The 44,241-nt window shown below is 72.2% G+C and carries 36 protein-coding genes and 7 tRNA genes; 18 read left to right on the forward strand and 25 right to left on the reverse strand.

Going from position 1 to position 44,241, the window contains the following annotated elements; genetic code table 11:
- Window positions 1-39: 39 nt before the first annotated feature.
- Window positions 40-1,182, reverse strand: a complete 1,143-nt coding sequence (locus H9652_RS05055) for a carboxylate-amine ligase (RefSeq protein WP_225227744.1) — start codon at window positions 1,180-1,182, stop codon at window positions 40-42.
- Window positions 1,183-1,849: 667 nt separating this feature from the next.
- Between H9652_RS05055 and pflB the strand changes: the two genes are divergently transcribed.
- Both pflB and pflA read left to right on the forward strand, forming a co-directional pair.
- Entirely contained in the window at window positions 1,850-4,132 is a 2,283-nt protein-coding gene (pflB, locus tag H9652_RS05060; protein ID WP_191795247.1) for a formate C-acetyltransferase, read from the forward strand.
- 21 nt (window positions 4,133-4,153) lie between these two features.
- Complete coding sequence (gene pflA / locus H9652_RS05065; RefSeq protein WP_191795249.1) at window positions 4,154-5,164, forward strand: pyruvate formate-lyase-activating protein; 1,011 nt, start codon at window positions 4,154-4,156, stop codon at window positions 5,162-5,164.
- A gap of 43 nt (window positions 5,165-5,207) precedes the next feature.
- Here pflA and H9652_RS05070 read toward each other — a convergent pair whose 3' ends face one another.
- Window positions 5,208-6,167: an alpha/beta fold hydrolase gene (locus H9652_RS05070; protein ID WP_191795252.1), complete on the reverse strand. Its 960-nt coding sequence runs from the start codon at window positions 6,165-6,167 to the stop codon at window positions 5,208-5,210.
- 112 nt (window positions 6,168-6,279) lie between these two features.
- On the opposite strand from H9652_RS05070, the gene H9652_RS05075 reads away from it, so the two are divergent.
- The 5 genes from H9652_RS05075 to H9652_RS05095 all read left to right on the forward strand — a co-directional run bounded on the left by H9652_RS05075 (window position 6,280) and on the right by H9652_RS05095 (window position 11,190).
- Window positions 6,280-6,723: a RidA family protein gene (locus H9652_RS05075; protein WP_318243986.1), complete on the forward strand. Its 444-nt coding sequence runs from the start codon at window positions 6,280-6,282 to the stop codon at window positions 6,721-6,723.
- Between the two features lie 39 nt (window positions 6,724-6,762).
- Window positions 6,763-7,512: a PIG-L deacetylase family protein gene (locus H9652_RS05080; RefSeq protein WP_191795258.1), complete on the forward strand. Its 750-nt coding sequence runs from the start codon at window positions 6,763-6,765 to the stop codon at window positions 7,510-7,512.
- A gap of 117 nt (window positions 7,513-7,629) precedes the next feature.
- Window positions 7,630-9,135 (forward strand): MFS transporter, encoded by a 1,506-nt coding sequence (locus H9652_RS05085; RefSeq protein ID WP_191795260.1) that lies wholly within the window; start codon window positions 7,630-7,632, stop codon window positions 9,133-9,135.
- A 142-nt stretch (window positions 9,136-9,277) separates the two neighbouring features.
- Window positions 9,278-10,750: an APC family permease gene (locus tag H9652_RS05090; RefSeq protein WP_191795262.1), complete on the forward strand. Its 1,473-nt coding sequence runs from the start codon at window positions 9,278-9,280 to the stop codon at window positions 10,748-10,750.
- Window positions 10,747-11,190 (forward strand): hypothetical protein, encoded by a 444-nt coding sequence (locus H9652_RS05095; RefSeq protein ID WP_191795263.1) that lies wholly within the window; start codon window positions 10,747-10,749, stop codon window positions 11,188-11,190. The genes H9652_RS05090 and H9652_RS05095 overlap by 4 nt, the downstream gene beginning before the upstream one ends.
- 200 nt (window positions 11,191-11,390) lie before the next feature.
- On the opposite strand, the gene H9652_RS05100 is transcribed toward H9652_RS05095, so the two are convergent.
- From H9652_RS05100 to H9652_RS05130, 7 genes are all read right to left on the reverse strand, one after another.
- On the reverse strand, window positions 11,391-12,299 hold the full coding sequence (locus tag H9652_RS05100; RefSeq protein ID WP_191795265.1) for a DUF2268 domain-containing protein: 909 nt from the start codon (window positions 12,297-12,299) through the stop codon (window positions 11,391-11,393).
- A 432-nt stretch (window positions 12,300-12,731) separates the two neighbouring features.
- Window positions 12,732-15,026 (reverse strand): DEAD/DEAH box helicase, encoded by a 2,295-nt coding sequence (locus H9652_RS05105; RefSeq protein ID WP_191795267.1) that lies wholly within the window; start codon window positions 15,024-15,026, stop codon window positions 12,732-12,734.
- Window positions 15,027-15,242: 216 nt separating this feature from the next.
- Complete coding sequence (locus H9652_RS05110; protein ID WP_191795269.1) at window positions 15,243-17,369, reverse strand: 3-hydroxyacyl-CoA dehydrogenase NAD-binding domain-containing protein; 2,127 nt, start codon at window positions 17,367-17,369, stop codon at window positions 15,243-15,245.
- A gap of 3 nt (window positions 17,370-17,372) precedes the next feature.
- Window positions 17,373-18,635, reverse strand: coding sequence for a thiolase family protein (locus H9652_RS05115; protein WP_191795271.1), 1,263 nt, complete (start codon window positions 18,633-18,635; stop codon window positions 17,373-17,375).
- A 232-nt stretch (window positions 18,636-18,867) separates the two neighbouring features.
- Entirely contained in the window at window positions 18,868-19,914 is a 1,047-nt protein-coding gene (locus H9652_RS05120) for a lipid II:glycine glycyltransferase FemX (protein ID WP_191795273.1), read from the reverse strand.
- A gap of 65 nt (window positions 19,915-19,979) precedes the next feature.
- A complete protein-coding gene (locus H9652_RS05125) occupies window positions 19,980-21,437 on the reverse strand; it encodes an HRDC domain-containing protein (RefSeq protein WP_191795276.1) in 1,458 nt (485 codons plus the stop codon).
- Window positions 21,434-22,027, reverse strand: a complete 594-nt coding sequence (locus H9652_RS05130) for a DUF3000 domain-containing protein (RefSeq protein WP_318243987.1) — start codon at window positions 22,025-22,027, stop codon at window positions 21,434-21,436. Before H9652_RS05130 ends, H9652_RS05125 begins: the two co-directional genes overlap by 4 nt.
- 178 nt (window positions 22,028-22,205) lie before the next feature.
- On the opposite strand from H9652_RS05130, the gene gndA reads away from it, so the two are divergent.
- The 3 genes from gndA (at window position 22,206) to H9652_RS05145 (ending at window position 25,692) form a co-directional block, all read left to right on the forward strand.
- Window positions 22,206-23,651: an NADP-dependent phosphogluconate dehydrogenase gene (gene gndA / locus H9652_RS05135; RefSeq protein ID WP_191795281.1), complete on the forward strand. Its 1,446-nt coding sequence runs from the start codon at window positions 22,206-22,208 to the stop codon at window positions 23,649-23,651.
- 98 nt (window positions 23,652-23,749) lie between these two features.
- Complete coding sequence (locus tag H9652_RS05140) at window positions 23,750-24,904, forward strand: carboxylate--amine ligase (RefSeq protein ID WP_318243988.1); 1,155 nt, start codon at window positions 23,750-23,752, stop codon at window positions 24,902-24,904.
- Entirely contained in the window at window positions 24,901-25,692 is a 792-nt protein-coding gene (locus H9652_RS05145; protein ID WP_318243989.1) for a cysteate racemase, read from the forward strand. Before H9652_RS05140 ends, H9652_RS05145 begins: the two co-directional genes overlap by 4 nt.
- 89 nt (window positions 25,693-25,781) lie before the next feature.
- Here the strand turns inward: H9652_RS05145 and H9652_RS05150 are convergent, their stop codons facing one another.
- Window positions 25,782-26,267, reverse strand: a complete 486-nt coding sequence (locus H9652_RS05150; RefSeq protein ID WP_191795283.1) for a hypothetical protein — start codon at window positions 26,265-26,267, stop codon at window positions 25,782-25,784.
- A gap of 22 nt (window positions 26,268-26,289) precedes the next feature.
- Entirely contained in the window at window positions 26,290-27,231 is a 942-nt protein-coding gene (locus H9652_RS05155) for a dihydrofolate reductase family protein (RefSeq protein ID WP_191795286.1), read from the reverse strand.
- A gap of 33 nt (window positions 27,232-27,264) precedes the next feature.
- On the opposite strand from H9652_RS05155, the gene zapE reads away from it, so the two are divergent.
- Window positions 27,265-28,389 (forward strand): cell division protein ZapE, encoded by a 1,125-nt coding sequence (gene zapE / locus H9652_RS05160; RefSeq protein WP_404821995.1) that lies wholly within the window; start codon window positions 27,265-27,267, stop codon window positions 28,387-28,389.
- Here the strand turns inward: zapE and H9652_RS05165 are convergent.
- From H9652_RS05165 to glgX, 3 genes are read right to left on the reverse strand one after another with little or no spacing between them, the layout of a single operon-like run.
- Complete coding sequence (locus tag H9652_RS05165) at window positions 28,367-29,317, reverse strand: polyphosphate kinase 2 family protein (RefSeq protein WP_191795288.1); 951 nt, start codon at window positions 29,315-29,317, stop codon at window positions 28,367-28,369. The two genes, zapE and H9652_RS05165, sit on opposite strands and share 23 nt — an antisense overlap.
- Window positions 29,318-29,330: 13 nt before the next feature.
- Window positions 29,331-31,022, reverse strand: coding sequence for an alpha-amylase family protein (locus H9652_RS05170; protein ID WP_191795291.1), 1,692 nt, complete (start codon window positions 31,020-31,022; stop codon window positions 29,331-29,333).
- Window positions 31,019-33,292, reverse strand: a complete 2,274-nt coding sequence (gene glgX, locus H9652_RS05175; RefSeq protein ID WP_191795293.1) for a glycogen debranching protein GlgX — start codon at window positions 33,290-33,292, stop codon at window positions 31,019-31,021. Before glgX ends, H9652_RS05170 begins: the two co-directional genes overlap by 4 nt.
- Before the next feature lie 319 nt (window positions 33,293-33,611).
- On the opposite strand from glgX, the gene H9652_RS05180 reads away from it, so the two are divergent.
- The gene (locus H9652_RS05180) at window positions 33,612-33,845 is read left to right on the forward strand and encodes a hypothetical protein (protein ID WP_191795295.1); all 234 of its coding nucleotides are present in this window, start codon (window positions 33,612-33,614) and stop codon (window positions 33,843-33,845) included.
- Window positions 33,846-33,904: 59 nt separating this feature from the next.
- Here H9652_RS05180 and H9652_RS05185 read toward each other — a convergent pair whose 3' ends face one another.
- The 9 genes from H9652_RS05185 to H9652_RS05225 form a co-directional block, all read right to left on the reverse strand.
- Entirely contained in the window at window positions 33,905-34,207 is a 303-nt protein-coding gene (locus tag H9652_RS05185) for a hypothetical protein (protein ID WP_318243990.1), read from the reverse strand.
- A gap of 37 nt (window positions 34,208-34,244) precedes the next feature.
- Window positions 34,245-34,568 carry a DUF2277 domain-containing protein gene (locus tag H9652_RS05190; RefSeq protein ID WP_191795298.1) on the reverse strand — a complete coding sequence of 108 codons (324 nt, stop codon included), beginning with the start codon at window positions 34,566-34,568 and terminating at the stop codon, window positions 34,245-34,247.
- A gap of 133 nt (window positions 34,569-34,701) precedes the next feature.
- Complete coding sequence (locus H9652_RS05195; RefSeq protein WP_191795301.1) at window positions 34,702-35,682, reverse strand: hypothetical protein; 981 nt, start codon at window positions 35,680-35,682, stop codon at window positions 34,702-34,704.
- A gap of 367 nt (window positions 35,683-36,049) precedes the next feature.
- A tRNA-Val gene (locus tag H9652_RS05200) sits at window positions 36,050-36,124 on the reverse strand.
- 48 nt (window positions 36,125-36,172) lie between these two features.
- Window positions 36,173-36,243 (reverse strand) — tRNA-Cys (locus H9652_RS05205).
- Between the two features lie 33 nt (window positions 36,244-36,276).
- Window positions 36,277-36,348 (reverse strand) — tRNA-Gly (locus H9652_RS05210).
- A gap of 346 nt (window positions 36,349-36,694) precedes the next feature.
- Window positions 36,695-36,769 (reverse strand) — tRNA-Val (locus H9652_RS05215).
- A gap of 48 nt (window positions 36,770-36,817) precedes the next feature.
- A tRNA-Cys gene (locus tag H9652_RS05220) sits at window positions 36,818-36,888 on the reverse strand.
- Between the two features lie 33 nt (window positions 36,889-36,921).
- Window positions 36,922-36,993: transfer RNA gene (locus H9652_RS05225), tRNA-Gly, on the reverse strand.
- Between the two features lie 204 nt (window positions 36,994-37,197).
- Here H9652_RS05225 and H9652_RS05230 point away from each other — a divergent pair.
- The 3 genes from H9652_RS05230 to H9652_RS05240 all read left to right on the forward strand — a co-directional run bounded on the left by H9652_RS05230 (window position 37,198) and on the right by H9652_RS05240 (window position 39,554).
- Complete coding sequence (locus H9652_RS05230; protein WP_449866964.1) at window positions 37,198-38,430, forward strand: chorismate-binding protein; 1,233 nt, start codon at window positions 37,198-37,200, stop codon at window positions 38,428-38,430.
- A 4-nt stretch (window positions 38,431-38,434) separates the two neighbouring features.
- Window positions 38,435-39,301: an aminotransferase class IV gene (locus tag H9652_RS05235; protein WP_191795302.1), complete on the forward strand. Its 867-nt coding sequence runs from the start codon at window positions 38,435-38,437 to the stop codon at window positions 39,299-39,301.
- A 181-nt stretch (window positions 39,302-39,482) separates the two neighbouring features.
- Window positions 39,483-39,554: transfer RNA gene (locus H9652_RS05240), tRNA-Val, on the forward strand.
- Between the two features lie 133 nt (window positions 39,555-39,687).
- Here the strand turns inward: H9652_RS05240 and H9652_RS05245 are convergent.
- On the reverse strand, window positions 39,688-41,133 hold the full coding sequence (locus H9652_RS05245; protein WP_191795303.1) for an MATE family efflux transporter: 1,446 nt from the start codon (window positions 41,131-41,133) through the stop codon (window positions 39,688-39,690).
- A 95-nt stretch (window positions 41,134-41,228) separates the two neighbouring features.
- Window positions 41,229-41,675, reverse strand: coding sequence for a MarR family winged helix-turn-helix transcriptional regulator (locus H9652_RS05250; RefSeq protein ID WP_191795304.1), 447 nt, complete (start codon window positions 41,673-41,675; stop codon window positions 41,229-41,231).
- 237 nt (window positions 41,676-41,912) lie between these two features.
- Between H9652_RS05250 and H9652_RS05255 the strand changes: the two genes are divergently transcribed.
- Genes H9652_RS05255 through H9652_RS05265 form a run of 3 tightly spaced genes read left to right on the forward strand, consistent with a single transcriptional unit; the run spans window position 41,913 to window position 44,161 of the window.
- The gene (locus H9652_RS05255; protein WP_191795305.1) at window positions 41,913-43,103 is read left to right on the forward strand and encodes a serine hydrolase domain-containing protein; all 1,191 of its coding nucleotides are present in this window, start codon (window positions 41,913-41,915) and stop codon (window positions 43,101-43,103) included.
- A 28-nt stretch (window positions 43,104-43,131) separates the two neighbouring features.
- Window positions 43,132-43,671, forward strand: a complete 540-nt coding sequence (locus H9652_RS05260) for a LytTR family DNA-binding domain-containing protein (RefSeq protein WP_191795306.1) — start codon at window positions 43,132-43,134, stop codon at window positions 43,669-43,671.
- Between the two features lie 10 nt (window positions 43,672-43,681).
- A complete protein-coding gene (locus H9652_RS05265; protein WP_191795307.1) occupies window positions 43,682-44,161 on the forward strand; it encodes a hypothetical protein in 480 nt (159 codons plus the stop codon).
- The last annotated feature ends 80 nt before the right edge of the window (window positions 44,162-44,241 follow it).

Genomic DNA, 44,241 nt, shown 5'->3' on the forward strand with positions numbered 1-44,241 from the left:
GGACCGCACGGTCCGCGCCCCTCGTGCGTTCGCCGTGGCTCAGGCCAGCGTCGCCTCCGCGGCGCGCTCGACCACGGCGCGCAGGTCGCCCGAGCCCGCGAACCACGTCCGCTGACGCCCCGCTCCGCCGCCGTTCGACCACAGCCTCCCGAGCAGCTCGGTCACGGCGTCGAGGTCGCCCGCGTCGACGAGCGCCTCGCGCACGTGCGCGACGAGCTGACCCACGACGTCGTGCGCGGTCGCGGGCTTCCAGGTGAGGGGCGAGACGAGGTCGCCCGAGATCCCGGAGCGCCCGGCCCGCCAGGACGCGGTGCGCAGGAGCTCGGGGTGGAGCATGGGCGCGGAGGTGCCGGCGTCGGCCTCGCGCGCCGCGGTCTCGACGAGTCCGCGGGCCAGGGCCGCGAGGAGGGTCGCGGTGTCGGCGTCGAGGCACACGTCTGCGACGCGGATCTCGACGGTCGGGTAGGACGCGGACAGCCGGGCGTCGAAGTAGATCATCGCGGTGTCGAGGATCGTGCCCGTGGCGACGAGCGCGTCGACCGTGGCGCGGTACGCCTCGGGCGTGCCGAACGACGGGGCGGGGCCCGCCGTCGGCCACCGCGACCACACCTGGGAGCGGAAGCTCGCGTACCCGCTGTCCTCGCCCTGCCAGTAGGGCGAGTTGGCGCTCAGCGCGAGGAGCGGGGCGAGCCAGGGGCCGATCCGGTCGAGGACCGCGACTCCCTCGGCGTCCGAGGAGACCGCGACGTGCACGTGGCAGCCGCCCGTGAGCTGTTCGCGTGCCGTGAGCCCGAACGCGGCGCGCGCCTCGAGGTAGCGGAGCTTGCCGACCGTGGTGGGGGAGACGGGGACGGGCGAGGTGCCGAGCGCCACGATGCGCGCGTCGCGCTGCTCGGCGGCCTTGTTGGCTCGGATGCGCCCGTCGCGGATCTCCTGGGCGAGGTCGGACAGGTTCGCGCAGGGGTGCGTGCCGGTCTCGAGCTGCTCCTCCATGAGCTCGAGCTCGAGGTCGCCGCCGGGCGCGTCGTCGGGCCGGTCAGGGCGTGAGCCGCCCGACGCCCCGAGCCCTCCCTCGGTGACCTCGGTGGTGCTGGACGACTCGATGACCTCGGTCGCGACGGCGGTGGGGATGCCGTCGGGCCCGACGAGGAGGAACTCCTCCTCGACTCCCATGGTTCGCATCGAGGCAGTCTCACACGCCCGGGGTGTGCTTCGCACGCAGGGGGACGTCCGGAGGGCGGCGTGAGGCGCCCACGGGGTGCCCGACGGCGGGGCGCGGCTCGGCGGGCGGGGCGAGCGGTGAGGGGGCCGCCCCGTGCATAGGGGGGTCGAGGCGTGTCGGACAGCTCGCCGTGAGATGCCGCTCGCCGTCGGCCCGGACACCGGGTGGGGGCGGGCGGCATCTCGACGTCTCCGGCGGTTCCTGGTCGAGCCGACCGCCGCGTGGGTGCACGGGTGTGCGGACGCCCGTAAGGTGAGGTTTTTCGGCGAATAGGGGAACGCCGCGGACCGAGGGCTGTTCCGCAAGGGACTTTGGTCCCGAGCAAGGGGTCTAAAGACTCCCACGAAAAGGTCATGTGAAGACCGTCACAAGGTGGAATGAAGTCGCTTAGATGCATGTTGAAGGTCGTAGAAGGGTTGGAATTCCGCCGTTCTTCCGGCCTCGGGCATCATTTCGGCGCCGCGGCCTGTGAGCCAGGTGACAGCGCCTTTGCCACGCCGGCACCCTCTGCGGGTCGTAGCCTGAAAGGGCGAAGGAGAACGGCAGGACGGCACGGATTTCCCGCGTCGACCAAGGTCTTTACCCCCGCCGCGCAGGCAGCGCGGTGTGGACGTCGAGGAGAGTGATATGACCAGCATTTCCGAGGCTCGCGGCACCACTGGCGGCCAGGACGACGCGACAGTCCCCGCATGGGCAGGCTTCACCGCAGGTCCCTGGCAGGACACGGTCGACGTGCGCGACTTCATCCAGCGCAACTACACCCCGTACGAGGGTGACGACTCCTTCCTCGCCGGACCGACGGAGCGCACGACCGGCATCTGGGCCAAGCTCTCCGAGATGTTCCCCGCCGAGCGCGAGAAGGGCATCTACGACGTCGACCCGCACACGCCCGCCGGCATCACGGCGCACGCACCCGGGTACATCGACAAGGACTCCGAGGTCATCGTCGGCCTCCAGACCGACGCCCCGCTCAAGCGCGCGATCATGCCGAACGGCGGATGGCGCATGGTCGAGGGCGCGCTCGAGACCTACGGCTACCCGGTCGACCAGGAGCTCAAGAAGGTCTTCAGCGAGTACCGCAAGACCCACAACCAGGGCGTCTTCGACATCTACCCGCCGAACGTCCGCGCCGCGCGCAGCTCGCACATCATCACGGGCCTGCCCGACGCCTACGGCCGCGGCCGCATCATCGGTGACTACCGCCGCGTCGCGCTCTACGGTGTCGACCAGCTCGTCGCCGCCAAGAAGCTCGACAAGCTGGACCTCGACACCCAGCCGTTCAGCGAGAAGATCGTGCGCGAGCGCGAGGAGCACGCGGAGCAGATCCGTGCGCTCGGCGAGCTCAAGGCGATGGCCGCCTCGTACGGCTACGACATCTCGGGCCCGGCCACCAACGCCCGCGAGGCCGTCCAGTGGCTCTACTTCGGCTACCTCGCCGCGGTCAAGGAGCAGAACGGCGCCGCGATGTCGCTGGGCCGCACCTCGACCTTCCTCGACGTGTACCTCGAGCGCGACCTGGCCGCCGGTGTCATCACCGAGGAGCAGGCGCAGGAGATCATCGACGACTTCGTCATCAAGCTGCGGATCGTGCGCTTCCTGCGCACCCCGGAGTACGACTCCCTGTTCTCGGGCGACCCGACGTGGGTCACCGAGACCATCGGTGGCATGGGCGACGACGGTCGTCCGCTCGTCACGAAGAACTCGTTCCGCTTCCTGCAGACGCTGTACAACCTGGGCCCGGCCCCCGAGCCCAACATGACCGTCTTCTGGAGCCCGCGCCTGCCGCAGGGGTTCAAGGACTTCTGCGCCAAGGTCTCGATCGACACCTCGGCCGTCCAGTACGAGTCGGACGAGCAGATCCGTCCGGCCTGGGGTGACGACGCCGCGATCGCGTGCTGCGTCTCGCCCATGGCGGTCGGCAAGCAGATGCAGTTCTTCGGTGCCCGCGTGAACCTCGCCAAGACCCTCCTGTACGCCATCAACGGCGGCAAGGACGAGGTCACGGGCAAGCAGGTGTCCCCGGTCGTCGCCCCCGTGCCCGAGGGCCAGCCCCTCGACTACGACGACGTCCGCGCCCGCTTCGACAAGACGATGGACTGGCTCGCCGAGACCTACGTCGAGGCGCTCAACTGCATCCACTGGTCGCACGACAAGTACGCCTACGAGCGTCTCGAGATGGCCCTCCACGACAAGGAGGTCCTGCGGACCATGGCCTGCGGCATCGCGGGTCTCGCGGTCGCGGCGGACTCCCTGTCGGCCATCAGGTACGCCAAGGTCACGCCCGTGTTCGACGAGCGCGGCATCGTGGTCGACTACGTGACCGAGGGCGACTACCCGGCCTACGGCAACGACGACGACCGCGTCGACTCGATCGCGGTCGAGCTCGTCGAGTCGTTCATGGCGAAGATCCGTTCGCACAAGATGTACCGCGACGCCCTGCCGACGCAGTCCGTCCTGACCATCACGTCGAACGTCGTCTACGGCAAGGCCACGGGCAACACGCCTGACGGCCGCCGCGCGGGCGAGCCCTTCTCGCCGGGTGCCAACCCGATGAACGGGCGCGACACGCACGGCATGCTCGCCTCGGCCCTGTCGGTCGCGAAGCTGCCGTACAACGAGGCGCAGGACGGCATCTCGCTGACCAACACGGTCGTCCCGAGCGGCCTGGGCCGTACCCGGGACGAGCAGGTCGCGAACCTCGCGGGTCTGCTCGACGCGTCGGTCGGTGGCGACGGCTACCACATGAACGTCAACGTGCTGGTGAAGGAGACTCTCGAGGACGCCATGGAGCACCCCGAGAACTACCCGCAGCTCACCATCCGTGTCTCCGGGTACGCCGTGAACTTCGTGCGGCTCACCCGCGAGCAGCAGCTCGACGTCCTCTCGCGGACCTTCCACGGCGCTCTCTGAGCGCAGAACGGCGGAACCATCATGACGACTCTCTCGACGCCCGCAGCAGGCCAGGTGCCCGCGCGTGCCGCCGCCCGCTACGGGGTCGACGGGGTCGCCTCGGCTCCGCTGCCGTGGCGGACCTCCGGTGACGGCCTGGGTCACGACAGCGACCTGGACGCACCGGAGGCCCCCCGCCGCCGGACGGGGGCCGGCGTCTCGGGCCTTTCGACGGCCGAGGACCTCGACCGGCACGACAAGCTCGCGATGATGCGCTCGGGCGAGCTCGGCTCCGTGCACTCCTGGGAGCTCGTGACCGCGGTGGACGGCCCGGGCACGCGCCTGACGGTCTTCCTCAACGGGTGCCCGTTGCGGTGCCTGTACTGCCACAACCCCGACACCCTGCAGATGAAGGACGGGGAGCCGGTCACGGCCGACGAGCTCCTGGCTCGCATCAAGCGGTACCTGCCGGTCTTCCGCGCCACCAAGGGCGGGCTGACCCTCTCGGGCGGCGAGGTGCTCATGCAGCCCGCGTTCGCCGCCCGCATCCTGCGGGGTGCCAAGGAGATGGGCGTGCACACCACGCTCGACACCTCGGGCTTCCTCGGGGCGAACCTGAGCGACGAGATGCTCGCGGACACCGACCTGGTGCTGCTCGACGTCAAGTCGGGTGACGCCGCGACGTACGAGAAGGTCACGGGCCGCGCCCTGGAGCCGACCCTGAAGTTCGGCCGGCGTCTGGCCGAGTCGGGCCTGCCCGGCGGTGTCACGGCAGAGCGCCCCGTCGAGGTCTGGGTCCGGTACGTGCTGGTCCCGGGCCTGACCGACCAGGCCGAGCACGTCGACGTCGTCGCGGACTACGCCGCCTCGCTCAACGAGATCCGGCCCGGCACGGTCACCCGGGTCGAGGTCCTGCCCTTCCACCAGATGGGCCGTGACAAGTGGGAGACGCTCGGGCGCGAGTACGAGCTCACCGACACCCCCGCGCCCGACGTCGAGCTGGTCGATCGTGTGCGCGACCAGTTCCGCGCGAAGGGCCTCACGGTCTACTGACCGGCCGCCCGACCCTGAGCGACGAGCCGCGGGGGCCCGCTCCTCATTCCCCGGTGAGCACGGAGGCCAACCACGGGCCCAGCACCGGCAGCACCGCGTCCGGCTGCATGGCCCGGGTGTGGTCCAGGCCGTCGAGCAGGCGCACGTCCCAGCCCGCGGCCCGCAGCTCGTCGGCGCGGGCGGCCAGTGCGCCGCCGATGCTCACGTGCACCCCGCCCCACCTCTCGCCGTACTCGATCTCGTCGGCCGTCCCCGCGAACGCGAGGCGCGGGCAGGTCACCGTGGTCAGCGCCGCCCGGTCGTCGAAACCCTCGAGCGCCTCGTACAGCGTCACGAACTGGCGCGTCTGACCCTCGCCGAGCGTCATGTCGAACGCGTCCCAGTCGAAGCCCTCCGGGTCCTGGGCCGCGGTCGTCGCCTCGTCCGTCGCCTGCGCACGCTCCTCGTGCTCGACGACGTCGCTCGCCTCGCGCGGCGCCGTCGGGCCGTCTCTGGGCTCGGCCGGGGCCTCGGCCGTCATGGCGTGCGTCGCGCGCGTGACCGCGAGCATGCCCGCGTACGGCCCGCCCCGCGGAGGGAAGCCGCCCATGGCGAGCGCGCTCAGGCGCGTCGTGCGCAGCGCGAGCTGGAGGCCGCTCAGCGCGAGCCACGAGTACCCGTAGTACGCGAAGGTCTCGGCGCCTGCGGCGTCGGCCATCGCGAGCAGGTCGGCCGCGACGTTCTCCGGGGTCAGCGTGTCCGGGGCCGGGTGAGCCATGCGGTGCCCCTCGTAGTCGGCCGCGACCACGCGGAACGTGGGGGAGAGGGCGTCGACCAAGGTCCGGCCGAGCGCGGGGTCGACGCCCCACGTCCGGAGCTCGTCGGCCTGCGGCCCCGTGGCCGGGACCGGGTTGACCGGGAGCAGGACGGCGGGGCCCGTCCCCGTGACCTCGACGCGGATCGTGCCGCCGTCGTGGAGGGTCGCTGTGGTGTGGTGCGTGACCGGGGAACCGTTCGACGTCATGCGAGCCACGCTATCGCGCACCCCTGGGCGGGCACCGAGCCCGAAATGCCTGGATCCCCGCGCCCGGATGACGGAGGATCGAGGAACACCCCATCGACCCCGAGGAGAACCCGTGCCCTCTTCCCCCGCTGCACAGTCGACCACCGAGCCGTCGACCCCCGTCGCACGGCTCGTGCGCAGCCCCCGTCTGTCCGACGTCGCCGAGTACGCCTACGCGACCGTCGTCCCGTCCGGCGCCCGTCTCGTCCACGCCGCAGGCGCGTGCCCGCTCGACGCCGACGGAGCGACCGTGGGCGTCGGGGACGTGCGGGCCCAGGCCGCGCAGAGCATGGCCAACCTGCGGGTCTCGCTCGAGGACGCGGGCGCGACCTTCGCAGACCTCGTCAAGACGACCGTGTACGTCGCCTCGACGTCGCAGGACGACCTCGTGGCTGCGTGGGAGGTCGTGCGCGACGCGCTGGCCCCGCACGACCCGCCGAGCACGCTGCTCGGCGTCGCCGCGCTCGGGTACGACGACCAGCTCGTCGAGGTCGAGGCGGTCGCGGCGATCCGCTGACCCCGCCACGCGAGGGCGCCCGGGCATACCGTGGGAGGCATGGACCTCCCACCTCAGACACCCCTGACCCCGCTGACAGAGGACTGGACCCGGGCGCTCGCGGTCGTGGCCCACCCGGACGACATGGAGTTCGGTGCGGCCGCGGCCGTCGCGCGCTGGACCGGGCAGGGCAAGACCGTGGTCTACGCCATGGTCACGAGCGGCGAGGCCGGGATCGACGGCCTCGCGCCTGCCGAGGCGCGCGCCGTGCGCGAGGCCGAGCAGGTCGCGTCGGCCGCGATCGTGGGCGTGGACGAGGTCGAGTTCCTCGGCCTGCCCGACGGCGTTCTCGAGTACGGGCTGCCGCTGCGGTCGGCCGTCACGGCGGCGATCAGGCGTCACCGCCCCGAGGTCGTCATCACGGGCAACTACCGCGAGACGTTCCCGGGCGGGATGCTCAACCAGGCCGACCACATCGCGACCGGCCGTGCCGTCGTCGACGCCGTGCGCGACGCGGGCAACCGCTGGGTCTTCCACGACCAGGTCGAGGCGGGCCTGGAGCCGTGGGGCGGCGTGCGGCAGGTCTGGGTCGCCGGCTCACCGGACGCGGCCCACGGCGTCGACGTGACGGGGACGTTCGACGCGGGCGTGGCCTCGCTCACGGCCCATGCCGCCTACATCGCCGGCCTCGGGTGGGAGCACTTCGACCCGGCGGAGTTCCTCGCGACCATGTCCCGGGCGGGCGGCGCTCGCATGGACGTCGAGCACGCCACCGCGTTCGAGGTGCTCCGCATGGGCTGGGAGGACTAGCGCAGCGGCGGCACCCCTGGCTGGTCGCGGGCCGTTTCGACAGGAGCGCCGCGGCCATCTGCCCTACCGTGTGGGAGGGGTACCCGCCCCGAGCCCGTCACGGGAAGGGGCAGTGCGATGAGTGATGTTGCGCAGGTCAGGAGCCGGACGGGCGGGGTCCTCGCGGCCACGTGCATCTCCACGCTGGTGGTCAACGCGAACACGTCGGCGGTCAGCATCCTGCTCCCGGCGATCTCCGAGGACACCGGGACGTCCGTGACCACGCTGCAGTGGGCCGTGACGGGCTACTCGCTCGTCGGGGCGGCTGTCATCGTCACCTCGGGCTCGTTGGGCGACGTCTTCGGTCGTCGTCGGGTGTTCCAGCTCGGCCTGCTGCTGTTCGTCGTGTCGTGCGTGATGATCGCGCTGGCCGGGTCCGGGGGCATGGTCATCGCCGGTCGCGTGATCCAGGGCGCGGCGGGGGCGACGATCCTCGCGTGCGGCCTCAGTCTCCTGTCGGTCGCGAACTCGGGCGATGCACAGCTCCGCGCCGTCTCCCTGTGGGGCGCCGCGGCGGCCGTGGGGGCCGCGGCCGGTCCGCTGGTCGGCGGCGTGCTCGTCGACGTCACGGGGTGGCAGGGGCTGTTCTGGATCGACGCGGGGATCGCGGTCCTGTGCATGGTCCTGACGGTGCTGACGGTCGCCGAGTCGAGGGACCCCGACCGGCCGAGGACGATCGACTACGCGGGCACCGTGCTCATCGCGCTGACGCTGACCCCGCTCATCCTGGGCGTGACCAAGAGCGGCGACTGGGGCTGGTTCTCGGTGGCCACGCTGGGGTGCTTCGCGATCTCTGTCGGGGCGGCCGTCGCGTTCGTCGTCGTCGAGGGGCGGGTGGCCGTCCCGCTCGTGGACCTCGCCCTGCTGCGCAACCGCGTCCTCGTGGGTTCGACCATCGCGATCCTCATCGGGGCGGGCACGATCAACGGCCTGATGTACCTCCTGAGCCTGTACTTCCAGGACCCCGCCACCCTGGGCTTCAGCCCGCTCCAGGCGGGGCTCGCGACGCTCCCGGCGACCGTGGGACTCGTGGTGATCGCCCCGCTCGTGCCGCGGCTCGCGGCGAAGATCGGCGGTCGGCAGACGATCGGGCTCGGTTTCGCCCTGACCACGGTCGGCTTCGTGGTCGTGGGCCTCGTGAACGAGACCTGGGTGTACAGCGCGTTCCTGCTGCCGTTGGTCGCGATCGCGGTCGGCATGGGCCTCTCCAACGGCCCTGCGTCGGCGGCGGCCACGGCCGCGGTGCCGGAGAACCAGGTCGGCGGGGCCTCGGGGATCTCCAACATGGCCCGGTACGTCGGCGCCGCGGTCGCGACGGCGCTGGCCGCCACCATCTACGGCAACGTGATCGCGACCCGGACGGCTGCCGGGGCCGCGCAGGGCGACGCCCTGGCCTCGGGGCTGGCGGCCGCCGCCTGGATGATGGCGATCTTCAGCTTCCTCGGCGTGCTCATGGCGGTCGTGATCGGCCGCCACCGTGCCACGAAGGGGACGCTCGACGACGCCGCCGCGGCGGCAGCCGCGGTCTCCTTCACGCTGCCGACCTCGGCGACAGCAGGACGAACCGGCTCAGACCGGGACTGAGCACCCTCTCCCCGGTCGGTGCGGTTCACCCGATCTGGATGACGTGCTCCCGGTTCCTCGGGCGGCACACTCGAACCAAGGCCTGACCGACGACGTCGACGGAGGCAGTGATGACCACGCAAGCACCCCCGCAGGACGCGCGATGAGCGCCGCCGACATCCCCGCCGACGTCCCTGTCGACGGCACGACGGCGGTCCCGGCCGCCCGCACGCGCGCGACGAACACCCAGTGGATCTCCTGGGTCGCGCTGGCGATGATGACGACGAGCTCGGTCGCGAGCCTGCGCGCCGCGCCGACGATGGCCGTCTACGGCCTCGCCTGCGTGTTCCTCTACCTGCTGCCCGCGGTCGTCTTCCTGCTGCCGACGTCGCTGGTGTCGGCGGAGCTCGCCTCCGGGTGGACGGGCGGGATCTACAAGTGGGTCTCCGAGGGCATCTCGAAGCCCATGGGCTTCCTCGCGGTGTGGTGCCAGTTCGCCATGACGATCTTCTACTACCCGAGCCTGCTCGGGTTCGTCGCGAGCACGCTCGCGTACGTCATCAACCCCGCGCTCGCCAGCAGCGGGGTCTGGACGGCGGCCGTGATCATCGTCGTCTACTGGTCCGGCGTCTGGGTCTCCTCGCGCGGCACCAAGGGCGTCGCCGGCCTCGCGAGCGGTGGGCTCATCATCGGGACCCTGATCCCCGGTGTCGTGCTCGTGACCCTCGGTGTCGTGTTCCTCGGTCAGGGGAACGAGTCCGCGGCGCCCATGACGGCCGACAACCTGCTGCCGGCCTGGGCCGGGCTCTCGAGCCTCGTTCTCATCGTCAACAACTTCCTGTCCTACTCCGGTATGGAGATGAACGCGGTCCACGTGTCGTCGCTGAAGAACCCCGGGAAGCAGTTCCCGAAGTCGATGTTCCTCGCGATGGGCATGGTGCTGGCGATCTTCATCCTTCCTGCGCTGGCCATCAGCTGGATCGTGCCCGCCGAGGAGCTCTCGCTCACGGCCGGCGTGATGCAGGCCTTCGACGCGGTGTTCGCCAACTTCGGGTGGCAGTGGCTGACGCCCATCGTGGGCATCATGCTCGTCACGGCCTCGCTCGGTGGCATGCTCACGTGGCTGGCCGGTCCGTCCAAGGGCCTGCTGCTCATCTCCCGCCAGGAGGGGTACCTCCCACCGTTCCTGCAGCGGCTCAACAAGAACGGTGTCCAGCAGAACATCCTGGTCGTCCAGGGCATCGTGACCACGGTGATCGGCCTCGCCTACGCGCTGATCCCCGACGTCTCGAGCGCCTACTGGATCTTCTCCGTCATCACGACGCAGGTGTACCTGATCATGTATCTGCTGATGTTCGTGGCCGCGATCAACCTGCGCCGTCGTCAGCCCGACCACCCGCGCGGCTTCCGGGCCCCGATGCTCGTGAGCATGTGCGGGGTGGGCTTCGCAGCCTCGCTGGCCGCGCTGCTGGTCGGGTTCGTCCCGCCGTCGCAGTTCTCCTCCGGTAGCCCGCTGGTCTACTTCCTCATCGTGGGCGGCGGGGCCCTGGGGCTGGGCCTGTTCGTGCCGTTCCTGTTCTACCGGTTCCGCAAGCCGACCTGGAAGCAGGCCGAGTCGACGGAGGTGGCCTCGTGAGCACGCCGGAGGAGAACCAGCCGCGGCACGAGCGTCGGTGGATCTACGTCGGCGCGTGCGTGATCCTCGTCGCGATGGGCGTATGGGGGGTCCTCGCGTTCACCACCGTCAGGGAGTCGGCTCGTGCGTCGGAGAAGGCGGACGAGCTGATCGCGGCGATCGAGGAGGCCGGGGTGCGCACGCCCGACAAGGACCAGGTCGTGCGCGTCCTCGGCGACGACGGCGGCGCGACGTGCGCCAACCCCAACGAGGCGCTCAGCCGGGCGACCCTGCTCGCGCAGCTCGCGAACGGCGCCACGGGCCCGGGCGCCCGGCCGGTCATCGCGGACAGCCGTGTGGTCCAGGGGCAGCTGCTCATCATCGAGGTCTACTGCCCCGAGGAGCTGGACGAGTTCCAGGCGTTCGTCGACGACCTCAAGACCGCCGACGTGGCGGGGTGAGGCGGTGACCGCCGCGCGGTCACGGTTCGACGCCTAGTTGTACTGACGGGGGACACTGATCGCCCGCGTGACGGGTGGCTGGTTCGTGCCACCGTCGAACGACCTCGGCCCGTAGCGGACGTTGAAGCCTTCGAGCATCACGTCCCTGCGCGGTTCGCAACCCTCTCGACGCATCCGCAGGTGGTCGTTCGACGTGCTGCTCAGTGTGCCGCGTCTGGGGTCAGGCCCAGCCGTGGCAGCGCAACGCGCAGGATCTCGGACGCGGGAGCGTCGACGCTCTGGGCGGCCGTGGTGCCCGTGGCGTCGAGGTAGGCGCGGACAAGCCGAGCCCCGGCTGCATAGCCGGCCCCGGTCGGCAGGCCGACGGGCTCGACACCGAAGAGCTGTGCGCTGGAGTCGCCCAGCACCCAGGCGGCGAAGTCTGCCATTCCTGTGACGCTCAGGCCGCTGGCGACCTTGGCCAGGACCTGGTCGTCGGAGCGGGTCTCATCGCGCACGAAGTGGGTGTATCCGGCGTCGCCGTACAGCTCGGACGCGAAGACGTCGGCGAGCCCTTCGGACACGACGTGCTCGCCGATCGTCACCGTCTGTGGGTCCCACACGATCCCGCCGGGTGAATAGCGCACGTTGTGGTGCAGCTCGTGGACCGTGATCGCCTCGAGGCGATCGAGGACGCGCGAGGTGGGCCAGACGGTGATGGTGATGTAGCCGCTGATACCGCCGAACCCCGAGATCCCCTGCACCTCGTCGACGAAGTGCCTGCTGGTCGGATCCCCCAGGACGAGCAGCACGTTCAGGTCGGGGATCGTCACACCCGGACCGGCGGCCGCCAACGCTGCGACGCCGTCCTCGAGGGCCTTCTCGATGCGGGTCCACGCATCGGCCGCGACAAGGGACTCCAGGCCGTCGCGGACCTGCTCGAGCGCAGAGTCCGGACGGAAGCCGAAGTTCTGCTGGTGCACGGTGGCCATGTCCACGCCGCCGGGGATGAAGTGGTACATCCCCGCCATCGGAGCCCACATGTCACGAATGAGGTCGGCGCGGTCCTGCGCGGCCGCCGTCAGGACCCGGCTCATACCCGAGGCGCTGTCAATCACTGAGATGGTCATGACAAGCGACCCTAAACACTGCCGCTACGACAAGGTCAACCAGTTCCCCGATCAGTATTCCCGGTCGGTACGGCTAGTCCTCCTCAGCCACCCCGTAGCAACCTGAGCTCGACTCGCCCAGCACCACGAGAGCCGTGTCGAAGGTGTGCTCCGTCGCGGGGTTCCAGCCGTCGGACTCGGACAGCGAGTCGAACCAGGGGTCGGTGGGAGGAGCCGCGTCGTCGGGAGCGTGCCCGAGCGCCGAGCCGCCGAAGTGCCGGATGACCTTCTTCGAGGGTGTGCGCAGTTGGTCGCGTACCGGGCCCCGCGCTCACGGGAGCGCGATCTCCGGCCCGGTCGGTTCGTCCGGGGTCGGCGACACCCGCAGCGGAGAGCCGACGGCCGTCCTGCTCGACGTCGGGCGGCACGCGTCGCCTGACCGGAGGGATGGCGTCACACGTCGGCGCCGCCGTCGCCCCACGGCACGTCGACGGGCGCGTCCTGCACGTCGTGGTCCAGCACCTCGCGGTCTGCCACGATCCCCTGGGCCACCGTCACCCCGGCGCCACCCGACGCGACCGGCTCCCCGCCGAGCCACCGTGCCTGCTCGGCCGCGACGATCGTCTGCGCGAGCCGGGCCTCCGACACGTCGACCGCGCCGGGCAGCGCGTCGGCCAGGACGCTGCGCCGCGCGTAGGCGTCGAACAGCCGGGCCTTGGTCCCGAGGATCTCGACCATGCGCTCGTCGACCGTGTCGGCGACGAGCAGCCGGTGCACCTGCACGGTGCGCACCTGGCCCATGCGATGGGCGCGTGCGACGGCCTGCGCCTCGGTCGTGGGCTTGACCTGCGGCTCGCACAGGATGACGACGGACGCCGCCTGGAGGTTGACGCCGACCCCGCCCACGTCGATCTGGCTCACCAGCGCCCGGGGCACGGGCGAGGTCGTGAAGTCGTCGAGGATCGTCTGGCGGGCGCTCGCCCCCACGGAACCCGTGAGCGGTCCGGTGGCGAGGTCGCCCAGCGCGCGCACCACGAGGTCGACGACGTCGCGGAAGTACGTGAACACCACGACCTTGCGGCCGTTCCCCGTGGCCTCCTCGACGAGCTCGACGAGCCGGCGCACCTTGGCCGAGTCCTCGGGGTGCTCGACGGCGTACGCGGCCCGGCGCATGGCCATGAAGCTGCCCTCGCGCACCGCGGCGCGGTAGGCGGCGCCGTCGGCCGGGCCGAACGACTCCCACTCCTCGACCTGGACGAGCTCGGGCAGCTCCTCGAGCACGTCCTCCTGGTTGCGCCGGAGGTACACGGGGGCCACGGCGAGCCGGAACCGCCCGGCGCCCGCGGCGCCGTGCGCGGCGCTGACCTGCTCGGCGACCTCGGGCTGGAGGTAGGCGACGAGGCGTCGGAACTCCTCGACGCGGTTCTCCATCACCGTGCCGGTCAGGAACAGCACGTGCTCGGTGCGCCCGGCCCAGGCGGCCACGGCCTGGGACCTCTTGGCCTCGGGGTTCTTGACGTAGTGCGCCTCGTCGACCACGAGCATCGCGGGTGTGGGCAGGTCGAGCGGCAGGAGCCCGACCTGCTCGAACGTCGTCACGGCCACGCCGCCCTCGCGCGCCCACTGCGCGGCCTCCTCGGCACGCTCGGGGCCGTGGACGTCGAGCGAGCGCAACGTGCTGTGCCGCGCGACCTCGCGCACCCAGCTCGTCATGACGCTCGCGGGGCACACCACGAGGAAGTGCGTCGCGCCGCCCGCGGCGAGGTGCGCCATCGCGGCGATGGCCTGGACGGTCTTGCCGAGGCCCATCTCGTCGCCCAGGATCGTGCGCCGCTGCGCCAGGGCGTAGCGCGCCCCGAACACCTGGTACCCGCGCAACGAGGCGGTCAGGAGGGACTGGTCGAGCGGCTGCTCGTCCACACGGGCCAGGAGCTCGGGCGGCAGGTGGCCCTCGGTGGCCTGGAGGTCGCGCCCGATGTCCACGACGTCGTCGAGCAGCGCGTAGTACGTCGCCGAGCGTGCCCGGAAGTCGGTCCACGCCTCGAAGGCGTCGACAGGCTCGGTGTCGAGGGCGCCGACCCGCCCTGCGGCCGCGACGGTCCCGGACCGCTCGGCGTCGGCGACCAGCCGTGCGAGGTCGCGCACGGCGTCCGCTGCCCGACGGCGCCGCGCGGGCAGCGAGAAGAACGTCCGGACCGCGCGGGTCGCCTCCTGGGCCGCGACCCGGTGCTCCGTGTGCCCCTCGAGGAACGTGACGACCACCTGTCGGTGCACCGCGGCGGCCGTGCGCGCCGCGTCGAGCCCTGCGAGGGCCTGGACGAGGCCGGTCGTGAACGGGTCGCCCGGGGCGTCGTCGATGCGGAACCGCAGGGTCTCCTGGACGGCGTGGGCGATCTGCGCCGCGGCCGCGAGGCAGTGCGTCGCGGTCTGCGGCCCGATCCCGGGCAGCCGTTCGAGCCCGGCGGGTCCTGCACGCAGCACGTCCCCGACGGTCGTGATGCCGCCGTCGACGAGGCGGCCCACGCGCAGCCGCTCACCGCTGACCTCGCGCAGGCGCTCGACCCCGATCGCCGAGAGCTCGCCCAGGACCTTGTCCTCCTGGCTCGACCCGAACGCGGTGCGCACGTGCTCGCGGAACCGGGCAGGTGCGCCGGCGAGGCCCGAGAGCAGCGCGGCGACCTCGTCGGCCCGGGCGACGACCTCACGCGCGTGCTCGGTCGTGGGGCGGGGAACGTCGAGCGCGGTCATCGGGCGGGCACTCCTGGGGGACGTCGGTGGGGGAGCACGGACTCTGGAGGAGGACCGGCGGCCGCGATGCCAGGATCGACGGCCTCGTGACGCTATCACCGGCGAGAGGTGCCAGTCCCGAGGACACCTTCGCCACCCGCCCAACCCCCGGGGGGGGGGGTCCGCTCCTCGGAGGGGACCGCCCCCTTGGGTTCGGCGTGAGAGGCGCGTGACGCGTCAGGCGACCTGCGCCGGGACGTTCGCGACGCCGTCGGGCAGGAGACGGCGGCCCAGCACCTTCTCCGTGTAGCCCGTCCGGTCCAGGTACGGCGTGATGCCGCCGTCGTGGAACGGCCAGCCCGCGCCCAGGATCATGCACAGGTCGATCTGCTCGGGGCCCTGGACGACGCCCTCGTCGAGCATGTGGCCGATCTCCGTCGTGAGAGCGGTCAGGACCTGATCCAGCACGCCCGCCTCGTCGAGGGCGCCCGGGCCGCCGGCCTCGCCCGTGCCGAAGTACGCCTGGATCGCCGGGTCGACGCTCGCGGGGATGCCGCGGGCCGGGGCGGGCAGGACGACCTTGGTGCCCTCGGCCACGAGCTTCTCGAGCCCGGGGGAGGACGGGAAGCGGTCGCCCAGGTCCTCGCGCAGCGACGTCAGGACGTGCAGGCCCACGGCGGGACCCACGAGGTCGAACAGCGCGAACGGACCCATGGGCAGGCCGAGCGGGCGCAGCGCGCGGTCGGCGACCTCGACCGAGGTGCCGTTCTCGACGGCCTCCACGATCTTGCCCAGGAGCAGCACCAGCAGGCGGTTGACCACGAAGCCCGGGCGGTCGGCCACGCCCACCGCGGTCTTGCGCAGGGCCTTCGAGACCGCGAACGCCGTCGCGAGGGCCTCGTCCGAGGTCTTCTCGGCCCGGACGACCTCGACGAGCGGCATCTGCGCGACGGGGTTGAAGAAGTGCAGCCCCACGACCCGCTCGGGGTGTGCCAGGTCCGCGGCCATCTCGGTGACCGACAGGGCCGAGGTGTTGGTCGCGAGGATCGTGTCGGCGCCGATGATGCCCTCGAGCTCGGCGAAGACCTTCTTCTTGAGCCCCAGGACCTCCGTCACGGCCTCGATCACGAAGTCGCAGCGCGAGAACTCCGTGATGTCCGTGGTCCCGTGGACCGAGGACAGCACCTTGGCCCCCACGTCCTTGGTCATGCGGCCCGTCGAGACGAGCTTCTCGACCGTCGTGCGGACGTAGTCGAGCCCGTGCTGCACGCGCTCGGCGTCGAGGTCGCGCATCGTCACGGGCACGCCCAGGCGCTGCGCGAACAGCAGCGCGAGCTGGGCCGCCATGAGGCCCGCGCCTACGATCCCGACCGACGTGACCGGGCGGGCCAGCTTCGGGTCCGGGGCGCCCGCGGGGCGCTTGCCGTGCGAGACGAGCTGGAAGGCGTAGACGCTCGCGCGCATCTCGTCGGACATGATGAGGTCCGCCAGGGCCTCGTCCTCGGCGGCGAAGGCCTCGTCCTTGGTCGCGGTGCGAGCCGCGGCCAGGAGGTCCAGGGCCCGGTAGGGCGCGGGCCGGGACCCGTGCACGACCGCGTCGAGCTGCTTGCGCGCACCGGCCACGACCGCGTCCCACACCGGGGCGGGGTCGAGCTCGCGGCGCTCGACGACCGTGGTGCCGCGCACGACGTCGGCGGTCCAGCGGATCGAGGACTCGAGGAAGTCCGGCGCCTCGAACAGCGCGTCGGCCAGGCCGATCTCGAAGGCCTCCTTGGCCTTGAACGGCTTGTTGGCGCTCGGACGCGTGAGGATGACGTCCATGGCCTTCTCGATGCCCACGAGGCGCGGCACGAGGTAGGCGCCGCCCCAGCCCGGGACCAGCCCGAGGCCGACCTCGGGCAGCGCGAGCGCGGGGGCGTCGGTCGCGACCGTGCGGTAGTCGCAGTTGAGCGCGACCTCCAGGCCGCCGCCCAGGGCCAGGCCGTTGACGTACGCGAACGTCGGGACGCCCATCTCGCCCAGCAGGCGGTAGGCCGCGTGGCCGCCGCGGCCCAGCTCGAGCGCCTCGTCGCGCGTGCGGACGCCCGCGACCTGCGTGAGGTCGGCGCCCGCCGCCAGGAAGTAGGGCTTGCCCGTGACGGCGACGGCCGCGATCTCGCCGCGTGCGGCGCGGGCCTGGAGCACGGTCAGTGCGGCCGTGAGCTCGGCGATGCCGCCCGGCCCGAGCGTCGTGGGCTTGGTGTGGTCGAGGCCGTTGTCGAGCGTGAGGAGCGCGAGCGTGCCCGCACCGTCCGGCAGCTCGACGTCGCGGACGAGGGAGTGGGTCACGCGCTCGGCACGGGGCGCGGTGGTCTGGGTGCTCATGGGTCAGTTCTCCCCGTTCGTCTCGTCGGTCGTGTGGCCGGAGTAGTCGGCGTGGTGCGGGTTCTCCCAGACGACCGTGCCGCCCATGCCCAGGCCCACGCACATCGTGGTCAGGCCGTAGCGGACCTCGGGGTGCTGCTCGAACTGGCGCGCGAGCTGAGTCATGAGGCGCACGCCCGACGCCGCGAGGGGGTGACCCACCGCGATCGCGCCGCCGTACTGGTTGACGCGCGCGTCGTCGTCGGGCATGCCGAAGTGGTCCAGGAACGCCAGGACCTGCACCGCGAAGGCTTCGTTGATCTCGAACAGGCCGATGTCCTCGATGCTCAGCCCGGCCTGGGCCAGGGCCTTCTCGGTCGAGGGGATGGGGCCGATACCCATGACCTCGGGGTCGACGCCCACGTAGGCGAACGACACGAGGCGCATGCGGGCTGGCAGGCCGAGCTCGGCCACGACGTCGCCCGCCGCGAGGAGCGAGACAGCGGCACCGTCGGTCAGCGGGGACGCGTTGCCCGCGGTGACCTTGCCGCCGGGGCGGAAGGGCGTCTTGAGGTGCGCGATGTCCTCGACGGTCGTGCCCGGGCGGGGCAGCTCGTCGGCCGTGGCCAGGCCCCAGCCCTGCGCCGGGTCGCGCAGCGCGACCGGGACGAGGTCCGGCGTCACGTCGCCGTTGGCGAGCGCCTTGGCGTACTTGGCCTGGCTCGCGACGCCGTACGCGTCCGCGCGTTCCTTGGTCAGGTGCGGGAAGCGGTCGTGCAGGTTCTCGGCAGTCGCGCCCATGACCAGGGCCGTCGAGTCGACGAGCCTCTCGGCGACGAAGCGCGGGTTGGGGTCCGCGCCCTCGCCCATCGGGTGATGGCCCATGTGCTCGAGGCCGCCCGCGAGGGTCACGTCCTGGGCACCGATCGCGATGGCCGACGCGGTCGTGGTGACCGCGGTCATGGCGCCCGCGCACATGCGGTCGATCGCGAAGCCCGGGACGGACTTCGGCAGTCCGGCCAGCACGGCCACGCTGCGCCCGAGGGTCAGGCCCTGGTCGCCCGTCTGGGTCGTCGCGGCGAGGGCGACCTCGTCGATCCGCTCGGCCGGGAGCTCGGGGCGGCGGCGCAGCAGCTCGCGCACGGCCTTCACGGCGAGGTCGTCGGCACGGGTGTTCGCGTAGATGCCGTCAGGGCGGGCCTTGCCGAACGGCGTGCGCACCCCCTCGACGAAGACGACGTCGCGGACGGTCCGGCGCGAGCCCGAACCCTTGCTGGCCACAGTCATGGCTTCTCCTGATCTGGACGGCGGTGTCCCTGAGCGTCACCGCTCAGCGTTGGTACAGGCTACCCGCGGTACCAGGAAAATGCACGAAAGTGTGAGACCGAGTATCGGCAACGAGCGACGGACCCGCTCGACCACAGGGGTTCGAGCGGGTCCGTCAGGGTTCGTCGGGCGAATGTCCAGCGATACGCAGTCTCGCGCGATCCGGGCGCGCTAGCCCCGCCAGGAGCTGTTCTCAGCTGCCGCCGCGCAGCTTGCGCACGACCTTCTTGGCGGTCGGCAGGCCCTTGTTCCACGCCGTGTACCACATCGAGAACGGCACGTCGATGCTCCCGACCAGCTCGTCCTCGTGGGACGCGAAGCCGCGCTTGAACGTCGAGATCCCGTCGTTGAGCAGCCCGTTGACGTCGTAGCGCACCACTCCGCGGTCGCGCATCGCGTTGATCGCGTACCACTTGAGGCCGTAGTTGGCCCGCAGCCGCTGCCCCTCCTCGTCCATGCCGCCGTACAGCTCGAACGACGTCCGCGCCGAGGCCGCGAACCACACGAACGAGACCGGACGGTCGTGCGGGCCGCCCTCCGCCGAGCGCGCGAAGGCCGCGAACACGGGGGAGTGCTCGCCCAGCTCGTCGAACACGCGCTCGTAGTACGAGTCCTCGTGCAGGCCGAAGCCCGCGCGCTCGGCCGTCTGGCGGTACAGGCGCAGGCAGGCGGCGAGCTCGCCGCGCGTCGTCACGGGGCGGAACTCGAGGTCCTCGCGCTCGGACTTGCGGATGTACTGGCGGGTCTTCTTCGCCATGTCGGACATGAGCTCGTCAGGCGTCTTGCGCAGGTCGAGGATCAGCGTCGTCGGGTAGAGCACCGGGTTGACCGCGGGGGCCGCACCCTCGAGCTCGAGCGACGTCCCGGCGTCCCAGTCGGGCTCGAGCGTGATGCCCACGCCGCCCACGTTCTTGCGGCACCACTGCACCACGGCCTCGGTCACGGCCGAGCGCGTCGCGGGATAGCCGACGCCGTCGGGCATGACGACCGGGCCGCGCGGGACGTAGCTGAGCGCCTTGAACTGCGCGGGGAGCGAGCGGACCAGGACCTGGGCGAGGCCCAGCACGGTCCCGTCGGGGCCCGCGACCTGCAGGCGGCGGGGCGTCCAGGCCCCGGCCCCCTTGACCTCGCCCCACCCCCAGAGCTGGAGCGGGTGACCGCCCATCGCGAGCACCTGCTCGTCCCAGGCGGCGCGGTCGGTGATCGTCGTGACGGTCAGGGTGGAGGACTCGGACAACATGCCCCTGACCTTACCGGCGGGGAGAAGCCCCGGACGACGGCGTCGTGCCGCCCGGGACGGTGGGCTCAGTCCGCGCTCGGGCCGCCCTGGTCCCCGCCGTCGTCCGCGCGGGTCGCGGCCCCCGTTCCCGTCGCGGGTGCAGGACGCGGGACCGACCCGGGGTCGGCGAGGGCCGCGGCGAGGGGCTCCGCCACGAGCCCGACCTGCCACTCGCGGGCACCGCGCCCGCGCAGGAACTGTGCGACGTGCTCGGTGTCCAGCGGCGTGGGCGGCGTCCAGCACACGCGACGCAGCGCGTCGGGCTGCAGGAGGTTCTCGAGCGGGACGTCGTGCTCGTCCGAGAGGCGCTGCACGACGGCGCGCGCCGCGTCCAGGCGACGTGCGGCCTCGGGGTCGCGCTCGGCCCAGGCGCGCGGGGGCGGCGGGGCGTCGCTGCGGGGCCCGCGCGAGCTCGGCAGGGCGTCCTGCGGCAGGGCCAGGGCCTTGTCGATCGCCTGCTGCCACGACGCCGCCCGGCGGGCCGTGTTGCGTCCCGAGAACGCCGGCAGCCGGACGAGCTCGGGCACCGAGCGCGGCATGGCCTGGGCCGCCGCGACGATCGCACGGTCGGGCAGCACCCGGCCCGGGGCGATGTCCCGACGACGGGCGTTCTCGTCGCGCGCCTCCCACAGGCTGCGCACGACCGCGAGGCTGCGCGGGTTGCGCAGCGCGTGAACGCCCGACGTACGACGCCACGGCTCCTCGCGCGGCGGCGGCGGGGGAGCGGTGCGCACGGCCTCGAACTCCTGCGCGGCCCACTCGGCCTTGCCCTGCTCATCGAGCCGCTCGCCCAGGATCTTGCGGAGCGGGATGAGCACCTCGACGTCGAGCGCCGCGTAGCGCAGCCAGTCCACGGGCAGCGGGCGCGTGGACCAGTCCGCGGCCGAGTGCTCCTTGGCGAGACCGAGGCCCAGGACCTCCGCGATGACCGCGGCCAGCCCCACGCGCTCCATGCCCAACAGGCGGGCCGCGAGCTCGGTGTCGAAGATGCGGGCGGGGTGCAGGTTCTGCTCGGCGAAACCGGGCAGGTCCTGCGAGGCCGCGTGCAGGATCCACTCGGCGTCGCCCACGGCCTCGCGCAGCGGCGAGAGGTCGGGGACGCCGATGGGGTCGATGAGCGCGGTCCCGGCACCCTCGCGGCGGACCTGGACGAGGTACGTGCGCTGGCCGTACCGGTAGCCCGAGGCGCGCTCGGCGTCTGCCGCGACGGGGCCTGAGGCCGCCGCGAACGCCGCGACGACCTCGGCGAAGGCCTCGGGGGTGTCGATCACGGGGCCGACGCCGTCGGCGGGCTCGGTGAGCGGGATCACTGACGGTGCAGCCGGTGCAGCCGGTGCAGCGGGGGCGTCGGACGTCGCAGGCGCGTCGGACGAGCGCGCGACGGGCGAGTCCTGCGCGCCGGCCTGGTCCGGGACGGACGCCGCGCGGGCACCGCCGCGGCCGTCGGGCGCGTGCGAGAACGAGGGGGTGTGGGCCGAGCTCATGGACCCACGGTATTGCGTCGCGAGCGCAACGACGTCACGCCGTCCGGGAGCGGCGGCAGACCGGCGGCCGTGCACAGCAGCGTGGACCAGGCGTCCAGGTGGGGTCCGAGGTCGGTCGAGAGGGGCGTCCACGAGGCCCGGATCTCGAGGTCGACGCCGTTCGCCTGGCCCGCGAGGGCGCCGAAGCTCTCGGACAGGACACGGGTCACGGTGCCGCCCTCGGCGAGCGCGTCGACCCCCGCGTGGTCGAGAGCCTCCTCGAGCCAGGTCCATGCGACCTCCCCGAGGAGCGGGTCGGTGGCCTGCTCGGGGTCGAGGGTCGCACGCACGAGCGTCACGACCCGGAACGTCCCGTGCCAGGACTCCTGGCCCGCCGGGTCGTGCAGCACGATGAACCGGCCGCTCGCGAGCGCCTCGCCCGCGGCGTCGGTCCCGTCGACCTCGCCCGTGAGCGCCAGGGCGAAGGGCGCGATGCGGCTCGGAGCCGTGACCTCGCGCAGCCTGACCTCGGGGCGCACCCGGCGGCGGCCGATCGACTCCAGGGCACGCAGGAAGTCCGGCGGTGCCTGCGGTTCTCCGGACTTGATCACAGCGGCACAGTACGAGCAGATGTCCACATCCTGGAGGTAAGGCGCGCGGAGGAGATCGAATCGTGATCGCCGGACTAGGCTGTCCTGAGTGTCCGCCGGCGCTCGTCGTCGGCTCGTCTCGCCGGCGTCCGGGACTCCTGCTCGCCGGTGCCCGCACCTACCCCGAGGAGCACAGCAGATGTCAGCCCGCGCACAGATCGGCGTCACCGGACTCGCGGTCATGGGCCGCAACCTGGCCCGCAACTTCGCCCGTCACGGCTACACGACCGCGGTGCACAACCGCTCCTTCGCCAAGACGCAGTCGCTCATCGCGGACCACGGCAGCGACGGCGACTTCATCCCTTCCGAGTCGATGGCGGACTTCGTCGCCTCGCTCGAGCGCCCCCGCAAGGTCGTCGTCATGGTCAAGGCCGGCGCCGCGACCGACGCCGTGATCGCCGAGCTCGTCCCGCTCCTCGAGCAAGGCGACATCATCATCGACGCGGGCAACGCGCACTTCCCCGACACGCGCCGCCGCGAGGCCGAGCTCAAGGAGAAGGGCCTGCACTACGTGGGCACCGGTGTCTCGGGCGGCGAGGAGGGTGCGCTCAACGGCCCGAGCATCATGCCCGGCGGCGCCCCCGAGTCCTACGAGACCCTCGGCCCGATCCTCGAGGACATCTCCGCCAAGGTCGACGGCGTGCCCTGCTGCACGTACGTCGGTCCGGACGGCGCAGGTCACTTCGTCAAGATGGTGCACAACGGCATCGAGTACGCCGACATGCAGCTCATCGCCGAGGCGTACGACCTCCTGAAGCAGGGCCTCGGCGCCTCCGCCCAGGAGATCGGCGAGATCTTCGCCGAGTGGAACAAGGGCGACCTCGAGTCGTTCCTCATCGAGATCACGGCCGACGTGCTCCAGCACGTCGACGCCGAGACCGGCAAGGCCTTCGTCGACGTCATCCTCGACCGCGCCGAGCAGAAGGGCACGGGCCGCTGGACGGTCCAGAACGCCCTCGACCTGGGCGTCCCGATCACGGGGATCGCCGAGGCGACGTTCGCCCGTGCGCTGTCGGGCTCGGTGCCCCAGCGCACCGCAGCCGTGGGCGTGCTGCCCGCCGACGCCGGCACGTGGGAGATCACGGACCGCGACGCGTTCGTCGAGGACGTCCGTCGCGCGCTGTACTCCTCGAAGGTCGTCGCGTACTCGCAGGGCTTCGACCAGATCGCCGCGGCGTCCCAGGAGTTCGGCTGGAACATCGACCGTGGGGCCATGGCCCGCATCTGGCGAGGTGGCTGCATCATCCGGGCCCGCTTCCTCAACCGCATCACCGAGGCGTACGAGCGCGACGAGAACCTTCCGCTCCTGCTCGCCGACCCGTACTTCACGCAGACCGTCGGCGAGGGCGTCTCGTCCTGGCGCCGGGTCGTGTCGCAGGCCGCGCTCAACGGCGTCCCGACGCCCGCGTTCTCGTCGTCGCTCGCGTACTACGACGGCGTGCGCGCGGAGCGTCTGCCCGCCGCGCTGATCCAGGCGCAGCGCGACTTCTTCGGGGCGCACACGTACCAGCGCGTGGACAAGCCCGGTGTGTTCCACACCGAGTGGTCCGGTGACCGCAGCGAGAGCGCTGAAGGCGACGCGTGAGCCGAGGGGTGACCCGGCCGGCTGTGGTGCACCCCATCATCCTCGGGGGTGATGCGGGTGCCTACAGCCTGGCCCGCGCTTTTCACGAGGCGTACGGCGTGCACAGCACCGTCGTCTCGATCGTCTCGACCCGGAACATGCGGTACTCGCAGATCCTGACCAACGTCATCGAGCCCCGGCTCGACGACCCGGAGGTCATGGTCGCCACGATCCGTCGGCTCGCTGCGCAGGCCACGGCCCCTGTCATGGTCGTCACGTGCACCGACTGGTACGTCCGTGCGCTCTCCGAGCAGCGGGCCAAGATCGAGGACGTCGCGGTCGTGCCGTACACGAGCGTGGACCTGCTGGACCGTGTCATGGACAAGCAGCGCTTCTCCGAGCTGTGCCACGAGCTGGGGGTCCCGCACCCCCGCACGGTCGTGCGCCGCGGGGGCGAGCAGGTCGGCGAGCTCGGTCTGCGGTTCCCGATCGTGGCCAAGCCGGGCGACAACGTGGCCTACCACCACACGTCCTTCGCCGGGAAGCAGAAGGTGCACCACCTCACGGACGTCTCGCAGCTCGAGTGGCTGCTGCGGGTGGCCGGCGAGGCGGGGTACCGCGAGCCGTTCATCATCCAGGAGTTCGTCCCGGGCAACGACTCGCAGATGCAGATCATGACGACGTTCTCCGCGCAGGACGGCACCGTGCGCATGGCACACGGCGGCCGCGTCCTCATCGAGGAGCACACCCCGGGGACGCTGGGCAACCCGGCGGCCATCCTCACCGAGGTGCTCCCGCAGGTCGAGGCCGACGCGCGTCGCCTCGTCGAGCACCTGGGGTGGACGGGGTTCGCGAACTTCGACATCAAGGTGGATCCGCGCGACGGTCGGGCGCACTTCTTCGAGCTCAACCCGCGCACGGGCCGGTCGAACTACTACCTGACCGCGAGCGGCATCAACCCGGTCACGTACTGGGTGGGGGAGCACCTGCAGCAGGGGCGCACCCCGGATCCCCGGCGCGTCCCGATCCTCTACCGGATCGTGCCCGGCCCGCTCCTGAAGAAGTACCTGCCGAGCATGAGCGACCCCACGGTCGCGCCCCGGCTCAAGAAGGTGCGTCGCGTGGCGCACCCGCTCAAGTACAGCCGGGACCGCGACCCGCGGCGCTCGCTGTGGGTCTGGCTGTCGGAGCTCAAGCAGTACAAGAAGTTCGCCCAGTTCTACCCGGTGTCGGCCGCCCAGGCGGCCGCGCACCGGCAGGGCGGCGGGGCGTGACGCAGCCCGGCGAGCCGTCGACGCTCGCGGGGGAGGCGCCGGCGGGAACGCCGGCGCCTGTCCCCGCCCCGGTGACCCCGGCCCCGGTCGGGGTCATCGGGGGCGTCGGGCCGCTCGCGACCGCGTACTTCCTGCAGCTCGTCGTCCAGCTCACGCAGGCCGAACGGGACCAGGACCACCTGGACATGGTCGTGCTCAACCACGCGACCATCCCGGACCGTACGGCGTTCATCCTGGGCCGCTCGGCCGAGGACCCCGCGCCTGTCCTGGCGAACGACGCGCGGCGGCTCGAACGCTTCGGGGTGTCGTTCCTCGTGATGCCGTGCAACACGGCGCACTACTTCACCCAGCAGGTGATCGACTCGACGAGCGTGCCGCTCCTGTCGATCATCGACGTGACGGTCGCGGCGGTGCGCGAGCGGCAGCCGGGGCTCACCCAGGTGGGGCTCCTCGCGACAGAGGGGACCGCGACGTCCGGCGTCTACCAGGACGCGTTCGCGGCCGTGGGCGTCGAGACGCTGCTCCCGGACGCCGCGGACCAGGCGGTCGTGAACACGATCATCTACGACCAGGTCAAGGCCGGGCAGCCGGTCGACATCGACGCGCTGCACGGGGTCGCGCAGCGGCTCCAGGCCCGGGGGGCCGGCGAGATCGTGCTCGGCTGCACCGAGCTCTCGGTCGTCGCGGCGGACCACGCGCTGCTCGACGACCCGGTGTTCGTGGACTCGATGGACCAGCTCGCGCGGGCCACGATCCGCCGTGCAGGTCACCGCGTGCGCGAGGGCTGAGGCGCACGGCCGGCGCGACGGTGGCATGACGAGAGGGTGGGACGCCGGTGCGTCCCACCCTCTCGTACGTCGTGGCCCGGGGCCCGGCGTCAGCCCAGCTCGCTCGTGCCCGAGTACAGGTGCAGGACGGGCACGTGCAGCTCCTCGCGCGCCCGCGAGGCCCAGTCCTGGTGGAACGTGTCCTCGACCGCGTGCGGGTACGTGACGATCGCGATCTCGCGGACGTCGCCGGCCGCGACGGCGGCGCGCAGCGCGGGCAGCGGGTCGTCCTCGGTCACGGCCCCCTCGGCCTCGCGGCCCGCGGCACGCAGCTCGGCGACGCTCACGTCGAGCCGCTCCTGCGCCGTGGCCGTGGCCTGCGCGTGCGAGGGCTCCTTGCCGAGCACCTCGTCCCACGCCTCCTTGAGCTCGCCCACGCTGAGGTGGTCGATGATCGCGGAGACGACGTTGCGCTCGGTGTCGGCGGGCACGAGGACCCGGTAGGCGAGGGTCTCGTCGGGGTGGAGGGACAGGATGTGCTCCACGTCCACGGCGGCGAGGGTGTCTTCGGTCAGGACGAGGATGGTGTCGGTCACGGGACCAGACTAGCGACCGTCGTCACCGCAGCGCCCATCGGGCCACCAGCGTGCCGTCCGCGTGCAGGAGGTGGGCGAGACGGGGGTGCACGATCGGGGCGCTAGCGGCCGGGCCCTCCGGGCTGCCGGTCTCACGCTCGGCGCGGACGCCGGCGGGCAGCGGCGGCAGCCCGCCCACGATGCGTCCCGGTCCGGGGCCCACGAGCACTGGCGTCGTCGTGACGCACAGCTCGTCGAGCAGGTCGCGGGCCAGGAGGTCGGCGAGCAGGTGAGGGCCGCCCTCGCACAGCACCCGCGCGAGGCCCTGGGCGGCCAGGGCTGCGAGCCCGGCGCGCAGGTCGGGTCCGGGCGTGGGCGAGGGGAGGTCCCGGGCGGTGAGCGGCGCACCCGGGGGAGCGGCGGGGGGGGCGGCCCCGACGACGAGGATCCGGTCCGCCGGCACGCTCGCCCGCGCGACGCTCGCCCCGTGCTCGCCCGTGACGACGAACGGCGGGCGGTCGCCCCCGGCGAGCGAGGCGGGCAGGTGCCCGCTGCGCGTGACGACCGCGAGCTCGAGCGGTCCGCGGCCCGCCCGCAGGTGCTCGAGGCCGCGCGGGACGTCGAGCGCGGTGTAGCCCTCGGCGCGGGCCGTGCCCGCCCCGACGAGCACGACGTCCGCGAGTGCCCGCAGCACGCGGAAGACGCGCCAGTCGGCCGCGTCGTTGATGGTGCCCGAACGGTGGTCGGGGCCCCAGGCCCCGCCGTCGACGCTCGCGACCATGTTCGCGCGCACGTGCGGCCCGGGCGGTGAGGCGTAGAACGCGGCCAGCGCCTCCTCGTCGGGCGCAGGCTCCAGGCGGGTCCCCGCGAGGTGGCCCGAGCCTCCCGGTCCGAGCAGGACGTCCAGGGCGGGCAGCGCAGGGGTCCGTGGGCCCAGGGACGGCGGCGGGGGCGTGGGCGTGGTGACGTCCGACACAGCACTCATCCCGCCAGGCTAGTGCGCGTAGGCTGGATCCTCGTGACTGCTGCGCCTCCCGATCTCGCCGGGAACACGTCCGACCCGTCGACCCCGCCGCGCGTGCGTGCCCTGGCCGACATCCGGCCCGTCGTGCCGCCCACCCGCCTGCTCGCCGACCTCGTGCCGCCCCGCCACTTCGCGGTCGCCCGCTTCTCGACGTACCGGGCGAACCCGGACTACCCGAGCCAGGGCTCGACCGTCGCGCGTCTCGAGGAGGTCGGTGCCCAGCTCGCGCCCGGAAAGGTGCGGCGCGGCCTGTTCGCGAAGCGCAAGGCGGCCCCCGCGATCTACATGGACGGCGGGTTCGGCGTCGGCAAGACGCACCTGCTGACCTCCCTGGCCCACGCGGTGGGCCCCGACGCGGCCTACGGGACGTTCGTCGAGTACACCAACCTCGTGGGTGCACTGGGCTTCCAGGCCACGGTCGACGCCCTCGCGACCAAGCGCCTGGTCTGCATCGACGAGTTCGAGCTCGACGACCCGGGCGACACGGTCCTCATGTCCCGCCTGCTGCGCGAGCTCGCGGACCGGGGCGTCGCGCTCGCCGCGACGTCCAACACGCTGCCCGGCTCGCTGGGCGAGGGGCGCTTCGCGGCCGAGGACTTCCTGCGCGAGATCCAGGCCATGGCCGCGCGCTTCGAGGTCATGCGTGTCGACGGTGAGGACTACCGCCACCGCGCGGTCGTGACCGAGACGCAGCCGCTGCCGGCCGACGTCGTGGCGCGAATCGCCGCGTCGCACCCGGGCGCGACGCTCGACTCGCTCGACGAGGTCCTCGACCACCTGCGCGGCGTCCACCCGAGCAGGTACGGCGCGATGCTCGACGACGTCACGCTCGTCGCGCTCACGGGCGTGCACCCCGTCACGGAGCAGTCGGCCGCGCTGCGGCTCGTCGTCCTGGTCGACCGCCTGTACGACCGGGACGTCCCGGTGCTGCTCGCCGACGGCGTCGCCGCCGACGGCGGTCCCGGCGCTGAGGGGGGGACGAGCGGGGCCGCGGTCTCCTCGCTGTTCACCGAGGAGATGCTGCGCGGGGGCTACCGCAAGAAGTACTTCCGGGCGCTGTCGCGCCTGGGCTCGCTCGCCGAGGACGGTCGCGCGCTCACGCGGACTCCAACCGCCTGAGCTCGGTCGCGACGTCGAAGTCGGCGGGCGGCCACCCCAGGTCCAGGCGGCGCAGCGCGTCGAGCACGAGCTCGGAGACCGCGATCCTGGCAAACCACTTGGCGTCCGCCGGGACGACGTACCAGGGAGCGACCTCGGTGTTCGTGCGTTCGATCGCGGCCTGGTAGGCCTCCTGGTACGCGGGCCACCTCCGGCGCGCGTCGATGTCCCCCGGGTTGTACTTCCAGTGCTTCTCGGGGCGCTCCAGCCGCTCGCGCAGGCGCACCTTCTGCTCGTCGAGGGACACGAACAGCGCGACCTTCACGACGGTCGTGCCGGCCTCGACGAGCTCGGCCTCGAACGCGTTGATCTGGTCGTAGCGCGCCTCCCAGACGTCGGGCGGGACGAGCTCGTCCACGCGGGCCACGAGCACGTCCTCGTAGTGCGAGCGGTCGAAGACGCCGAGGTAGCCGGGGTCCGGCAGCGCGCGACGGACGCGCCACAGGAAGTCGTGCTCGCGCTCCTCGGCCGTGGGCACCCCGAAGGACGTGTGCTGGACGCCTTGCGGGTCCACCAGACCGATGACGTGCCGCACGATGCCGCCCTTGCCGGCGGTGTCCATGCCTTGCAGCACCAGCAGGACGGAGCGGTTCCCGCCGCTGCGTCCCTCGGCGAACAGCCGCTCCTGCAGCTCGGAGAGCTCGTCGGCGTGCGCGTCGAGCAACCGTTCGGCCTGCTTGCGGCCCTGCGACCACCCCGGTGTGGAGGCGCGGTCGAACGCCGCGAGGTCGAAGCCACGCGGGGCGCGCAGCGCCTCGACGGGTGGTACGTCCCAGGCGGGCGACCGCTTGTCACCGGCCTTGCCGCGTGCGCGGCGTGATGCCGGGTCGACGAGGGCCTCGTCGGACGGTGGGGCCGGTACGGCGGAGCCGGACGAGTGCTTTCCCATGCGGCGAGACTAGTCAGCGAGACGTGAGGACGACAGCGGAACGGGCTCCGACGTGCACGGAGGACCCGCTCGGCGTCGCCGCGGGAGCGCTCGACGCACGGTCCGGGCCGCCCGGGAGGCCGCCCGGCGTGCTCTCCACGGCAGGTGGCCACTGCGCGGTCACGCGCCACGCTCGGCGTGAGGCGGGCAGGAGCGTGGTGCGCGGCTGCGTCCCGATGTTGACCGCCGTGACCAGCTTGCCCCGCTGCACCAGGACGACCCCGCTCGGCCCGCGGTGCACCAGGCGAGGCGTGTCGTCGGGGACCGTGCGGCGCAGCGCGAGGAGCGTGCTCCACCACGCGTGGAGCCGGCCGGAGACGGGGAGCACGAGGCGCGGGACGAACGCCGAGGCGAGGACGAGCGCCGCGGCGAGTGCGCGGGCGTCGTCCCCGCCCTCGGCAGCGGTGTCGGTCGTGACCTCGACACCCTCCCCGGCCGTGCAGGCCGGCGGGGCCAGGCCGATCATGATGCGGTCGGCGTCGGGGATCGTCAGGAGCCGGCTCAAGGCGCCGAACCAGGCAGGATCCGTGGCGCGCGCGCTCCTCAACAGCTCGTGGAACGCGTCCTCGACCTCGTGGACCCACACCTGGCTCAGGCCGCGTCCGCCCTGCTCGGCGGGGACGAGCAGGCGCGGGTCCTGCGTGTCGCACTCGCCCACGAGGCGGACCGGACGCTGGTGGGTCGTCGTCGCGGCGTCGGCCGTGCGCGCGACCTCGACCAGCACGTGGACCGGCGAGGCGTCCGCCAGGTCCTGGACCCGGGCGATGCGCAGGGCGTCGACGTGGAAGTCGTCGAACCACCGCCTGGCGCTCGACGTGATCCAGTCGTGGACCTCGCGGCTGCCCGCACGGTCGAGGTTGATCCTGCGGCCGCTCGGCAGGTCGGCGGGTGGCGGTGCGGGTTCGTCGGACAGCGGTGGGCCCGCGAGGTAGCCGTTCAGCGTCGGTCGCAGCCGCGTGCGCTGGGGCGAGAGGTAGGGTGCGAACGACTGGAGGAAGATCGCCCCCGGTGCGGCACGGTGGTAGGCCACGCCCAGGGAGACGCCGAGCCCGCGGGCGTGCGCGGCGTCGACGAAGCGCTGCAGGGCCCGGGGCCCGCCGAACTCCTCGCACACGGTGTACAGGTGCGGGCACACGACTCCCGCGACCGATCCGATCGTGTGGAGCTCGACGACCGCGACCCCCAGGTCGACGAGCTCGTCGAACCGGTCGGCGGCGGCGTCCAGGGTGCCCTCCGGGGTGAACGTCGCGACGTCGATCTCGAGGACCGCGCCCTGGGCGGCCGGGCCGGTCCACGCGGCGTCGGTCCAGGTGAACGTCGGGTCGAACGAACGGCTCCAACCCAGGAGGCCGTGCGGCTGGCGAGGGCTGCGGGGGTCGGGCAGGGGGCGCCCGCCGTCGACCGAGAAGGCGTAGTCGGTGCCGGGGGCCAGGTCGTCGTCGGCACTCCACCAGCCCGGGAGGTCCATCCCGACGAGGCGCAGGGGCCGGCGCTCGGTCCGCGTCCCGGTCGGGACGTGGTCGTCCGGGGTGACGCCGGCCTCGCGGGGGAGGACCACCTCGAGCGTGCGGGCCTGCGGCGCCCAGACGACCGGGCGGGGGCCGGGGACCGTGAGCGTGGGAGCAGGGTCGGGCGGTTTGGTGATGTTGCGATAGCGCGACGTCATACGGCATGCACCTCGCCGGCCTCCCGGACCAGCAGGACCGTCGCGAACGAGGCGACCGTGATCCGCTCGCGCGCGGCGTGCACGGAGGGCTCGGGCTCACCGGGGGACTCGGTGCGCACGAGCGTGCGCCACCGTTCGCCGTACGCGGCGTCGGGCAGCGTGAAGTCGAGCGGGGAGTCCGAGGCGTTGAGCAGCAGCAGGAACGAGTCGTCGACGATGGGCTCGCCGCGGCGGTCGCGCTCGGGCAGGTCGTCACCGCCCAGGAAGACCATGACGGACCGGGCGTAGCCCTGGTTCCAGTCGGTCGTGTCCATGCGGCTGCCCGAGATGTCGAACCAGTCGATGTCCGGGATCTCGCCCTCGGGCGTGCCGGCCGGTCCCTGGAAGAAGCGGCGGCGGTGCAGCAGGGGGTGCGCCCGCCGGATCCCGACCATGCGCCGGGCGAACGCCAGCAGGTCGCTGCGCTCGTCGTCGAGGCCGTCCGGCCCGCCCCAGTCCATCCAGGTGATCTCGTTGTCCTGGCAGTAGCCGTTGTTGTTGCCGTGCTGCGTGCGCCCGATCTCGTCCCCGTGCGAGAGCATCGGGACGCCCTGGGACAGGAGCAGCGTCGCGAGGAAGTTGCGGCGCTGCCGGGCCCGCAGCGCGCGGATCTCGGGGTCCTCGGTGGGCCCTTCGACGCCGCAGTTCCACGACCGGTTGTGGTTCTCGCCGTCGGCCCCGCCCTCGCCGTTGGCCTCGTTGTGCTTCTCGTCGTAGGACACCAGGTCGGTGAGGGTGAACCCGTCGTGGGCCGTGACGAAGTTGATCGACGCGATGGGCTTGCGTCCCGTGTGCTCGTAGAGGTCCGAGGAGCCTGTGAGGCGGCTCGCGAACTCGGGCAGCATCGCGGGCTCACCGCGCCAGAAGTCACGGACGGTGTCGCGGTACCGGCCGTTCCACTCGGTCCACAGGGGCGGGAAGCCGCCCACCTGGTAGCCACCGTCGCCCAGGTCCCAGGGCTCGGCGATGAGCTTGACCTGGGACACGACCGGGTCCTGCTGGACGATGTCGAAGAACGCCGAGAGCCGGTCGACCTCGTGGAACTGGCGGGCGAGGGTCGCCGCGAGGTCGAAGCGGAACCCGTCGACGTGCATCTCGGTGACCCAGTAGCGCAGCGAGTCCATGATGAGCTGCAGAACGTGGGGGGAGCGCATGAGCAGCGAGTTGCCCGTGCCGGTCGTGTCGAAGTAGTGGGCCTCGTCGCCGTCGACCAGCCGGTAGTAGGCGGCGTTGTCGATCCCGCGGAACGACAGCGTGGGCCCCAGGTGGTTGCCCTCGGCCGTGTGGTTGTAGACGACGTCGAGGATGACCTCGATGTCGGCCTCGTGCAGCGCCTTGACCATGGCCTTGAACTCCATGACCTGCTGGCCGCGCGTGCCGTACGCCGTGTAGCCGTTGTGGGGCGCGAAGAAGCCGATGGTGTTGTAGCCCCAGTAGTTCGACAGGCCCTTGGCGACGAGCCCGGGGTCGTTGACGAACTGGTGGACGGGCATGAGCTCGACCGCCGTGACCCCGAGCGCCGTGAGGTGCTCGATCACGGCCGGGTGCGCCATGCCCGCGTACGTGCCGCGGAGCTCGTCGGGCACGTCGGGGTGGCGCATCGTCATGCCGCGCACGTGCGCCTCGTAGATCACCGAGTCGTGGTAGTCGCGCTGGGGCGGGCGGTCGTGGCCCCAGTCGAAGAACGGGTTGACCACGACCGACGTCATGGTGTGACCCAGCGAGTCCTCGGTGTTGGTCGGAGCAGGAGGGCCCGACGGCGTGGGCGGGGCGGGTGGCGCGTCCGCGTCCTGGGCGTCGCCCGGCTCGTCCGCCGCCGCGTCCGGGGCGGGCTGACCGTCGGGGTGCGCGGCGCCGTCGGGCACCTCGCCGAAGCGGTACGAGAAGAGCGACTCGTCGCCGTCGACCTGCCCGTCGATCGCCTTGGCGTACGGGTCGACGAGCAGCTTCGACGGGTTGCACCGGTGACCCGACGCGGGGTCGTAGGGGCCGTGCACCCGGTAGCCGTACCGCGTTCCCGGGCCGAGCCCCGGCAGGTACACGTGCCAGACGTGCGCGTCGACGTCCTCGAGCACGACCCGCGTCTCCAGGGGGCGGCCCTCGGCGTCGGTCTCGTCGCCGATCAGGCACAGCTCGACCTTCTCGGCGACCTCGGAGAACAGCGCGAAGTTGGTGCCCGTCCCGTCGAACGTCGCGCCCAACGGATACGGTCGCCCTGGCCAGGTCTGCATGGGTCGACCTTTTCATCCCGCGGGCGTGTTGTCGCCCACGGCACGCCCCGACGGGTGTGCGGGGGATCACGGCCGGGCGGACGAACCGGGAGGAACGGGCTGCTCTCCAGGCCCGACGACGGCGCTCGCCGCCCGCGATCGGCGTGCGTCATGGCGGGACGCACGGCCTGCCACGCCTGCCGAAATAGTGTGCCAAGCGCGGACGGCCACGCTGGGCCGACCGGACGCACGGCTCACCCGCCGGCCCTGACGGGCCGAGGAGAGCCGGAGGTCGGCGCGGGATCGTGCAACGAGCCGCCGGACCTGCTAGACCGGAGGTATGAGCAGCACGAGCGAGCACCGCACGCCCGACGCGGTCGACCTGAACGAGAGCGACGTCTCGTCCGCACGCATCTCTCCGCGTACCCGCATCCGGCTCGAGGACGAGGCGGACGCCGACGTCCGTGAGGGCGGTGACGCCTCGAAGGCCCCGCACTCGCTCTCCGAGGCGGAGCGCCAGCCGAGCGACGGCATGTCGAGCGGACGGTCCTGGGACGACCCCGACGAGCTCTGACCTGTCGACCGGGTTCCGGGGCCACCCCGGCACCTGCTGGTCGGCGGGGGAGGGCCCGGTCAGTCGATCGTGGGCAGCCGGTCACGGTCGACAGCGACGAGCCGCGGCATGCCCGCGGGGGCGACCTTGCTCAGCGCGACGTAGCGCGCCTCGGCCCGGTGGAGCCGGATGTGCTCGTCGAGCGACCAGTCCGGGCCGTTCGTGAGCTGCATCCCGCACGAGCAGTCGATCGTGACGTGCCCCTCGGCGGTGCGGCAGACCTGGCCGATGGTCACGTGCGACGTGTGTGCCTGGGCCTTGGCGCGGCGCATCGAGGCGCTGACCGGCTCGGCGGTGACGGGTTCGTTGACGCGGGAGTCCACCCGTCGAGCCTAGACGCTGCCGGCGGGGCCGGTGGAATCAGTGCTCGTGGGCCAGGCCCAGGGCGTGCGCACGCTCGTGCTCGGCCTCGGCGGCCTCGCGGGCCGCGATCCGGGCGCGCACCTCGGCGCGGCGCAACGGCGGGACCGTGCTCGGTGGCTGCCTGCGGTCCGGCAGGTCCGCGAGGAGCCTCGTGACGGTCTCGGCGATCTCGGCGACCGCGGCGTCGATCGGACCCCGGGTCGAGGCGCTGACGGACTGGACGCCGGCGACCTTGCGGACGAACTGCAGGGCCGCGGCCTGGATCTCCTCGTCGGTCGCCGGGGGCTCGAGCCCACGCAGGGCGGTGATGTTTCTGCACATGCTCCCGACGCTACGGGGCACCTGCCGGACCTTCAAGGGGTGGGCGCGTCCCGCCATCGGGCCGCGCGGGACGACCCCGGGCGAGCCCCGCTTCCTGGGGCCGCCCGTCCGGGGCGGCCCCAGGAGCGACGGGCTACGTCGTCTGCGCGTGCTTCTCGATGAACGCGGTGATCGCCGTCTGCTCGGCGGCGACCGCGGCGAGGTCGGGCTTGAACGGGCGGCCGTCGAAGTACCGCGGCTGACTGCCCTCCGGTCCGTGACAGGCGTCGATCGACGTCCGCCACTTCTCGGCGTGCTCACGCCACTCGACGCGGTCGACGATCGCGGGCTCGGTGAACCAGACGTTCCACGTCAGCAGGTTCCCCGGTGCCAGGAGGTTCCCCGACGACAGGTTGAACACGGACATCACGAGCTCGTTGAAGTCGTCGACGAGCTCGTCACCCGTCAGGGCGATGGGCGCGATCTCCGCCGCCAGGTTCGCGACGGCCCAGGCCGTGTCGTAGTGCTCGGCGAAGGGTGGGACAGGGAACCAGTCCGTCTGCCCCGAGCGCCCGGGCAGGACCGGCTCGGACGGCTCGCCGTGCCGATGGATGGGCACCCGGATCGCCTGCTTCTTGTCGGCGGGGAACGGTCGACCGGTCGTCGAGAAGAGGTCCCACAGGAGCTGGACGAGAGGGCTCTGGACAGCGCTCGGGCTGAACCAGATCTTGCCCTCGACCGTCAGGTCGGCTGCGACCGTCCGGCTCGGCTCGTCGACCCACCCGCGCTGCCCCGTCACGGAGACCTCGATGTTGAGCGTCCCGAACGACGGCGAGCACGCGCCCTGCTGTGGGCAGATGACGGAGTACACCCGACCGGCGTTCGTGTACCCGACGCGCGAGATGTCCGGGGCGAACATCTGGTAGGCGCGCGAGTCCGGCGTCCCGGGGACCGTCTCCCAGCTGAACTCCGGCCACAGGACCGCCTGCTGGCGATCGAGCAGGTCGATGTTCGCCATGTTCTCCAGCAGCGGCAACGACGAGAGGTCGGGATCCGGGTAGGCGAAGGCCGGGTTCGACTCGGCGAAACCGCCGACCCATCCGGGCGGGACGGGTTTGTTCTGGTCAGGTGTCACGTTTCTGCTCCTCGGTAGCTCGACTCGTCCGGCGGCACCCTGCCGGCCGGACCTGAGGAGGGTGATTCCCCAGGCAGTGCCCCCACGTGCGGCCGTGGATCACCGAGCGTGCCCTTCCCGGTGGGTGGCCCGCGCTCGGTGCTTCGGTGCTGGAGTCGTGCCCTGGCGTCGTCGACAGGGGTGCTCCGCGTCACACCGTCCCACGGGTGGTCGCACCGTGCGCGGCGAGAAGGGCCGGGTCTCGGATGCTGGCGGGGCAGGGGCTCGTCCGGCGCAGAGAGCGGTGCCGGACGCCGGTCGTGGCCGACGCCTCGTGAGGTCGCGAGCATGAGAAAAGGCCGTCCCGGTGGGGGACGGCCTTTCGTGGTGGTGGGCGATACTGGGATCGAACCAGTGACCTCTTCCGTGTCAGGGAAGCGCGCTACCGCTGCGCCAATCGCCCAGGGCTGATCTGCGAGAGAACAGCGCAAGGGGGTACTGCTGTGCTGAGAGGTGGAGATGGGATTCGAACCCACGTGCACGGCTTTGCAGGCCGCTGCCTCGCCTCTCGGCCACTCCACCAGGTCGAACCCGACAGGTCCGAAGACCTATCCGAGCGGACGACGGGATTCGAACCCGCGACCCTCACCTTGGCAAGGTGATGCTCTACCACTGAGCCACGTCCGCGCTGCCGACCTCGACCGGATCTCTCCGGCGTTTTTCGGCGCGTCACAGACTCTAGCCGACAGATGGGGCAAGAGTCCAAATAGCCCCAGGTGAGAGGGGTGGAGGGCCTGGTTCTCGCGAGTCGCTGCCCGTGGAGGGGGCGAAAGGGGCCGTCCGGGGGCTCGGTCGAGCTCGGTCGACGCGGAGTCGCCGCGCGAGGCCGCCGCCGGCAGGTTCACGTCGGCGGGAGCAGCGGCGTGGGGCCGGTGTCACAGGTCTGGCGGCACGGGTCTGGCCGTGCAGGTCCGGAACGTCAGAAGCCCGGGAACGCCGAAAGGCCGTCCCGGTGGGGGACGGCCTTTCGTGGTGGTGGGCGATACTGGGATCGAACCAGTGACCTCTTCCGTGTCAGGGAAGCGCGCTACCGCTGCGCCAATCGCCCAGGGCTGATCTGCGAGAGAACAGCGCAAGGGGGTACTGCTGTGCTGAGAGGTGGAGATGGGATTCGAACCCACGTGCACGGCTTTGCAGGCCGCTGCCTCGCCTCTCGGCCACTCCACCAGGTCGAACCCGACAGGTCCGAAGACCTATCCGAGCGGACGACGGGATTCGAACCCGCGACCCTCACCTTGGCAAGGTGATGCTCTACCACTGAGCCACGTCCGCGCTGCCGACCTCGACCGGATCTCTCCGGCGTTTTTCGGCGCGTCACAGACTTTAGTGGACCGAAGCGCCGGGCGTCCAACCGGACGGGCCGCCCCTCGGGGATCGGTAGCGTTGTCACGTGCCAGCTCAGCGATGCCAGAACCCCAGGACCCGCGAAGTTCCGCGGCTTCCTGACGATCCGTCGACGCGGGGCAGGTGGGGCGAATGAGGCGCGGGTCACGCTTCGACGCCCCGCGCGAGGCAGACGGACGGCGCGGACGCCGACCCTCTGACCTGCACGGAGACCACGAGACGGCCAGCACGGCCAGCACGGCCGGCGTCGCCGTCGACGCACCTGCCGTGGCCGGGGCCGGGTTCGCGTCATTCGCGGGCCGACACGGCGCGGGCGTCGTCGAGTGCATCGACCTGATGGTCGACTCCGCGCGACTCGCCGAGGGGCTCTGGTTCGTCGTGGCCGACTTCGAGGACCCGGCGCACGGCGGTCGGGCGCGTGCGTGGCGCTTCGCCCACCACGGGAGGACCGAGGCCGACCTGCCCGCAGACGCGACGCCGTCGGGCGGGGAGGGGGACTGGCGTGGGCCGGGGCCCGACGCCTGGCGCAGCTCGCTGTCCCGCGACGAGTACCAGGCCGCCGTGGCGGCCGTCCGCCACGCCGTGCACGAGGGCGACGTCTACCAGGCGAACATCTGCCGCGTGCTGGCCGCGCCCCTGCCTGCAGGCGACCGCGAGCCCGACGCCCGGGCCCTTGCGCGCACCCTCGCGGCCGGCAACCCCGCCCCCTACGCGGGCGCGATCCACGTCCCCGCGGTGAGCGGCGTCGACCCCGTGTGGGTCGTGACGGCTTCCCCCGAGCTGTTCCTGCGGCTCGAGGACGGCGTGCTGTCGTCGGGGCCCATCAAGGGCACCGCGCCCACGGTCGACGGCCTGCGGGAGAAGGACCGCACCGAGAACGTCATGATCACCGACCTCGTGCGCAACGACCTGCAGCGGGTGAGCGAGCCGGGGTCGGTCGAGGTCACCGACCTCCTGGCCGTCGAGGCGCACCCGGGCCTCGTGCACCTGGTCTCACGCGTGCAGGGGCGCGTCACGGTCGAGGAGGACGCCCCGGGCGACCTGTGGGGGCAGGTGCTCGACGCGACGTTCCCGCCCGCGTCGGTGTCGGGGGCACCCAAGTCGTCGGCGCTGCGGATCATCCGCGAGCTCGAACGCGGACCCCGCGGCCCGTACTGCGGAGCGGTCGGCTGGATCGACGCCGACACGGGAGAGGCGGAGCTCGCCGTCGGGATCCGGACCTTCTGGTGGAGCGACGACGAGCTGCGCTTCGGGACCGGCGCGGGCATCACGTGGGGGAGCGACCCGGCCGAGGAGTGGGCCGAGACCGAGCTCAAGGCTGCGCGGCTCGTCGCGCTCGCGTCGGGCGCGCCTGCGGCAGACTGAGGTCATGTCGATCGTCGTGTGGGTGGATGGGTCCTTCGTCGAGCCGCGGGAGCGCGCCCTGAGCGCGCTGGACCACGGCGTGACCGTGGGGGACGGGATCTTCGAGACGTGCGCCGTGTACGGCGGTCAGGCGTTCGCCCTGACGCGTCACCTGCGGCGCCTGGGGCGGTCCGCGGCAGGCATGGGCCTGCCGGCGCCCGACGAGGCGCGCATCCGCGACGGCGTCGCGCAGGTCCTCGCTGCGGCCGGGGAGAGCGCGGGGCGCCTGCGCATCACGGTCACGGGCGGGTTCGGGCCCATGGGGTCGGGGCGCGACGACGGCGAGGAGACGATCGTGATCGCCGCGGGCCCGGCCTCGCCCGGTCCGACGTCGCGGGCCGTGCGCTCGCCCTGGGTGCGCAACGAGCGCTCGGCCGTGGCCGGCCTCAAGACGACCTCGTACGCCGAGAACGTCGTCGCGCTCGCCGACGCCGTCGCGCGCGGGGGGGACGAGGCGATCCTCGCCAACACCGTCGGCGACCTGTGCGAGGGCACGGGCGCCAACGTCCTCGTCGAGGTCGGCGGCGAGCTCGTGACGCCCCCGCTGTCGTCGGGCTGCCTCGCGGGCATCACGCGCGAGCTCCTCCTCGAGTGGGCCGCGGAGGACGGGCTGCCGGTCCGCGAGGCGACGCTCCCGTTCTCGGTCCTCGACCGGCTCGTGCCTGGCCCCGACGGCGGAGCCTCCTCAGGCCTGGGCCTCGCCCTCGCGGGGAGCGTGCGCAACATCCAGCCGGTGGTCTCGCTCGACGGCGTCGCCGTGCGCGCCGGGGAGCTGTCGCTCGCGGCGCGCGAGCTGTTCGACCGGCGGCGCAGGGAGCACATGGACCCGTGACGGTGTGGTGCGCGGCGACCGAGGCCCGGGATCCGGCCGCTGCGGGCCCCGCGGCGCTACGCTGGGGGAGTCCCGTCGCGGCGGGCTGGGAGGCCGGCCCGGAGGCCAGTTCGCGATCTGGGTCGAAATACGGCTAATATCTTCCAGGACGCACGGCCGGACCGAGAGGTTCAGTCGCAGCGGGCGATTGGCGCAGTGGTAGCGCGCTTCGTTCACACCGAAGAGGTCACTGGTTCGAACCCAGTATCGCCCACCGAAACAGAAGGCCCTCGATCAGCGGAAACGCTGGCCGAGGGCCTTCTGCGTTGTGCAGCGTGCGAGGAACCTACGGAGAGTTCCGCCCGGCCTGGCCGACGACGGTTGCCTCCCGAGCACCCGTGGCCGGGTCAGGTCGCGGCGGGTGCGAGCGACTGCTCGGCGCGCTCTGCGCTGCCGGTGGCGAGCCCACGATCGATCGCCCGGCGTGACACGAGCCACATCACGACGGCGACGAGGAGCACGGCCGACTCGGAGACCGTCAGCGACCAGACGATGCCCGAGAGCCCGAACCAGAGGTTCCCGAGGATCACGATCGGGATGAAGAGGACGCCCTGCGCCAACGAGATCACGATCGCCGGGGTAGCGCGCCCCGTGGCCTGGAAGAGCGAGGTGAGGAGTCCGGTGAACCCGTTCATGACCATCGCGACGAGCTGCGCCGTGAGGATCGTGACGCCGACCGTGAGCATCGAGGGGTCGGTCGAGAAGGCGGAGAACAGGGGCTCGCGGAAGGCGAGCACGGTCGCCGCCGAGACCAGGGAGATGCCGCCCACCGCGAGCGCGGAGACGCGCACGGCCGAGCGGAGACGGTTCCGGTCGCCCTTGCCGTACGCGTAGGCGAGCAGCGGGAGGACACCGAGCGTGACGCCCATGACGAGGAACTCGGGCACCTGGGCGATGCGGACCGCGACGCCCATGGCGCCGAGCGCGCTGTCGCCGTAGGCGACGGCGAGGTTGTTGAGCACCAGGGACGTCACGATCAGGAAGGACGCCTGGAGCAGCTCGCTCACACCGACGCCGAAGACGGGCTTGAGCACGGAGGGGGAGAGCGTGAACCAGCGCGGAGCGAGGCTCGCGTGCTCGCTGTTGCGGTGCAGCCAGAGGGCGAAGTAGGCGACGAGGCCGAGGTTCGACAGGCCCATCGCGAGGGCCGCGCCGGCGACGCCCTGGTGCAGCACGAGGATGAGCAGGACGTCGAGAACGACGTTGGCGATCGTGGAACCGATGAGGCCGATCATGACCTGGCGGGCGGCACCCTCGGCGCGCACGAGCTGTTCGAGGCAGAACGCTGCGGTCAGCACCGGCACGAAGGCGAGCATGACGCTCACGTAGGCGTTCGTCGCGGGCGCGGCAGCGGCGTCCGCGCCCAGCAGCGATACGAGGGGGTGCAGCAGGAGCAGACCGAGGCCGCCGAAGACAGCGCCGGCGATCACCGACCCCCAGAGGGCGAACGACGAGACGTGCTTGATCCTGCCGGCCTGCGCCGGGTCGCGGTCCACCGCGCCGAGCATCCGGGAGACGAGCGCGCCGCCGCCGACGCCGAACACGCCGCCGATCGCCATGACGAGACCGAGCAACGGTGTGCCGAGCGTGATCGCGGCGAGGAGCGCGCTGTCGTGGAGCGAGCCGACGAAGCCGGCGTTGATGACGTTGTAGACCGCGCCGACGATCATCGCGGCCGCCATGGGCACGCACAGGTGCACCAGGGCGCGGACGACGGGCGCGGACGCGAGGTACCAGTGATTGGTGCCGACGTCGTCCGTCGTCACCGTGGGTTCGAGGGTGCTGGAGCTCATGACGGCTCCTTTCGGGCAGGGTCGAGCGCGCGTCGGCGGGCTCCGACGCGGCGAGGTGGAAGGGGTGGTCGGTGAGGGACGAAACGCCCTCGCGGTTACGAGCGGGTGGGCTGCGGCAGCTCCGCGGTGATCTTCGTGAGCAGGGAGAGCAGGGTGGACCGCTCGTCGGGGGTCAACGGGGCAAGGATCGTCTCGTCGGCCTCGGCCATCGCGACGTCGAAGCCGGCGATGAGCTCGGTCCCCGCCGGTGTGGCGAAGACGCGCTTGCGGCGTTCGTCACCGCTCTGCGTGCGGCGCTCGATGAGTCCGCGGCGCTCGAGCCCCTGCAAGAGGCTCGAGACGCTCGCCGCGCTCGTGCGGCTGACCGCTGCGATGTCGCGCTGGATCGCACCCGGGTTCTGCACCAGGTAACCGAGCACGAAGGCCTGCTCGTGGCTCAGGTCGCGCTCGCGGATCCAGTCCTCGCCGACCTTGCGCTGGGCCCATCCGATCCAACGGACCAGCTCGAGGCTGCTGGAAAGTCTGATGCCCTGTTCGCTCATGGTTAGAAGGCTAATGATTTGAGCCCTAACTGTCAACCATCGAACTGATGCTCGCGCGGTCCCCGTCACCGACGGCCCGGAGTCGGCGTCGACGGTGACCTCTCCCTGACGACCGCTCAGCCCTCCTCCGCGCCCTCTCGGCCCGAACCCGTTCCCCGCGGCCCCGCCCCCTCCGTACGTTCGCCGTGTCACCGAGCGCTCGACCGAGAACGCTCGACCAGCACACGAGGAGACGACATGAGACGGCGCGGGAAGATCACCTGGGGGATCACGGGAGGCGCCATGGCGCTGCTCCTGGCGGGAGCCGGAGCGCTGGCGTACGCGAACCGTCCCCTCTCGCGGGCGCAGGTCGACCAGGCCGTCGAGGAGCGGCTGCGCGACGCCGTCGCGGGCGACCCGACGCTCTCCAACGCGTTGCTCACGGTGTACTCGGGTCCGGAGGACCGGCTCCTGCAGTACGCGGTCGGCACCGAGCGGGCGGGCAGCGACGTCCCCGCGCGGACCGACAGCCCGTACCACTCGGCGAGCGTGGGCAAGACGATGCTCGCGGCCGTCTACGGGCAGCTCGTCGACGAGGGCACGCTCACGTTCGACGACCCGGTCGCGGCCTGGCTGGACGCCGAGACCCTCGCCGACCTGTTCGTGGTCGACGGCACGGACCACGCGGCCGAGGTGACGGTCGGGCAGCTCCTGGCGCACACGTCGGGCGTGGCCGACTACTTCGAAGGGCCGGTGACCTCGGGCGTACCGGTCCTGGAGCAGGTCGCGGCCGACCCGGACCACCTCTTCACGGCCCAGGAGCTGGTCGCGTTCTCGCGGGACCACCAGGAGCCGGTCGGTGTCCCGGGGGAGACGTTCGCCTACTCCGACACCGGCTACCTGCTCCTGGGGCTCGCGCTCGAGCGCATCGAGGGCGCGCCCTACGCGCAGGTCCTCGACGACCGCCTGTTCACGCCCCTCGGCATGGCCGGCAGCCGCCTCCTGACCGAGTTCGGCGAGGGCACGGACATCCTGTCCCTGACGGCCGACGGCGTCGACATCAGTCGGCGGAACGCGCTCTCGGTCGACTGGGCGGGCGGGGGAGTGGTGACCACGATGGACGACCTGCTGCTCTTCCTGCGGGCGCTCATGGGCGGCGACCTCGTCTCGGACGAGACGCTCGCCACCCTCACGAGGTTCGAGCACGACGTGGACAAGGGCATCGGCTACGGCATGGGCATCATGCAGTTCCGTTTCTCGGAGCTCTCACCGCTCCTGTTCGCGATGTCCGACGTGCACGGCGCGGTCGGCGCCACCGGGACGTACGCGCTGTACGATCCGAGCGGCGACACGTACTACATCGCGAACTTCGGCTCGCTCGACCACCGCCAGAAGGCGATCGAGGAGCTGGTGCAGGTCCGGTTGCTGGTCGACCGCCTGCGGGACTAGCCGGACCACGACGGGGCAAGGACGATCCATGGTGCAGCTGGTCTGCTCGCCAGCGGTGGCGGAGCGGCTCCGTCGGGAGCTCGCCGCCGTCGGGATCGCCGTCGACGACGACGGGTGGACTCTCGTGGAGCGCGGCTTCGACGTCCCCGCGGGCAGTCCCGCCGTCGTGTTCGACCCGCTCGACCACGTCGAGGTCGTGCGGATGCTCGCGACAGGGCTGCGCGAGGGGACCACGGGTCCGCCCCGGATGCTCACGGGCCAGAGCGGCAGCTCGTTCATGGTCATCGCACCGCGTGAGGTGCGCTACTTCGAGGCCGCTGCTGACGGGATCGTCGCGTGCACCGCCACCGGGCGCTACCGGGTGCGCGAGACGTTGGCGCACTACGAGTCGGCCTGGGCCGGGCTGGGGTTCCTCCGCGTGAACAAGTCGCAGCTCGCGAACCTCCTGCACGTGACCGAGATCGTGCCCTGGTTCAACTCGCGCTACGTGCTCCGCCTCACCGGTGGCGCCGAGCTCGAGGTGTCCAAGACCTACGCCAAGCGCCTGCGCAGCGCGCTGAAGATGTGAGGAGGAACGTATGAACTTCCGGAACGTCGTGAGCTCGTTCTTCCTCGGCCTGGGGATCGGCGTCGTCGTGATCCTGGCGAACCCTGGCGCGGGCGACCCGGGGCTGTGGGCGCTGACGGTTCTGGCGAGCGGTGGCATCGGGCTGCTCGTGGGGCTGGTCACCGAGTGGCTCACGTCGCTGCTGCCGATCCGGCTCGCCCGCCCCCGCACCTACTTCCTCCTCAACGGGCTCGTCGCGCTCGTGACGACGGCCGCGATCATGCTGGGCCTCGCGGGGCTGGCCGCCGGGACGGGGGCGGGGGCCGGACCGCAGGGTGCTGCGCGGGACTGGTGGCCCGTCGTCGGGCTCGTGCTGGCCATCGTCGTCGTCGCGAACGTCGCCGACTACCTGGTGTTCCGCTGGACGAGGGCGCGGCTGCGCAGGATGCAGGCGTCGCTCGGCCAGGCTTCTCGTGAGCAGGGGTCGGCCGAGCCGCCCGACGCGGACTGATTCGTGCGGCGCGCACACCCCACGGACGGTCCACGCCCCACCGGCAGCCGCGAGCACGACGACGGCGCCGCCCCCCCCCG

It is taken from the genome of Oerskovia rustica (genome assembly GCF_014836555.1).
Classification (GTDB): Bacteria; Actinomycetota; Actinomycetes; order Actinomycetales; family Cellulomonadaceae; genus Oerskovia; species Oerskovia rustica.

Excerpts from the sequence above, each read along its gene's own strand:
- H9652_RS05055 (WP_225227744.1), bottom strand. The coding sequence starts at position 1,182 with ATGCGAACCATGGGAGTCGAGGAGGAGTTCCTCCTCGTCGGGCCCGAC.
- pflB (WP_191795247.1), top strand. The coding sequence starts at position 1,850 with ATGACCAGCATTTCCGAGGCTCGCGGCACCACTGGCGGCCAGGACGAC.
- pflA (WP_191795249.1), top strand. The coding sequence starts at position 4,154 with ATGACGACTCTCTCGACGCCCGCAGCAGGCCAGGTGCCCGCGCGTGCC.
- H9652_RS05070 (WP_191795252.1), bottom strand. The coding sequence starts at position 6,167 with ATGACGTCGAACGGTTCCCCGGTCACGCACCACACCACAGCGACCCTC.
- H9652_RS05080 (WP_191795258.1), top strand. The coding sequence starts at position 6,763 with ATGGACCTCCCACCTCAGACACCCCTGACCCCGCTGACAGAGGACTGG.
- H9652_RS05085 (WP_191795260.1), top strand. The coding sequence starts at position 7,630 with ATGAGTGATGTTGCGCAGGTCAGGAGCCGGACGGGCGGGGTCCTCGCG.
- H9652_RS05090 (WP_191795262.1), top strand. The coding sequence starts at position 9,278 with ATGAGCGCCGCCGACATCCCCGCCGACGTCCCTGTCGACGGCACGACG.
- H9652_RS05100 (WP_191795265.1), bottom strand. The coding sequence starts at position 12,299 with ATGACCATCTCAGTGATTGACAGCGCCTCGGGTATGAGCCGGGTCCTG.
- H9652_RS05105 (WP_191795267.1), bottom strand. The coding sequence starts at position 15,026 with ATGACCGCGCTCGACGTTCCCCGCCCCACGACCGAGCACGCGCGTGAG.
- H9652_RS05110 (WP_191795269.1), bottom strand. The coding sequence starts at position 17,369 with ATGAGCACCCAGACCACCGCGCCCCGTGCCGAGCGCGTGACCCACTCC.
- H9652_RS05115 (WP_191795271.1), bottom strand. The coding sequence starts at position 18,635 with ATGACTGTGGCCAGCAAGGGTTCGGGCTCGCGCCGGACCGTCCGCGAC.
- H9652_RS05120 (WP_191795273.1), bottom strand. The coding sequence starts at position 19,914 with ATGTTGTCCGAGTCCTCCACCCTGACCGTCACGACGATCACCGACCGC.
- H9652_RS05125 (WP_191795276.1), bottom strand. The coding sequence starts at position 21,437 with ATGAGCTCGGCCCACACCCCCTCGTTCTCGCACGCGCCCGACGGCCGC.
- gndA (WP_191795281.1), top strand. The coding sequence starts at position 22,206 with ATGTCAGCCCGCGCACAGATCGGCGTCACCGGACTCGCGGTCATGGGC.
- H9652_RS05155 (WP_191795286.1), bottom strand. The coding sequence starts at position 27,231 with ATGAGTGCTGTGTCGGACGTCACCACGCCCACGCCCCCGCCGCCGTCC.
- H9652_RS05165 (WP_191795288.1), bottom strand. The coding sequence starts at position 29,317 with ATGGGAAAGCACTCGTCCGGCTCCGCCGTACCGGCCCCACCGTCCGAC.
- H9652_RS05170 (WP_191795291.1), bottom strand. The coding sequence starts at position 31,022 with ATGACGTCGCGCTATCGCAACATCACCAAACCGCCCGACCCTGCTCCC.
- glgX (WP_191795293.1), bottom strand. The coding sequence starts at position 33,292 with ATGCAGACCTGGCCAGGGCGACCGTATCCGTTGGGCGCGACGTTCGAC.
- H9652_RS05180 (WP_191795295.1), top strand. The coding sequence starts at position 33,612 with ATGAGCAGCACGAGCGAGCACCGCACGCCCGACGCGGTCGACCTGAAC.
- H9652_RS05190 (WP_191795298.1), bottom strand. The coding sequence starts at position 34,568 with ATGTGCAGAAACATCACCGCCCTGCGTGGGCTCGAGCCCCCGGCGACC.
- H9652_RS05230 (WP_449866964.1), top strand. The coding sequence starts at position 37,198 with ATGAGGCGCGGGTCACGCTTCGACGCCCCGCGCGAGGCAGACGGACGG.
- H9652_RS05235 (WP_191795302.1), top strand. The coding sequence starts at position 38,435 with ATGTCGATCGTCGTGTGGGTGGATGGGTCCTTCGTCGAGCCGCGGGAG.
- H9652_RS05245 (WP_191795303.1), bottom strand. The coding sequence starts at position 41,133 with ATGAGCTCCAGCACCCTCGAACCCACGGTGACGACGGACGACGTCGGC.
- H9652_RS05250 (WP_191795304.1), bottom strand. The coding sequence starts at position 41,675 with ATGAGCGAACAGGGCATCAGACTTTCCAGCAGCCTCGAGCTGGTCCGT.
- H9652_RS05255 (WP_191795305.1), top strand. The coding sequence starts at position 41,913 with ATGAGACGGCGCGGGAAGATCACCTGGGGGATCACGGGAGGCGCCATG.
- H9652_RS05260 (WP_191795306.1), top strand. The coding sequence starts at position 43,132 with ATGGTGCAGCTGGTCTGCTCGCCAGCGGTGGCGGAGCGGCTCCGTCGG.
- H9652_RS05265 (WP_191795307.1), top strand. The coding sequence starts at position 43,682 with ATGAACTTCCGGAACGTCGTGAGCTCGTTCTTCCTCGGCCTGGGGATC.